We start from the raw sequence: 53,416 nt of genomic DNA on the forward strand, positions 1-53,416 counted from the left end.
ACGACCTGGTCGCCAACCTCCTCGAGGCCTACCGGCAGTCCATCGCCGCCCTCGACTGGATGACCGACGAGACCAAGCAGCGGGCCTTCGACAAGCTGGCCACCTTCCGCCCCAAGATCGGCTACCCCGACCGCTTCCGCGACTACTCCGCGCTCCAGGTCTCGGCCGACGACCTGCTGGGCAACGTCGCGGCGGTCGCGGAGTTCGAGACCGACCGCGAGCTGGGCAAGCTCGGCGGGCCGGTCGACCGCGACGAGTGGTTCATGCTCCCGCAGACGGTCAACGCCTACTACAACCCCGGCACCAACGAGATCTGCTTCCCCGCCGGCATCCTGCAGAAGCCGTTCTTCGACCCCGACGCCGACCCGGCCGAGAACTACGGCGGCATCGGCGCGGTCATCGGTCACGAGATCGGCCACGGCTTCGACGACCAGGGCGCCCAGTACGACGGCGAGGGCAACCTCAACGACTGGTGGACGGCCGCCGACAAGGCCGCCTTCGAGGTGAAGTCCAAGGCGCTGATCACCCAGTACGACGCCTTCGAGCCCCGGGCGCTCCCCGGCGAGAAGGTCAACGGCGCGCTCACCGTGGGCGAGAACATCGGCGACCTCGGCGGCCTCACCATCGGCCACAAGGCCTACATGATCGCGACGCAGGGAGCGGCCACGCCCGAGGAGCGCCGCACGCTCTTCCTCAACTGGGCCTACTGCTGGCGCACCAAGCGGCGCAAGGAGCAGGAGCAGCAGTACCTCACCGTCGACCCGCACTCGCCGCCGGAGTTCCGCGCCAACATCGTGCGCAACCTCGACGAGTTCCACGAGGTCTTCGGCACCGCCCCGGGCGACGGCCTCTGGCTCGAGCCGCAGGACCGCATCCGGATCTGGTGATCCCGGGCGGGCTCACCCCACCCGGGCGCAGACCAGGTCCAGGTTGAGCACGTCCGGGGTCTCGGGGTCGGAGTTGTAGCCGTAGGCCCAGGCCTGCCTGCCGTCCCGCCCGATCTCCTCCTGGGTGCCGTCGAGGATCCCGTCGAAGTAGCTGGCCGCACCCAGGATCCGCTTCCCCTCCGGGCACTCGGCGCTCACCTCCCCGCCGCTCGCGGGGCCGACCGTGCCGGTGAAGGTGACCACCTCGTAGCCGGTGACGCCGGGTGCCCCCGCCGGCCCCGCAGGCCCGGCGGGCCCGGCCGGACCGGTGCGGCCCCGCAGGGCGGCCGCGCTGCGCCGGTGGAGGTCCTTGGTGGTCAGCGAACCGTCCCTGACGTCCTTGGTGGTGACGGTGCCGTCCTTGATGTGCTGGCCGGTGACGACCAACGCGGCGCTGGCCCCGGTGGTGGCGGAGAGCGCGAGCAGGGCGCCGGCGACGGCGATGGTGGGCAGGCTGCGGCGCAGCGTGGGCAGGGCGGTCATGGTGGTGGCTTCCTGGGAGGGCGGGTCGTGGCCCCTTGTCTACTCCGCCGACGCCCCGCGTGTGGCCTTTTCGGCCGGTCATCGGGTGGTGCTCCTGGAGAAGGGGGCACGGCAGGACGACGCCGACCCTGCCGATGACCGGGACACCCCCCGGCCCTGGCGCTGGGTGCGCGACGAGGTGCGGGTTCGCCCGGAACGGGGGTCCTGGGGAGCCACGTGTCGGCGACGGTTGCTAGACAGGGGGCATGACCCCCACCGGAAGCCCCGCGGGCAGCTCGACCGGCAGCCCAGCCGGCAGCCTCACCGACCCGTCCGTGTCCGACGAGGCGCGCCGCGGCGTCCGGGCGGAGGCCGAGCGTCACCTGCGTGCCCTGGTCGGCAGCGACGACGCCGTGCTCCGCGAGGACCAGTGGTCCGCGATCGAGGCGCTGGCCGTCGACCGCCGCCGGGCGCTGGTGGTCCAGCGCACCGGATGGGGCAAGTCGGCGGTCTACTTCGTCGCCACCCTGCTGCTGCGGGCCCAGGGCGCGGGGCCGACGGTGATCGTCTCCCCGCTGCTGGCCCTGATGCGCAACCAGATCGCCGCCGCCGAGCGGGCCGGCATCCGGGCGGTCACCCTCAACTCCACCAACATCGAGCAGTGGCAGCCGATCCACGACGCGATCCACGCCGGCGAGGTCGACGTCCTGCTGGTGAGCCCGGAGCGCCTGAACAACCCCGGCTTCCGCGACGAGGTGCTGCCCCGGCTGGCCGCCTCCGCGGGCCTGCTGGTGATCGACGAGGCCCACTGCATCTCCGACTGGGGCCACGACTTCCGGCCCGACTACCGCCGCATCCGCACCCTCCTCGGCGACCTGCCCACCGGGATCCCGGTGCTGGCCACCACCGCCACCGCCAACGCCCGGGTGACCGCCGACGTGGCCGAGCAGCTCGGCTCCGACGTCCTGGTGCTCCGCGGCTCGCTCGACCGCGAGTCGCTGCGGTTGGGCGTGGTCCGACTCAAGACCGCCGAGCAGCGGCTCGCCTGGCTCGCCGACCACCTGGCCGAGCAGCCGGGCTCCGGCATCGTCTACTGCCTCACCGTGGCCGCCACCCAGGAGATCGCCGACTACCTGCGCTCCCGCGGCCTCCAGGTCGCGGCGTACTCCGGCCAGACCGAGGCGAGCGAGCGCCAGGCGCTCGAGCAGGACCTGGTCGAGGGCCGGGTCAAGGCCCTGGTCGCCACCAGCGCCCTGGGGATGGGCTTCGACGCCCGGCTCGGCTTCGTGGTCAACATGGGGGCGCCGGCCTCCCCGGTGGCCTACTACCAGCAGGTCGGCCGCGCCGGCCGCGGCACCGACGAGGCGACAGTGGTGCTGCTCCCCGCCACCGAGGACCGCGACATCTGGGCCTACTTCGCCTCGCTGTCCTTCCCGCGGGAGGAGCTGGTGCGCCAGACCCTGGAGGTGCTCGGCGGTGCCGACCGGCCGCTGAGCACCGCCGCGCTGGAGACCTACGTCGACCTGAGCCGCTCCCGGCTCGAGCAGATGCTCAAGGTGCTCGACGTGGACGGCGCGGTCCGCCGGGTCCAGGGCGGGTGGACCGCCACCGGCCAGCCGTGGAGCTACGACGCCGAGCGCTACGCCCGGGTGGCCGCGGCCCGGGAGCGCGAGCAGCAGGCGATGCTCGACTACATCACCACCGACAGGTGCCGGATGTGGTTCCTGCGCGACCAGCTCGACGACCCCGACGTGAGCGAGCGGTGCGGGCGCTGCGACAACTGCGGCGGGCTCCGGCTCTCGACGTCGGTCTCCGAGCAGTCGGTCGAGGCCGCGCACGAGCGACTGGCCCGGCCCGGCGTGGTGATCGAGCCCCGCAAGATGTGGCCCAGCGGCCTGGCCAACCTCGGGATCGAGCTCAAGGGCAAGATCGCCGACGGCGCCGCCGACGGCCGGGCGGTCAACCGGCTCACCGACCTCGGCTACGGCTCTCAGCTGCGCGACCTCTTCCGCACCGGCCCCGAGGGCGAGGCGCTCGACGGTCCCGTGCCCGTGCCGCTGGTCCGGGCCGTGGTCGAGGTGCTCAACGACTGGCGACCCCGGGTCGAGGCCATCGTCTTCGTCGAGTCCGCCCGCCGCCCGACGCTGACCCGGGACCTCGCCGAAGGGCTCTCGCGCTACCTCAAGGTGCCCGTCGTCGGAGCCTGGGCGATCGTCGACCCCGAGGTGCCGGCCGGCAAGGGCGCGGCCAACTCCGCCCAGCGGGTCGCCGCGGTCGGCCGCCGCTCCGCGCTGCGGGCCGACGTCCCGGCGGGGCCGGTGCTGCTGGTCGACGACCTGGTGGTCACCGGCTGGACCCTCACCCTCGCCGCCCGGGCGATCAGGGCGGCCGGCGCCACCGAGGTGCTGCCGCTCACCCTGGCGGTCAACGGCTGAGCCGGCCCCGGCCGCCCCCGCCGTCGCCCGCGGGTGTGGGTGAACGGGCTCCGCGGACGCTCGCCCGCCCGGGGTCAGTGACCCATCATCGCGGTGGGGTCGACCGGCTCCTCGGGGGGCTTGCGGGGCAGGAAGAACGCCGGGATGAGCACGCAGCCGACCAGGATGGTGCCGACCACGAAGACGGTGGCGAACGCGTCGGCCAGCTCCGGCAGGGCGACCGGCGCCAGCGCCTCCAGCTTGGCCTTGAGCTCGGCGGCCTCGGCGCCGCCGACCTGCGAGAGCATCCCCTTCAGGCCCAGGTAGTTGCCGGCGGAGTCGGAGGCCTTGATCTGGTTGGTGAGGATCACCGAGAAGAGCGCCGTGCCCATCGAGGCGGCGACCTGCTGGGTGATGTTCATCAGCGTGGAGCCGCGGGCGATGTTGTGGTCGGTCAGCGTCTGCAGCGCCGAGCCCATGATCGGCATCATGGTCGCGCCCATGCCGAGGCCCATGACGAAGAGCGAGCTCAGGATGAAGGTGTAGGAGGTGTCGGCCTCGAGCTGGGTGAACATCGCCATGCCGAGTGTGACCAGCGAGATGCCGACGAGCACCACCTTGCCGGGGCCCTTCTTGTCGGCCAGGAACCCGGCGATCGGCATGGTGACCATGGCGCCGATCCCCTGCGGGGCCAGCAGCAGCCCGGCCCCGAGGGCGTCCTCGCCGCGGACCTGCTGGAAGTAGAGCGGGAAGAGCAGCGAGGCGCCGAAGAAGGCGATGGCGAAGAAGGCCATCGCGATCACCGCGACGGTCATCTTCATGTTGGAGAAGAGACGCAGCTCGACCAGCGGGTGCTCGTTGCGGCGGTTGAGCGCCCACGGGACGAAGGCGGCGACCAGCAGCAGGCCGAGCGTCGCGGTGACGCCGACCTCGGCGTGGAAGAAGGTGCCGTGCTCGGGGATCGAGGAGACGCCGTAGAGGAAGAGTGCCAGGCCGGGGGAGAGCAGCAGCATGCCGATCCAGTCGAAGGTCTCCGACGGCTCGACGTGGTCCTTGGGCAGCACGATGACGGCGTAGACGAGGGCCAGGCCGCCGATCGGCAGGTTGATCAGGAAGATCCAGTGCCACGAGGCCGCCTCGATGAGCCAGCCGCCCACGATCGGGCCGAAGATCGGGCCCAGCAGCATCGGGATCCCCAGCACGGCCATCACCCGGCCGACCCGGTGCGGGCCGGCGGCGCGGGTCAGGATCGTCATGCCGAGCGGCATCAGCATGCCGCCGCCGAGACCCTGCAGGACCCGGAAGATCACCAGGGTCTGCAGGCTGTCGGCCACCGCGCAGAGCACCGAGCCGGCGGTGAAGAGGCCGACCGCCAGCAGGTAGAGCCGCTTGGTGCCGAACCGGTCGGCCGCCCACCCGGTCAGCGGGATCACCGAGGCCAGCGCCAGCGTGTAGCCGGTCATCGTCCAGGCGACCTCTGCGGAGGTCGCCTCGAACTCGTTCTGGAAGGTCTCCAGCGCCACCGACACGACGGTGATGTCCAGGATCGACATGATGGCGCCGAGCACCACCACGCCGGCGACGAGGAGGACGTTCTTGTCGAGCCGGTCGTCGGCGGACGGCTGGTCCGGGGTCGTTGCTTCGGTCTGGGTGCTCACCGGGGAAGGCTAGTGCTTGCCCCGGTCAACGATCACCTGCTTAAGAAGTGTGCTGCGTCACCCCGCCAGCAGACCCTCCACGGCCGCCACCAGGGCCGGGTCGTCGGGCTCGGTGGTGGGCCCGAACCGGGCCACGGGCCGGCCGTCGGCGGCGACCAGGAACTTCTCGAAGTTCCACTGCACGTCGCCGGTGTGACCCTTGTCGTCGGCGAGCTCGACCAGCGGCTCCAGCACCGGGTGGCGGCCCTCGCCGTTGACCTCGATCTTCTCGGCCATCGGGAAGGTGACGCCGTAGGTGGCGGAGCAGAACTCCGCGATCTCCTCCGCCGTCCCCGGCTCCTGGCCCATGAACTGGTTGCAGGGCAGGCCGACGACGGTGAAGCCGCGGTCCGCGTACTGCTCGTGGAGCGCCTCGAGCTTGGCGTACTGCGGGGTGAGCCCGCACTTGCTGGCCACGTTGACCAGCAGGGCCGGGCGGCCCCCGGTCAGGTCGCGCAGGGAGCCGGGCGTGCCGTCGAGACGGGCGAGTGGGGCGTCCAGGATGCTCATCCCAGGCACACTAGCCGCAGGCCGGTGGGAGGTGGGGGCTAGCGTCGTGGGGTGAGCTTCGTCCCCATCACCGGCCCCGCGACCTTCCGTGCCGGGAGGCCGCCGCGCCGGTCGACCATCGAGTTCACGGGTGGCCGCTCGGTCTCGATGCCGATCTCCGCGGCCATGCCGGTGCTGGCCCGAGCCCAGCGGGAGCTCGGCGCCACCGAGGGCCGCCCCGTCCACCCGAGCGTCGCCCTGCTCGCCGGCGCGGCCCACCTGGGGCTGCGCCTGGTCGCCGAGGGCCGTTTCGAGCCGCACCCCAGCCAGCCGTGGTGGCAGGTCGCCCCGCTCGACAGCGCCACCGAGGACAGGATCACCCAGCTCGCCCGCTCCCGTGCCTACGGCGACCTCGACGCGGCCGCCGCGGAGGGCATCGTCCGTGCCGTCCTGGAGGCGGTGGTCGACGCGATGCCGCGACGCACCCCCACCCGCCCGACTGCGGTGCCGAGCTATCCCAGCCGCCTCCAGGAGCGCCTGGCCCGGTTGAAGGAGGAGGAGGCCCAGGCCGACGAGCGGCCCCAGCTGGTGCGCCTCTCGCTGCGCGTCGAGGCGGCCGAGGAGGAGCTCTACGCCGGTGAGCTGCGGCTCGTGCCCCAGGTGCACGCCGAGGGCGGGGTCCACCTCGTGGCCGACGCCGCCGAGCTGTGGCTGGAGTCGGGCCCGGAGGCCAGCCACGGCTTCGGGGACCGCGCGCGCGTGCACGCCGGGCTGGCGCTGCGGCAGGCGGCCGACGCGTGGCCGGTGCTGGAGCGGCTGCTCGACGTCCGGGTCCCCGACCGGATCACCCTCGCCGCGGACGAGGTCGTCGACCTGCTCTCCGGGGGCCTGGGGGCGCTCCAGGCGATCGGCGTCGAGGTGCACTGGCCCCGCGAGCTGGGCCGCGAGCTGACCTCACGGGCGGTGCTCGAGCAGACCTCGCCGCGCCTGTCGCCCGACGAGCCGCTGCAGAGCTCCACCCTGGGGGCCGAGGCGCTGTTCGCCTTCAAGTGGCAGGTCTCGCTGCACGGCGACCCGCTCACCGAGGAGGAGATGTCGCTGCTGGCCGAGTCGGCGGCCTCGGTGGTGCGGCTGCGCGACAGCTGGGTCGTCGTCGACCCCGCGACCGCCGACCGTGCGCGCAAGCGGCTGATCCGGACGGTCAAGCCCGCCGCCGCCCTCGCCGCGGCGCTGACCGGGGTGACCCAGGTGGAGGCCGGCCCCGAGGGTGGCTCCCCGGACGTCGAGGTGGTGGTGGGCGCCTCGCTGCTCAAGGTCCGCGAGCGGCTGCGCACCGCGGCCACCCGCGAGCCCGTCCCGGTGCCGGCCTCGCTGAAGGCGACGCTGCGCGACTACCAGCGCCACGGCCTCACCTGGCTGGCCGAGCTCACCTCGCTCGGCCTGGGGGCCTGCCTGGCCGACGACATGGGGCTGGGCAAGACCGTGACCCTGATCGCGCTCCACCTCCACCGCGCCGAGACCGGTCAGGCCGCGGTGGGCGCCTCGGGCACTGGTGGCACCGTCGGCGGACCGACGCTGGTGGTCTGCCCCGCCTCGCTGCTGGGCAACTGGGAGGCCGAGGTGCAGCGCTTCGCGCCCGGCGTCCCGGTCCGTCGGTTCCACGGTGGGGCCAGGTCGCTCGAAGGGCTCGAGGGCGGCTTCGTGCTCACCACCTACGGCACGATGCGCAACGACGCGGCGGTGCTGGCCGGGGTCGACTGGGACCTCGTCGTCGCCGACGAGGCGCAGCACGTCAAGAACGCCCGGTCGGGCACCGCGAAGGCGCTGCGCACCATCGACAGCCGGGCCCGGGTCGCCCTGACCGGCACCCCGGTGGAGAACAACCTGACCGAGCTGTGGGCGATCCTCGACTGGGCGATCCCCGGGCTGCTGGGCAGCCGGCTGGCCTTCCGCCGCACCTGGGCCTCCCCGATCGAGGCCGGGGTGGACCCGGCGCTCACCGCCCGCTTCGCCGACCTGGTCGCGCCGTTCCTGCTGCGCCGCCGCAAGTCCGACCCGGGGATCGCCCCCGAGCTGCCGCCCAAGACCGAGACCGACCACCTGCTGGGGCTGACCCGCGAGCAGGCCGTCCTCTACGAGGCGTTCGTCCGCGACCGGATGGAGCGCATCGAGCGCGCCGACGCCGAGGCGCGCCGCGGCCTGGTGCTGGCGATGCTCACCGGCCTCAAGCAGATCTGCAACCACCCGGCCCACTTCCTCAAGCAGCCCGCGACCAACCTGGCCGGTCGCTCGGAGAAGGTCGACCTGCTCGACGAGCTGATCGGCACGGTGCTGGCCGAGGACGGCGCGGTGCTGGTCTTCACCCAGTTCGTGGCGATGGCCCGGCTGCTCGAGCAGCACCTGGCGCGCTCCGGCATCCCGCACCAGTTCCTGCACGGCGGCACCCCGGTGGCCGAGCGCGAGGCGATGGTGCGGCGCTTCCAGGCCGGCCCCGAGGACCCTGGCCACGTGCCGGTCTTCCTGCTCTCCCTCAAGGCCGGCGGCACCGGGCTCAACCTGACCCGCGCCGACCACGTCGTCCACTTCGACCGGTGGTGGAACCCGGCGGTGGAGGACCAGGCCACCGACCGGGCGCACCGGATCGGGCAGACCCGCCCCGTCCAGGTGCACCGGATGATCACCCAGGGCACCGTCGAGGAGCGCGTCGCGGAGCTGCTCGCCCGCAAGCGCGGGGTCGCCGACGCCGTGCTGGCCCGCGGGGAGACGGCGCTCTCCGAGCTGGGCGACGAGGAGCTGCGCGACCTGGTGGCCCTCAGGTGAGCCGGCGATGACGGCGTCCGCCCCACCGGTCACCTTCCCCCGGCTGGCGCCGCGGCGCGGCCGGGCGACCACCACCTGGTGGGGCAAGGCCTGGGCGCGGAGCCTGGAGGAGGCGGCGTACGGCGAGCAGGACCTCACCCGTGGCCGCCGCCTGGCGCGCGAGGGCGCGGTGGGTGCCATCTCGGTGAGTGTCGGCGGCTACCTCGCGGCGGTCGCCGAGCGGGACGACGCGTGGACGGTCAGCGGCACCGTGGAGACCCTGGACGAGGCGAGCCGGCTGCTCTTCGCCGAGGTGGCCGCCGCCAGCACGGGACGGATCCCGGCGCTGCTCTCCGGGGACCTCCCGCTGGACATGGTGGAGGACTGCGAGGAGGTGGGCGTCGAGCTGGTCCCGTACGCCGGCGACCTGGCCTGGACCTGCAGCTGCGACCACTGGGTCGACCCGTGCCGGCACGCGGTCGCCGTCGCGGCCCAGGTCGGCTGGCTGGTCGAGGCCGACCCGCTGGTGCTGCTGCACCTGCGCGGGGTGCCGCGCGAGGAGCTGCTGGCCCAGGTGCACGCGATGACCGTGCGGTCTCCGGGGCGCGGCGCCCCGGCCGGTGAGTGGCCGGACGAGGACGGCGAGAGCGACGGGCCGCTGGAGAGCGACCTGGAGACCGGGACCGACGCGGCCCTGCGCGCCCGGGTCGCGCTGGGCGAGTGGGACCCCACCTCCGAGTGAGGACGTGTCCCACCGACGCCCGCCGCGCCGGGGTGAACCGGCGCTAACCTGTGCCGATGACCCGTCGCGAGCAGATCCTGGAGACCGCCGCCGGGCTCTTCGCGGCCCGCGGCTTCCACGGGGTCTCGGTGGCCGAGCTGGGCGCCGCCTGCGGGATCAGCGGGCCGGCGCTCTACAAGCACTTCCCGTCCAAGGACGCGATGCTCGCCGAGATGCTGGTGCGGATCAGCGAGGAGCTCCTCGCGGTGGGCCGCGAGCGGGTCGAGTCGGCCGAGGGGCCGGCGGCCGCCGTGGCCGCCCTGGTCGAGTGGCACACCGACTTCGCGCTGCGCCACCAGGCGCTGATCGTGGTGCAGGACCGCGACTGGGAGTCGCTGCCCCCGCAGGCCCGCGAGCAGGTCCGCGGGCTGCAGCGCGCCTACGTCGACCTGTGGGCCGAGCAGCTGCGGCACCACCACCGCGACCTCGGCGCCGACCGGGCGCGCGCGATGGCGCACGCGGCGTTCGGCCTGCTCAACTCCACCCCGCACAGCCGGCTGCTGCCGGACGAGGAGATGCGCGACCTGCTGGTCACGATGGCCCACGGTGCCCTGGGCGTGCCGACGGCCTCGCGCCCCGCGGCCGGCGGATGAGGGACGCCTACAATGCCAGCCGTGCCTTCACCCTCCCAGCCGGACACCGCCGCGACCGCGCCCGTCGAGCTCAGCATCGTGATGCCGTGCCTCAACGAGGCGGAGACCCTGGAGACCTGCATCCGGCAGGCGCGGGCGTTCCTCGACGACCACGGCGTGGTCGGTGAGGTGCTGATCGCCGACAACGGCAGCACCGACGGCTCCCAGCAGATCGCTCTGGAGAACGGCGCGCGGGTCGTCGAGATCCCGGAGAAGGGGTACGGCGCCGCCCTCATCGGCGGCATCACCGCCGCCCGGGGCCGCTTCGTCGCGATGGGCGACGCCGACGACTCCTACGACTTCGGGACGCTGATGCCGTTCCTGGAGCGGCTCCGCGCCGGTGACGACCTGGTGATGGGGAACCGCTTCCTCGGCGGGATCGCCGAGGGCGCGATGCCGCCGCTCCACCGCTACCTGGGCAACCCGGTGCTGACCTTCGTGGGCCGGCTCTTCTTCCGGACCCCCTCGCGGGACTTCCACTGCGGTCTCCGCGCCTTCAACCGGGCCTCGATCCTGGCGCTCGACCTGCGCACCACGGGGATGGAGTTCGCCTCCGAGATGGTGGTCAAGGCGAGCCTGGCCGACCTGAAGGTCAGCGAGGCGCCCACCACGCTGCGCCCCGACGGCCGCAGCCGTCCGCCCCACCTGCGCAGCTGGCGTGACGGGTGGCGGCACCTGCGCTTCCTGCTCCTCTACAGCCCGCGCTGGCTCTTCTTCTACCCCGGCATGGCGCTGGCGCTGCTCGGCCTGCTGACCACCGGTGTGCTCCTCGCCGGCAGCGTCCGGATCGGCGGGGTCGGGCTCGACGTCGGCACGCTGCTCTTCGGGATGGGAGCCGCGATCGTCGGCTACCAGGGGGTGATCTTCTCGGTGCTCTCCCGGGTGTACGCGGCCGCGGAGGGGCTGCTGCCCCCGGGCAGCCGGCGGTTCCGGGCCTTCGAGCAGCGGCTCAACTTCGAGACCGGCATCATCGTCGGCCTGGCCTTCTTCGTCGCCGGCGTCGCGATGACCCTGGTCGCCGTCCTCAACTGGGGCGACGCGGGCTTCGGCCGGCTGGACACCTCCACCTCGGTGCGCCTCAGCGTGCCCGCGGTGCTCGGGCTCGTGCTGGGCGCGCAGACGATGATGGCGGGGCTCTTCATCTCGCTGCTGCGGATCCGCATCTCGCGCCCCAGCCCGACCGGCCCCCACCCGACCGACCCCGTCCCCGTCGTCGCCGGCCCCACCACCGGCACAGCGACCGGCCCCACGACCGGCTCCACCACCGGCACAGCGACCGGCGCAGCGCCCGGGTCAGCGACAAGCGCAGCGCCCGGGTCAGCGACGACCGCGTAGGTCCGCGAGCAGCATCGAGGCCTTCTCCCGGCCGGCCGTCAGCCGGCCGCGGAGCACGTCGGCCAACGCCTGCAGCGCCAGGTGCGCCCGGGTGACCGGCCGGCGGCGGGCGGCACGCTCCGAGCGGCGCCAGCCCCGCCGGCCCGCGGCGTCGGCCATCTCCTGGAGGAACCCCAGCTCCTCGGCGAACCTCGAGGCGTCGGCGGTCAGCAGGGAGGTCTGGCTGCCCCCGTGCCGGCGGTACTCCAGCAGCGGGGTGCGGATGCTGTGCAGGGCGTGGCCCTCGAGCAGCTGGCGGCAGGTGAGCTCCCAGTCGGGCACGAACCGCCACCGGGTGGTGAACGGCGCCTCCCCGAGCAGGGAGCGGCGCAGGCACATCGTCGGGCAGACGATGTAGTTGCCCCGCAGCAGGCCGGCCAGGCCGGCGTCGCCACGCACGTCGTGGTCGCCGCCGCGGCCGCGCAGCACGGTCTTGGCGACGTCGGCGGGGGTGCTGGTCGGGCTGCCGTCCGCGCCGATGACGGCGGCGTCGGTGAAGACCACCGAGACGTCGTCGGCGACCCGGGCGGTCGCGGCCAGCACCCGCTCGGCGTACTCCGGCAGCAGGCGGTCGTCGCCGTGCAGCAGGGTGACCCACGGGGCGCGGGCCAGCCGGACGCACTCGTTCCAGTTGCCGGCGAGCCCGAGGTTCTCCTCGTTGACCACGTAGCGGATCCGCGGGTCGGCGTACTCGGCCACCAGGTCGGCGGCGGGCTCGGGGCCACGGTCGTCGACGACGAGCAGCTCCCAGTCGTCGCGGGTCTGGGCCAGCACCGACTCGATCGCCTCGCGCAGGTAGTCCCGGCCGGCGTAGTAGGGGATCGCGAAGCTGAGGGGTGGGACCGGCATGGGCGCACCCTATCGAGCGTCGCTAGGCTCCCTCCCATGCGAACCAGGCGCGGCACGGCACTCGCATGTCTGCTCACCCTGGTGGCGAGCCTGGTGCTGGCCACGGTCACCGCGCTCTCCTTCGAGCGGGTCTCCCCCTACGACGAGCAGGCGCACTTCGACTACAGCGCCCGGATCGCCCGCTCGGGCGACCTGCCCAGGGTGGGCGACCTCTACGGCCGCGAGACGGTGCGCGAGATGTCGTGCCGCGGGCTCTACCTGCCCGAGACCGAGCTCGACCCGATCTGCCCCGAGCTGCGCGACGTCCGGGAGATCGCGCCGGCCGGCGTCTCCTACGTGCTCAGCTACTCCCCGCTCTTCTACGCCGGCCTGGCGGGCAGCGCCCTGGTCCTCGAGGCGCTCTCCCCGCTCTCCCTCTTCGAGTCGGCCAGGCTCAGCATCGCCCTCCTCTTCGCCCTGGGCGCGGCGCTGACCACGCTGGCGCTGCGGCGTCTCGGCGCGCCCGGACCTCTCTCGGTGGCGCTGCCGGTGCTGCTGGTCAGCGTGCCGGCGGTGCTCTGGCAGGGCGCGACGGTCACCCCCGACGGGGCGGCGCTCCTGGCGGGCGCGGCCGGGCTGCTGCTGGTCACCGTGCGGCACCCGTGGGTCGCCGGCTCGTGGGGGCGGCGGATGGCGTGGGCGTTCGGCCTCGCGCTGGTCATCGCCCAGGTCAAGCTCAGCTACGTCCCGATCGCCTGCTACGTGCTGCTGCTGGCGGCTCTGTGGCCCGGCGTGGGCCGCCCCTGGACTCCCCGCGAGCTGGACCGCGGCCTGCTGCTGCGTCGTACGGCGCTGCTGGCCGGCGCCGCGGCCCTCCTCGCGGTGGCCACCCTGGGGATCACCGAGTGGCGGTCGGCGAGCCTGCCCGCCGGTGCCTCCCCCGACGGGGGGATGGGCGAGTCGCTGGCCTCGCAGAGCGACCTGTGGGGCGAGATCCTGGGCGCCGCCCAGGCGCTGATGGCCCCCCTGACCTTCTTCTCCTTCAACTCCTCGCCCTTCCTGGGCGCCCTCGCCTCCGGGCTGCAGATCTTCTTCCTGGGTGGCGCCGCGCTGGTCGCCTTCTCCTCGCGCTGGCCGCTGACCTCGCCGGTGCGGGTGCTCGCGCTCACCGGACTCGGCGCCTGGCTGCTCACCGTGGTGCTGCTGCCGACCGCCTTCTTCATCGTCCACGGCGCCACCGGCACCCAGCCGCGCTACGGGCTGCCGCTGATGGTGCTGCTGCTGGCCCCGCTCGCCCTGGCGCTGGGCCGCGGCCGCGCGATGCAGTGGTCGCTCGCCGCCCTGGCGGCGGTCGCCTGGTCGGTCAGCCTCGCCCAGTCGCTCGCGCTATGAGCCGCCTTCCGGAGCGCTTCGCGGCCTGAGCACCTAGTCTGTGTCCGCTGTCGCCCCGAACGAGGAGTCTTCCGTTGTCCGTCCTGCGTCTCGCCCTGGTGGGCTCCGGCTCGATGGGCCTGAACCACGCCCGCACCATCGCGGCCGGCCCCGACACCGAGCTGGCTGTCGTCGTCGACCCGCTGGAGGAGAACGGCCGCAAGGTGGCCGACGCCTACGGTGCCCGCTGGGCACGCGACCTCGACGGCCTCGGCGACGTCGACGCGGCCGTGATCGCGGCTCCCACCGAGCAGCACCACACGCTGGCCCTGCAGATCATCGGGGCCGGGCTGCCGCTGCTGGTGGAGAAGCCGGTCTGCCCCTCGCTGGCGCAGACCATGGAGGTGGTGGCCGCCTCCGAGCGCGCCGGCACCCCCCTGATGTGCGGCCTGCTGGAGCGCTTCAACCCCGCCGTCGTGGTGGCGATGAAGATGATGGAGGCGCCGCTCTACGTCCGCGCCGAGCGGCACTCGCCGTACGTGCCGCGGATCGCCACCGGCGTCGCCTGGGACCTGCTGGTCCACGACGTCGACCTGGTGGTCCGCGCCTTCGGCGGTGACCGCCCGGGCCGCGCCGACGTGCAGGTCGGCCACTTCCACCCCGACTCGGTCGAGGGTGCCGAGGACATCGTGGAGGCCACCCTGCGCTTCGAGGACGGCGGCATCGCGTCGGTCTCGGCCAGCCGGCTGGGGCAGCGCAAGGTGCGCCAGCTGGTGGTCCAGGAGATCGACCGGATGATCGAGGTCGACCTGCTGCGCCGCGGTGTCACCGCCTACCGCCACTCCTCGATCGCCGGCGACCCGGGGCGCGACGGCTTCCGCCAGATGACCGAGATCGAGGTGCCGGAGGTGATCGGCGCGGAGCCGCTGGCCAGCCAGCTGGCCCACTTCGTCACCCTGGTCCGCGGCGAGGGCGACGTCGACGCCGAGCGCGACTCGATCCTCCCCGCCCACCACGTGGTCGACCAGGTCCTGGCCGGACGTGCCTGAGCCCTCGCGGGCCGCCGGCACCCGCGTGGCCCAGCGCTCGGCGCGGCCCCGGGCCCGGGACCTGCTGACCCACCGGCGCGCCGGCGACGTGCTCACCGCCCTGGTGCTGCTGCTGGCGGTGGTGGCGCTCTCCACCATCGCGCTCCAGGGCCGGCCGATGTCGCACGTCGACGAGGTCACCCACTTCGACAACGTGCTCCAGATGGACGCCGGGACCTACCCGCACCGCGGGTCGATCTACACCGACGCCATCGTCGAGGAGTGGTCGTGCGGGGTGGGCCACGACACCGGCCCGCTGGCCTACGAGTGCGGCAACCCGCAGCTGAGCCCCCTCTACCTGCCGATGACGCAGTTCACCACCGGCTACATCCACTACCCGACCTACTTCGCGACGGTGCTCGGCGGCGCCCGCGCGGTGCAGGCGGCCGTCGACGTGGACCTGATCGACGCGGTGCGGCTCAGCTCCACCCTGGTGCTGATCGCCGGGATGGTCGCCTGCTGGCTGCTGGCCCGCTCGGTGGGGATGAGCGGCGCCCGCCGGGTCGCCCTCACCTTCGCCCCGGTGGCGGCGCCGGGGATCCTCTACTACGGGCCGATGGTCAACCCGGGGTCGGCGGCCACGCTCTGCGGGGCGCTGGTGGCGATGGGCGCGATGGCCTGGATGCGCTCGCCGAAGTGGTTCTGGGGCTACCTGGCGGCGGCGGCGCTGGCCTCCTGGGTGGCGGCCACCTCCTCGCTCACCGTCGCGGTGGTGATGGTGGCCACCGGCCTGGTGTGGCTGGCCGCCCGTGCGGGTGTCGAGGCCGTGGCCGGGTGGCGGGTCACCTGGTGGCACCTGGGGCTGCAGGCGCTGGTCTTCCTCGGCCCGGTCGTCGTGTGGGACATGGTGATCGAGGCCCGCGCCACCGAGCCCAACTCGGTGGTCTACTCCGCGGTGCCCGACGGCAGCCTGCGCACCCTGCTGGCCGGCGCGGTCACCGAGGTCTCGTCGTTGCACACCCCGTGGAACGACGTCAACGCGTTCCCGGTGCTCGACGGTGACCTGTGGACGACGGTGCTCCGCGGCTTCGGCTACGGGTTCCCGTACCTGATCTCGGTCGTGGTCTTCGGCGTCCTGGCTCTGGCCGTGCTCGGCGAGCTCCGCCGCCGGGGCGGCGTCCCCGAGGGCCCTGACGGTCCCGGCGGCACAACCGGCGCCGGCGGCATCGGTGCGCAGGGCGCGGTCGCGGCGGACGGCCCGCGGGCGGGTCGGCTGAGCCGCCGGGTGGCGGCGCACTGGCCGGCCTGGCTGCGCGAGGACAGGCTGCTGGTCGCGTCGCTGTTGTTCGTGCTCTTCGCGTTCCCGCCGTTCCTGCGGGCGAGCAACACCGTCAACTTCGGCTTCGACTTCCCGATCGTGCCGCGCTACATGATCTCGCTGGCGCCGCTCGCGGTGCTGCTCGCCCTGCGGTCCGTCCGCGGCCGGGGGGTGCCGAGGCTGCTGGCGCTGCTCTCGGTGGTCACCGTGGTGGGGGTCTGCGTCACTGCCTGGTGACGAAGCGGGGGCCGCCGTCGGCCTCGGGCTCGTCGAGGTCGACGTGGCCGATGACCCGGGCCGGCACCCCGGCCACGATGGTCCGCGGCGCCACGTCGCTGGTCACCACGGCGCCCGCGGCGACCACCGCCTCGTCACCGATGGTGACGCCCATGTTGACGATGGCCCCGGCGCCGAGGAAGACCCGGTCGCCGATGGTCACCGGCGCGTGGTCCACCCGGTCGTAGCTCCGGCCGCTGACGCAGCGCCGGGCCGAGGAGTGGGTGTAGATCTGCACGCCCGAGGAGACGTCGCAGCCTCGGCCGATCCGCAGACCGCCGGAGCCGTCGATCACGGTGAAGGCACCGATCCAGGTGCCCTCGCCGACGACCGGGTCGCCGACCACCCACGCGTGCTCGTTCCACGGGTTCGGGGGCAGCGACGCCGGTCGCGGCGCGGTCATGACCCTCAGCCGCCCGCGCGGATGAGGTCGATCATGCCCTGGCGGACCTCGATGGTCGGCTCGAAGCCGAGCACCTCCTTGGCCCGGGTGATGTCGGCCGCGCGCCGCGAGGCGATGACGTCGCGCTCGTTGAAGATGGGCTTCACGTCGGCGTCGACCGCCTCGATGAGGATGTCGGCGAGCTCGGCGATCGAGGTGTCGATCCCGGTGCCGATGTTGACCGGCACGTTGTCCTGCTCGCAGTCCAGGGCGAGCACCACAGAACGGGCGATGTCGTGGACGTGGATGAAGTCCATCGACTGCTCGCCCTTGCCGTCGATCACCGGGGGCTCCCCGTTGCGGATCCGGTTGACGAAGTGGTTGATCACCGAGGTGTAGTAGGCGGTCGTCTTCTGGCCGGGGCCGTAGACGTTGAAGAACCGCAGCCCGATCCAGGAGAGACCGGCCCGGCGCTGGTAGAAGCCGAGGAGGTCCTCGCCGGCGCGCTTGGAGATGCAGTACGGCGTCTGCGGCGAGAGCCGGTCGTCCTCGTGCATGGGCAGCCGCTCGGGGTCGCCGTAGACCGAGGCCGACGAGCAGTAGACCAGTCGCTCCACACCGTGGTCCGCGGCGGCCGCGAAGACGTTGTGGTTGCCGATCATGTTGATGTCCATCGACTCGTACGGGTCGGACTGGCTCTTGTTGATCGACACCGCGGCGGCGTGGATGACCTTGGAGCAGCCCTTCATCGCCTGGTGGACGGCGCCGCCGTAGCGGACGTCCTGGTCGATCAGCTCGACGTCGTCGCCGAGGGCGGCCACGGCCTCGCGGTCGCCCCGGAACATGTTGTCGAAGATCCGGACCTTGTAGTCCTTCTCCAGCAGCATCGGGACCACGTGCAGGCCGATGAAGCCGGCACCACCGGTGAAGAAGACGGTCTCTTTGGACATCGGGCGGGGGTTTCCTTTCAAGGTGGGTCAGCGACGCACGGCGGCCGAGGAGACGACCTCGCGCAGCGTCTCGGCGACGTAGGAGACGTCGTCGGGCTCCAGGTTGGCATGCATGGGGATGGCCAGGTGGCGGGCGAACAGGTCCGCGGAGACCGGGCACTCCTGGGCGAGGCCGTAGACCGGCTGCAGGTGGGAGGCGTAGGTGCCGAAGTTGCAGCCCACCCCGCGCTCGCGCAGGGCCAGGGCGACGGCGCCGCGGTCGAGCTCGGGGGAGATCGCCACCACGTAGGACTGCCAGGCATGGGTGCGGCCCTCGGCCACCACCGGCAGCTCGAGCTGCTCGAGGTCGCCGAGCTGCTCGGCGTACCCGTCGGCGGCGCGGCCGCGGGCGGCGAGCAGGTCGGGCAGGCGGGTGAGCTGGACGCGCATGATCGCCGCGGCCACGTCGGAGAGCCGGTAGTTGTAGCCGGCCACGTCGAAGCTGGGCACCGGCAGGGTGGCCGCCCCCTCGCGGGTGATCGCCGGGGCGATGCCGTAGGTGTGCAGCTTGCGGGCGGTGCTCATCCGGTCGGCGTCGTCGCCGACCAGCGCGCCGCCCTCGCCGGCGGTGATCCCCTTGCGCCCGTGGAAGCTGAACGCCGCCAGGTCGGCCAGGCTGCCGGCCGGACGGCCGCGGTAGGTGGCGCCCGCGGCGCAGGCGGCGTCCTCCATCAGCCACAGGCCGTGCCTGTCCGCGACGGCCCTCAGCTCGTCGTAGTCGGCCGGCTGGCCGAACGGGTCGACCGCCAGGATGCCGACGGTGCGCTCGGTCACCAGGGAGGCGACGCTCGCCGGGTCGGCCGACCAGATGTCGGGGCGGACGTCGGCGAAGACGGGGGTGGCACCGGTCCAGGCGACCGCGTGCCCGGTGGCCGGGAAGGTGTAGTCGCCGACGATCACCTCGTCGCCGGGCCCCGCCCCGAGCACCTGGAGGCCGAGGTGGAGGGCCGAGCCGCAGTTGGAGGTGGCCAGCGCGTGGGCGGTGCCGACGGTCCGGGCCAGCTCGGACTCCAGGGCCAGGCACGACGGGCCGGCGCCGGAGAGCCAGCCGGACTCGAAGACCTCGGCGACCGCGGCGAGCTCCGGCTCGCCGACGGTGGGTTCTCCCAGGGCGACGGAGCGGGTCATGCGGTGGTGCCTTCCGCGTCGGGGACGGCCACGGGGGACCCCGCGGGGACTCCCGCCAGGTCGGCCAGGGTCTCCAGGTGCTGGTCGAGCACCCGGTCCAGGGTGAAGTGCCGGTCGAAGACGGCGCGTCCTCGGGCGCCCACCAGGTGGGCGGCCTCGGGGTCGTCGAGCACCCGCAGCAGCCGCTCGGCCAGGCCGGGCACGTCGCCGCGCGGGCACAGGTGCAGGTCACGGCCGTCGACCAGGTCGACGCCCGGGAAGTTGTCCTCCCGGCCCCATCCGACCACCGGGACGCCGGCAGCCATCGCCTCCAGGGTCGCGGTGCCCAGCCCGTCCCCCTGCTCGTGGGCCTCCACGTCGGCGGCGGCCAGCAGGTGGGGGATGGTCGGCTTGGGCATCGCGCCGACGCTGCGCACCGCGTGGCTGATCCCGAGCTCCTCGGCGCGCTGGGCGAAGAGGTCGTAGTAGACGCGGCCGACCACGGCCAGGACGGCGTCGGGGTGCCGCTCCAGCACGGCCGGCATGGCCTCCACCAGGCCGACCCGGTCGCGCAGCGGGATGACGTGGCCCACCGAGAGGATCAGCGGGACGTCGTCGGCGACCCCGAGCAGCTCGCGGCCCTCGGCGCGGGAGCCGCCGCGCACCCAGTCGGCGTTCACGCCGACGGGGATCGGCACCAGGTCGCTGAAGCCGCGCGGGTAGCGCTCGTGGACGTAGTCGTCCATGTGCCGGTCCATGATCACGATCCGCGGCCGGTAACGGCGCAGCCGTGGGTTGACCAGGGCCGCGTCCAGGCCGCGGAACGCGTGCCGGTAGTGCGCCGAGGGGTTCTCCAGCCGGGTGTGGATGCTCAGCAGCGTCGGGATCCCGCGGCGGCGGGCGTAGGCACCGGTGGCCCAGGTCAGGTCCATCATCTGGCCGTGCTGGTGGATGACGTCCGGGGCGAAGTCGTCGAGCAGGCTGGCCAGCCGGCGGCGCAGCGAGGGCCGGGTGGCGAAGGAGAGGTCGAAGCTGACCGCGAGCTTGGTCTCGGGCAGCATCACCGCCGGCAGCCGGACGATGCGCAGCCCGTCGCGCTCCTCGGTGGCCGGGGCGTCCCCGTAGGCCGCGGTGACCACCAGCACGTCGTGCCCGCGCGCCGCGTAGCCCTGCGCCAGGGCGTCGGAGAGGTGGGAGCTGCCCCCGACCCGCGGCGGGAAGAAGTTGTTGACGACGACGATGCGCACTGCTGCGGTCTCCTCAGGCCCCGGCCCGGACGACCGCGTTCATGCCGGTGACGACGCGCTCCAGGTCGGACTCGGTCAGCGACGGGTGGACCGGCAGGCTGATCACCTCGGTGGCGGCGAGCTCGGTCTCGGGCAGCTCCACGCCGCCGGCGAGCTCGGCCAGCGAGTCGAGGCGGTGGTTGGGGATCGGGTAGTAGACCCCCGAGCCGACCTGGTGCTCCTCGCGCAGCGCGGCGACCATCCGGTCGCGCTCCGCACCGCCGCCCGGGACCCGCACGGTGTACTGGTGGTAGACGTGGGTGGCGTTCTCGTGCACGCCGGGCACCCGCACCCCCTCGAGGTGCGCGTCGAGGTACGCCGCGTTGCTGCGGCGCTGCTCGGTCCACCCCTCGACCTTGGTCAGCTGCACCCGGCCGATCGCGGCGTGGATGTCGGTCATCCGCGCGTTGAAGCCGACGACCTCGTTGGCGTACTGCCGCTCCATCCCCTGGTTGCGCAGCAGGCGGAGCCGGCGGGCGATCTCGTCGGTGGCGACCGAGACCATGCCGCCCTCCCCGGAGGTCATGTTCTTGGTCGGGTAGAGGCTGAACATGGCGAAGTCGCCGAAGGTGCCGACCGGCGCCCCGCGCCAGGTGGCGCCGTGGGCCTGCGCGGCGTCCTCGAAGACCCGGATCCCGGTCTCGGCGGCGAGGTCGGCGAAGGCGTCCATGTCGGCCGGGTGCCCGTAGAGGTGGACCGGCATGACGCCCTTGGTGCGCTCGGTGATCGCGGCCTTGACGCTCTGCGGGTCGAGGCAGAAGGTCGCCGGGTCGATGTCGGCGAAGACGGGGGTGGCCCCGGTCAGCGCCACCGCGTTGCCGGTGGCGGCGAAGGTGAAGGAGGGCACGATCACCTCGTCGCCCGGGCCGACCCCGGCAGCGAGCAGGCCGAGGTGGAGGCCCGAGGTGCCGGAGCTGACGGCGACGCAGGTGCGGCCGGCGGTGAGCCGCTCGGCGAACTCGGTCTCGAAGGCCGCGACCTCGGGGCCCTGGGCGACCATGCCGGAGCGCATCACGCGGTCGACCGCGGCGCGCTCCTCGTCACCGATGATCGGCTTGGCGGCTGGGATGAAGGACGTCGTCATGGTTCTTTCCAGGCTCTTGAACGGGTCGGGGCACCCTATCGCTCTCCGCGCCCGATCCCTCCTTCCAGGAGGCGAAGGCGAAGGCGAGCCAGGCCAGGGCGAGGGCGAGGAAGAGACCCCCGCTGAGCAGCTCGGCGGGCACCGGGGGCGCCCACCGGTCCTGCTCCGGCGCCGCCCCGGAGATACCGGCGATGTTGCGGCGCAGCTGGGTCTGCATCGCCACCAGGTGCACCCAGAGCAGCAGCAGGAGGGCGACGGGCAGGACCCGGGAGTAGCGGGAGGCGAGCGGGGCGAGGCGCGGCTCGGCGAGCCGGTCGGAGGCCAGCATCAGCGTCATGATCGGGATCATCACGGTCAGCGGGAGGGTGTAGCGGCCCTGCCAGACGCCGCCGTTGGTGTTCCACTGGGCCGCCTGCAGCACCACGGGCACCAGGTAGGCGGCGACCAGCAGCCACGCGGTGACCAGGCTCTCCCGGCCCCGCAGGAAGATCCAGGCGACGGCGACCACGAAGACGACCGTGAAGGAGTAGTAGTAGTACTGGGCGGGGGCGAGCGTGGTGTCGAGCCATCCGAAGTTGCCGACGCTGGAGGTCACGCTGCCCCACTCGTCGATGAACGACTTGCTGGCCCAGAAGGCCTCCATCAGGCTCAGGTCGTGCTTGGGCTCGGCCTGGTAGTCGGTGAGCCCGGCGGTGTAGGTCCACACCAGGTTGAAGACCGCACCGGCGAAGGGGAGCGCCGCCCAGGCGATGCCGCGCCGGGTCAGCACCCGGCGCCACACCCGGCGGTCGGCGAGCAGGACGAAGGCGACGACCCAGACCAGGACCCAGACCGGGGCCAGCAGCCGGATGGTCACCATCACCGCGGCCGCGATCATCATCCGGCGGTACATCACCCGGCCGAGCCAGGTCTCCGGCTCTCGGAGGAAGACCACCGAGCAGGCGGCCAGCGCCATCGCCGCGGTGATCTCGAGCGAGTTGGGGTTGACCGCACCGCCGAGATACATCGTCATCGGCGGCAGGGCCACCACGATCCCCGCGACCGCGGTCATCGGCCGGGCGCGGGTGGTGGCCGCGCTGAAGGCCCAGGCGACGAAGAGGGCGGCGAGCGCGGCGGCCGCCGTCCGCATGGCGAAGATCGCGGTGGCGCCGTCGGTGAAGTGGGAGGGCCACCCGGTCGCCAGGTAGTAGGTGGGGAAGTTGCGCCCCGCCGGGTTGATGAAGTCGACCAGCTCCGACTCCTTCGTGACCGGCTTGAGGCAGGAGGCGGGATTCTCCGGCTTGTGCCGCAGGCAGTCGATGGAGTCGGCCGTCTCGACCAGCCCCTTGGGCGCCGGGGTGACCGCGTTGGAGGTGACCCCGGCGTTGAGGACGTCGGTCTGCTCGGGGAGCAGGTTGCCGTGCGCGACGTGCCAGGCCATCAGGTCGTGGGCCGGCGCGTCGGGGGAGCTGAAGACCGGGGTAGCCAGCGACCAGGCCATGAAGCAGCCGAAGACCCACACCCAGGCGACCAGCGTGCGGGTCAGCAGCGAGCGGCGGGTCGGGGCCTCGGGGCGCTCACCCAGGTCGGTACGTCGCCACGGGGCGGTCGGGAACGGCATGCGCCGGAGGATATCGGCCCGCTCTCGACCCTCAGGACGCCGCGCGGCGGGCCAGCCACTCGGCGAGCGCCGGGCGCAGCCCGTCGGGCACGGCGTCGAGGGCGCTGCCGCCGCGCAGCACGGTCTCCTCCAGCGCCGCGAGCGCGTCGACGGCGTCCTCGCCCACGCCCAGGCGCGCCAGCCGGTGGGTGTTGAGGCGGGTGGGGCGCGCCGGGACTCCCAGGCTCACGGCGTACGGCGGGAGGTCGTGCCGCACCGCCGACTGCATGCCGACCATGGCGCCGGCACCGATCCAGGCGCGCTGGTGCACCACCGTGCCCATCCCCAGGTTGGCCCCCTCGCCGACGCTCACGTGGCCGGCCAGCACCACGCCGTGGGCCATGGTGACCCCGTCGGCGACGGTGCAGTCGTGGCTGACGTGGGCCTTGCCCATCAGGAAGCAGTCGTCGCCGAGCCGCGTCTCGTGCGCCCACCCCTGGGTGAGGGAGGTGAACTCCTTGAAGACGTTGCGGGAGCCGATCACCACGCCGCTGTCGCGGCTCGTCTCCTCCCAGCTCGCGTCGAGGTGGTGGCCGCGGACGTCGGCGGCGGCGCCGATCGAGACGTGCGCGGAGACGAAGTTGTCGTCGCCCAGGGTGACCGGGCCCTGGAGCACGGCGTAGGGCCCCACGACGTTGCCCCGGCCCAGCCGCACCTCGGGACCGAGGACGGCGGTGGGGTGGATCCGGTTGTGCTCGTGGGCGGGCGTCGTCATGGGGGCACAGCCTGCCACGCCCCGCCCGGCGGCGTCCCCGGTGGCGTGCCGCCCGCGGCCAGCCGGACCCGTTCCCTCGACGCTGAGGTTAATGACCGTTAACCTAAGGGGCATGAGCCTGCACGACCTCACCGCCGAGCTGCGCGAGCGCCTCGCCCTGGTCCGACAGGGCGGCGCGGAGAGCGCCCGCCGCAAGCACACCGAGCGGGGCAAGCTGCTGGTCCGAGACCGGGTCGACCGGCTGCTCGACCCCGGCAGCCCCTTCCTCGAGCTCGCGCCGCTGGCCGCCTGGGGGATGTACGGCCGTGACGCCGACGACCTCAACGCCGTGCCGTCGGCCAGCCTGGTCGCCGGCATCGGCCGGGTCCACGGCCGCGAGGTGATGGTGGTGGCCAACGACGCGACGGTGAAGGGCGGCACCTACTACCCGATCACGGTGAAGAAGCACCTGCGCGCGCAGACGGTCGCCGCGGAGAACAACCTGCCGTGCGTCTACCTGGTCGACTCCGGCGGCGCCTTCCTGCCGATGCAGGACGAGGTCTTCCCCGACCGGGAGCACTTCGGCCGGATCTTCTTCAACCAGGCCAACCTGTCTGCGCGCGGCATCCCGCAGATCGCCAGCGTGATGGGGTCCTGCACCGCCGGCGGCGCCTACGTGCCGGCGATGAGCGACGAGACGGTGATCGTCCGCGACCAGGGCACGATCTTCCTCGGTGGCCCGCCGCTGGTGAAGGCCGCGACCGGCGAGGTGGTCACCGCCGAGGATCTCGGTGGCGGCGACGTGCACGCCCGCACCTCCGGGGTGGTCGACCACCTCGCCGACGACGACGCGCACGCGCTGGCCATCGTCCGGTCCATCGTCGACACCCTGCCTGCCACCGTCGGGTACGGCGCCGCGGCCGGGGCGCCCGGCCGCCCGGCGTACGACCTGCGGACCCCCGAGGAGCCGGTGGAGGACCCGGCCACCCTGGCCGACGTGGTGCCCGCCGACACCCGCACGCCGTACGACGTCCGCGAGGTGGTCCGCCGGATCGTCGACGGCAGCCGCTTCCACGAGTTCAAGCGGCTCTACGGCGAGACGCTGGTGACCGGGTTCGCGCACATCCACGGCCACCCGGTCGGGATCGTGGCCAACAACGGCATCCTGTTCAGCGAGTCCGCGCTCAAGGGCGCCCACTTCATCGAGCTGTGCAACCAGCGCGGCATCCCGCTGGTCTTCCTGCAGAACATCACCGGCTTCATGGTCGGCCGCGAGTACGAGAACCGCGGCATCGCCCGCGACGGCGCCAAGCTGGTCACCGCGGTCGCCACCTCGGTGGTGCCGAAGTTCACCGTGGTGATCGGCGGCTCCTTCGGCGCCGGCAACTACGGCATGTGCGGACGGGCCTACGACCCGCGCTTCCTGTGGATGTGGCCCAACGCCCGGATCTCGGTGATGGGCGGCGAGCAGGCGGCCTCGGTGCTCTCCACGGTCAAGCGCGACGGCATCGAGGCGCGCGGCGGCGAGTGGTCGGCCGAGGAGGAGGAGTCCTTCAAGGCGCCGATCCGCGACCAGTACGAGACCCAGGGCTCGCCCTACTACTCCACCGCCCGGCTGTGGGACGACGGGATCATCGACCCCGCCGACACCCGCCGGGTCCTCGGCATGGGCCTCGCGGTCGCCGCGAACGCCCCGACCCCGGCGCCCTCCTACGGCGTCTTCAGGATGTGAGCACGATGACCCAGCCTCCGACGGACCCCCGGCGCCTCAGCGCCGACGGGCCGATCCGCACGTTGCTGGTCGCCAACCGCGGTGAGATCGCGCTCCGGGTGATGCGCACCTGCGCCCGCCTCGGCATCCGCACCGTCGCCCTGCACACCGAGACCGACCGCCACGCCCCGCACGTGCGCGCCGCCGACGACTCGGTCCACGTCGACAGCTACCTCGACATCGACGCGGTGGTCGAGGCCGCCCTGCGGTCGGAGGCCGACGCGGTGCATCCCGGGTACGGCTTCCTCAGCGAGCGCGCCGCCTTCGCCCGCGCGCTCGAGGCCGCCGGCGTCACGCTGGTCGGCCCCACCGCCGAGGTGATGGACCTGATGGGCCGCAAGGACCGGGCCCGCGAGGTCGCGCTCGCCGCCGGCGTCCCCGTGGTGCCCTCCTACGGCCTCGACGACGACCCGGCGACGTTCGCCTGGCCGGTCCTGGTCAAGGCCGCCGCCGGCGGCGGCGGCAAGGGGATGCGGGTGGTCCGCGACGAGGCCGACTACGACGCGGGCGTGGCCGCCGCGCGGCGGGAGGCCGGCAGCGCCTTCGGCGACGACACCCTGCTGGTCGAGAGGTACGTCGAGTCCGGCCGGCACATCGAGGTCCAGGTGATGGCCGACGCCCACGGCCACGTCGTCCACCTCTTCGAGCGCGACTGCTCCACCCAGCGCCGTCACCAGAAGGTGCTGGAGGAGGCGCCGGCGCCCACGATCACCCCCGAGCAGCGCGCCGAGATCACGGCGTCCGCCGTGGCCCTGGCCCGGCAGGTCGGCTACCGCGGCGCCGGGACGGTGGAGTTCCTGCTCGACGACGCCACCGGAGAGTTCTACTTCCTGGAGATGAACACCCGCCTCCAGGTCGAGCACCCGGTCACCGAGGCGGTGGTCTCGACCGGCTCGGCTGCAGAGGGACCCCTCGACCTGGTCGAGCACCAGATCCGCGTGGCCGCCGGCGAGCCGCTGGCGCTCCGTCAGGAGGAGCTGCACCTCGCCGGCCACGCCATCGAGGCGCGGGTCTACGCCGAGGACTCCTTCGGCGGCTTCCTGCCGCAGGCCGGCACCGCCTCGCTGGTGCGCTGGCCCGACGGTCCCGGCGTCCGGGTCGACCACGCCCTGGAGAGCGGGCAGGTGGTCAGCACCTCCTACGACCCGATGCTGGGCAAGGTGGTCGTGCACGGGCCGGACCGCGAGTCCGCCCGCCTCGGCCTGGTCGCCGCCCTGGACCGCACCGCGATCCTCGGTCTGACCACCAACACCGGCTTCCTCCGGGCGCTGGTCGCCTCCGAGGAGTTCCGCGACACCGACATCGACACCGCCTGGCTCGACCGGGTCACCCTCGCCGCGCCCGACGCGGAGGTGCCGCTGGCGATCGCCGCCTGGACCGAGGCCGCGCTGCTCGACGTCCGGGTCACCGGCGGGCCCGCCGGAGACCCCTTCGCCGCCGACGGCTGGCGGCTGGCCGGCGACGCCGCCCCGGTGCTGGTCGAGCTGGAGCACGACGGCGAGGTGCGGACCCTCGCCGTCGACCGGCGCCGCGGCGTGGTCCACGAGGGCGGCGACGAGGGGCGCCTGTACGCCGTCGAGGAGCTCGAGGTGGCCCGCCACGTCGTGGTGCTGCGGGTCGACGGCCGCCGCCACCGCGCGGTCGTCCACGTGGCGCCGCACGCGGTGGAGGTGGTCCACCGGGGCCACCGCCACCTCTTCGCCCGGCCCGACGTCTTCGGCGCCCACGCCGCCGTCGTCGGCGACGGCGTCCTCACCGCGCCGATGCCCGGCACGGTGCTGGAGGTGACGGTCGCCGAAGGCGAGAGGGTCGCCGAGGGCCAGGTGCTGGGCATGATGGAGGCCATGAAGATGGAGCTCTCCCTCAAGGCGCCCTTCGCCGGCGTGGTCACCGCGGTCTCCGCCGTCGCCGGCGCCCAGGTGGCGATGGGTGCCCCGCTCTTCGTCGTCGAGGAGGTCGCCCCGTGAGCGACCCCGCCACCCCCGCTGCCGCCGCTGCCGCCGCTGCTGCCGCGGGACGTCATCGCGAGGGGTCGTCGGAGCGACCGCTGCCGATGACGTTCGGCGCCGAGGGGCTGCCGGCGCAGGTGACGGTCTACGAGGTCGGCGCCCGCGACGGCCTGCAGAACGAGCAGACCGTGGTGCCGGTCGAGGTCAAGGCCGAGATGGTCACCCGGCTCCACGAGGCCGGACTGCCGATCCTCGAGGCGACGAGCTTCGTCCACCCGAAGTGGGTGCCGCAGCTCGCCGACGCCGCCGAGCTGATGGGCCTGCTGGTCGACCGGCTCGGCGACGCTGCCCGCCGGATGCCCGTCCTGGTGCCCAACGAGCGCGGCCTGGACCGCGCGCTCGAGCTCGGTCTCGAGCACGTCGCCGTCTTCGGCTCGGCGACCGAGACCTTCGCCCGCAAGAACCTCAACCGCAGCTACGACGAGCAGTTCGCGATGTTCGAGCCGACCGTACGGCGTGCCCGGGACGCCGGCCTGGAGGTGCGCGGCTACCTCTCGATGTGCTTCGGCGACCCGTGGGAGGGGGCGGTGCCGCCGGCGCAGGTCGTGCGCGCCGGCGTCCGCCTGCTGGAGCTGGGTGCCGGCCAGCTGAGCCTGGGCGACACCATCGGGGTCGCCACCGCGGGCCACGTCAAGGCCCTGGTCGCCGCCTTCGCCGAGGCCGGGGTCGGCGTCGACCGGCTGGCGATGCACTTCCACGACACCTACGGCCAGGCGCTGGCCAACACCCACGCCGCCCTGCAGGCGGGGATCACCACGTTCGACGCCAGTGCCGGCGGCCTCGGCGGCTGCCCCTACGCCAAGTCCGCGACCGGCAACCTCGCCACCGAGGACCTGCTCTGGATGCTGCGGGGCCTGGGCATCGAGACCGGGGTCGACCTCGACGCGGTGGTGGCGACCAGCGCGTGGATGGCCGACCGGCTCGGCCGGCCCAGCCCTTCGGCGGTGGTGCGCGCACTCGCCGGAACCGGTGGGCTGGCAGAATCCGAGGCATGAGCAACCCGGTCGTCTACCTGCACATCGGTGCCCCGAAGACCGGGACCACCTACCTGCAGGACCGGCTGACCCGCAACGCCGCCGAGCTGGCGCGTCACGGGGTCACCATCCCCACCAAGAACCGCTTCATCCCCGCCGACCTGTTCCAGTTCCGGGCGGCACTGGACCTGCTCGACCAGGACTGGGGTGGCCGCCCCGGCCACATGGACGGCCACTGGGACGCCCTGGTCGCCAAGACGCGCCGGGCCAGCGGGACGGTGATCGTCAGCCACGAGATCCTGGCGGCGGCCAAGCCCGACAAGATCGCCAAGGCGATGAACGACCTCGCCGGCCTCGAGGTGCACGTGGTCTACTCCGCCCGCGACCTCGGCCGCCAGCTGCCGGCCGCCTGGCAGGAGACCATCAAGCAGGGCCGCCGGTGGACCTACCGCAGGTTCCTGGCCAAGATGGAGCGCGGCGAGACCTGGTTCGGCAAGGCCTTCGACCTGCCCACCGTGCTCTCGCGGTGGGGCGCCAAGCTACCCCCCGAGCGGGTCCACCTGGTCACCGTCCCGCACGGGCGCGCCGGCGACGTGCTCTGGGAGCGGTTCTCCGCCGCCTTCGGCATCGACCCCGCCTGGGCGCCCCTGGACAGCGAGCGCTCCAACCGGTCGCTGGGGATCGCCGAGGTGCAGCTGCTGCGCAAGCTCAACCGGCGCCTCGGCCTCGACCTGCGCACCGAGCCGACGTACGACGTGCTGGTGCGGCAGATGCTCGCCCAGGGCGAGCTGGCCAACCGCGAGTCCCAGCCGGTGACCCTGCCGCCGGACCGCTACGACTGGGCCGACCAGCAGGCCACCGCCTGGATCGACTGGATCGCCTCCTCGGGCATCGACGTGGTCGGCGACGTGGAGGACCTGCGGCCCCGCCGACCCGACCCCGAGACCCGCTGGGTCAACCCCGACAAGGTCCGGGCCCGGCCCCAGCTGGCCGCTGCCATGGACGCGCTGACCGCCATGACCCACGAGGCGGCGGCCCGCGCCGACGGCCAGGGCGTCACGGGCCTGATCCGCACCCGGACCCAGCAGCTCCTCGGCAAGTGACGCCGTCCGTGTCTGGCGACAGCGGCCGGGACCGCGCCTGGGGATGGGTGCGGCACCTGCTCGACGGCGGCACCACCGAGTGGTCCCAGTGGCACACCGCGGCCGAGCCCGCCGGCCGGGTGGTGCCGGGGGCCCAGCAGCTGGAGCTGCTGCGCCGGCTCAACGCGACCGGCCGCGAGGTGCCGCCCGAGCTGGCCCGCCGGGTGCTGGAGGCCAGCGCCCCCGGCCGGGGGCGGCCCGACCTGGAGCTGGAGGGCGCGGGGCAGGACTCCCGCTTCGGTGCCCGCCCGGTGGACCCCAGCCGGCTGCCGGAGGAGGAGCTGCTCCGGGTCGCCACCTACCTGCTCACCCAGGACCTCGTCGAACTCGGCCCGGTGGCGCGGCGCGCCGACGCGCTGCCCCGCCCGTGGCGCCGCCGCTACCGCCTGGTCGGCGACCCGCTGCTGGCCGACCCGGTCCGGCGTGACCTGGTGGCCCGCGGCCGCCCCCCGCGCCCGGGCGGCGAGATCGTGGTGCTCGGCGCCGACCTGGACCGGATGCTGGCCGACGCCTGGACCGCCAACTGCTTCGACCACGGCGTCGGCAGTTGGCCCTCCTGGCTGGAGACCTGGCACCAGCGCAACGAGGTGCCGCCGCGGGTCGACCTGCCCAGGGTGGTGCGCACCTGGGAGCAGCGCCGCGGCCGCGAGCACGTGCACGTGCTGCTCGAGGGCACCCCGCAGTGGGCCGGGCTGCCCCGCCTGGTCGGTGTACGCCGTCTGCCCGTGCCGCCGCGGCCGGGCGAGGAGGCCGCCGAGCTGGCCCGGCGGGTGGCCGCGGTGCTGGGGCTGATGGTCACCGGCCCGCGCCGGACCCTGCTGCTGCGCGAGGGGCTGCTGCCCCGGCTGCCGGCCGACGTCTTCGTGCCCCTGGGTGCGCTGGGTGCGCGGGGTGACGGGCGAGGCGCAGGCGGGGCCACCGGCGGGCAGGGCGGCGCCGTGCTGCCCGAGGTGACCGACGAGCACCGCGACTGGGTGGAGCGGCGGGCCGGGCGGATGAGCCGCCGGCTCGGCCGCGCTGGCTACCCTGTCGACCTGGTGCCCGCCGCCGGGGTCGACGCGCCGCGGCGGGACTCCGCGCCGGGCGGCGGACCCGACGGCGTACTCTCCCTGGCGGTGCGGATGCTCCTGGGTGGCTGGAAGGAAGCGGTGTGACAGGCGTGGCGGGAGCCGAGACGGGCGCGGGCGCACCGGCGCGCCGGCGGGTGCTGGTCCACGTCGGCACGCCCAAGACCGGCACCTCGCACCTCCAGGACGTGCTGTTCCGCAACGCCGAGGTGCTGCGCGAGCACGGCATCTCCTACCCCGCCGAGCGGTTCGACGCCCACTTCCTCGCCGCCCTCGACCTGATGAAGCTCACCTGGGGTGGGCTGGAGCTCGAGGCCGTCGGTGCCTGGGACCGGCTCGCCGAGCAGGTGCGGGCGTGGCCCGGCACCTCGATCGTCAGCCACGAGATCCTGGCCACCGCCTCCCGGATGCAGGTCGACCGGGCGCTCACCTCGCTGGCCGGCGAGGACGGCGCCGACGCCGAGGTCCACCTGATCCTCTCGGTGCGCGACCTGGTGCGGCAGATCCCGGCGGAGTGGCAGGAGAACGTCAAGCACCGCAGCACGATCAGCTATGCGAAGTTCCTCCAGCAGATCGCCGACCCCGACCGCGACAGCCGGATCGGCTCCTGGTTCTGGGGCGTGCAGGAGCTGCCCGACATCATCAACCGGTGGGGGTCGACCATCCCGCCGGAGCGCATCCACCTGGTCACCGTCCCGGCGCCGGGTGCCCCGCGCGACGAGCTGTGGCAGCGGTTCAGCACCGCCTTCGGCCTCGACGGGATCGACCTCGACCTGACCCCCCAGCGGGCCAACCCGTCGCTGGGGGTCGCCGAGACGGCCCTGCTGCGGCGGATCAACCGGCAGGTGGTCAAGACCGTCGACCCGGCCGACTACCGCCCGCTGGTCCGCGAGCTCCTCGCCCACCAGACGCTCTCGCGCCGCGAGGGGTCGCCCCGGCTGGCGCTCCCGCCCGACCTGCACGCCTGGGCGCGCGGGCTCTCGACCACCTGGGTGGAGGAGATCGAACGGCGCGGCTACGACGTGGTGGGGGACCTCAAGGACCTGCTGGGCGCCGCGGAGCCGGGCCCGTGGGCCGACCCCGACGAGCCCGAGGAGGCGGCCGTCTCACGGGCCGCGGTCGACGCGATCTCGGCCCTGCTGGTCGAGGGCGCCCGGCTCCGGCACGTGGAGGCCGACCTGGCCCACCAGCTCCACGAGACCCGGGCCGCGCTGGAGCGCTCCTACCTGCGGCCCACCTACCGGCTGCGCGAGCGACTGGTCCGGCTGATGGAGGAGAGCCGGCTGGGGCGCGGGGCGCTGATGGTCTACCGACGGGCCCGGGGCAGGAGCTCCCTGCCGGCGTAGCGGCCGGCCTGCCAGGTGGAGTAGCCGTCGGCGCCGGCCCCGACCACGCCGCCGAGCACCGGGATCCGCCGGCCGGCCACGGTCGCGAGCCGCTTGCCCGCGACCTTGGCGATCAGCACGTTGGCCACCTCGGCGGCGATGAGGCCGGCCAGCGCCGCCTCCACGGCCGGCGCCGTGGCCAGCGCCATCGGGGTGCCGGGGATCTTCTTCCGCTTGACCAGGTCGTCGACGACTTCCTCGGTGAGCAGGATGGCGAGCACCGCGTTGCGGACCCGGGGGTCGTCGAGGTCGTGGCCGCGCAGGTGGGCGATGCCCGCGATCATCCGGCACTGGATCAGCGCCAGGCCGGCGATGTTGGCCGGCAGGGCGACCGCGAGGGTGACCAGGCCGCCGAGGTTGGTGCCGAAGCCCTGGGCGCCGGCCAGCCGGACGTGGTTCTCGATCACCTCGTGGATCGCGCGGTCGACGTCGCCGCGCTGCTCGGCCAGCTGCTTGTCGGCCGCCTTGGCCGCCGGCGGGAGGGGCCCGACGCCGTCCACCGCCCGCCGGAACGCCTCCAGCACTGCCCGGCTGGTGTAGCCGGGTGCGAGGTTGCCCACCTTGGGGGCGAGCCGTTTGCCGATCGAGCCTGGGATCCCCATGGCGCCCAGCCTAGGCCGGGGCGCGCAACCACGGGCGAAAGGTTAGGTTGTCAGGGTGCCTGTGGAGCCGCCGCCCTCACCCTGGGCCTTCGAGATGCTGGGTGCGCCGGGCCGGATGGATCCCGAGGAGGATCTGGTCGCGATCGGCGCCGACCTGGCTCCCGGCACGCTGCTGGCCGCCTACCGGCACGGGCTCTTCCCGATGCCGTCGGGCAGCCCGGGCGACCCGCCGTACTGGTTCTGCCCGGTGCGCCGCGGCGTGCTGCCGCTGGACGGCCTGCGGGTCTCCCGGTCGATGCGCCGCTCCGCACGCGAGTTCGAGATCCGGGTCGACTCCGCCTTCGACGACGTGGTGGCGGCGTGCGGCGACCCCGCCCGCCGTGACGGCTGGATCGACGTCGACATCCGCCGCGCCTACGGCGACCTGCACCGCCTCGGCTGGGCGCACTCGGTGGAGGCCTGGCGGGACGGCCGCCTGGTGGGAGGGTTGTACGGCGTGGCGATCGGCGGGCTCTTCGCCGGCGAGTCGATGTTCCACCGGGCCACCGACGCCTCCAAGGTCGCGCTCATGGCCCTGGTCGACATGCTGCGCGACGAGCACGCCGACCGGCGCCTGCTCGACGTGCAGTGGAGCACCGACCACCTGGCCTCGTTGGGAGTGGTCGAGCTCGACCGGCGCGCCTACGCCACCCGGCTCCGGGTCGCGCTGGAGGCGCCCCTGCCCGCGCCGTTCACCCGCTGAGGCGGCGGACGGCCGGAATGAGGCGCATCTCACATGAGACCCAACGGTGCGCTCATTGGTGTCCATGCGGCACTCTGTGCTCATGAAGTCCGCACGCCTCGCCTGGGTCCTGCTCCTGGTCGGGCTCGCGGCGCTCGGGTGCGGGGGCGAGGAGCCGGAGCCGGAGGCCAGCACCGAGCAGCGCTACTGCAGCGCCTACCGGGACTTCTTCAACGAGCGCGCCGAGCAGGACCTCGGGACCTCCGACTCCGAGGTGGTGGCCACCTTGAAGAAGTGGGGCCGCCAGATGGCCGAGATCGGGCCCCCGGAGGGCATGTCGGAGGAGGGCCGCGCCGGCCACCGGACCTGGAGCGAGCTGATCGCCCAGGTCGACGACGACGCCGACCAGGAGGACGTGGTCGCGCTGGAGTCGGAGCTGACCGAGAAGCAGCTGGGGGAGGTCGAGGAGTTCTTCGCCTACAACGACTCGACCTGTCTGGGCAGCCGCCGTACGGGAGTGCCGCAGGAGTCGCCGACCGACTGACCCCGGCGTCGCGTCACTTCAGCAGCCGGCTCATCCGCCGGTCGGCCAGCGGCTTGCCCCCGGTCTGGCAGGTGGGGCAGTACTGGAGGCTGGAGTCGGCGAAGCTGACTTCGCGGACCGTGTCGCCGCAGACCGGGCAGGTCTGGCCGGTGCGGCCGTGCACCGCCAGGTGCGACTTCTTCTCACCCTTCAGCTCGCTGGCCGCCAGCCCGCTGCTGCGCTCGACGGCGTCGCCGAGGGTGACCTTGATGGCGTCGTGGAGCACCGCCAGCTCGTCGTCGTCGAGGCTGTTGGCCGGCTTGAAGGGCGACATCCGCGCGGCGTGCAGGATCTCGTCGGAGTAGGCGTTGCCGATGCCGGCGATGGTGCCCTGGTGGCGCAAGACCCCCTTGAGCTGGGACCGTCCCGCGGCCTGGAGGATCTCGTGGAGCGCCTGCGGGGTGAACTCCTCGACGAGGGGGTCCGGGCCCAGCCTGGCGATGCCCTCGACCTCGGCGGGGTCGCGCACGACGTAGGCGGCGAGGCTCTTCTTGGTGCCGGCCTCGGTGACGTCGAGCCCGTTGGTGTGGCCGGCGTCGTCCTCGTCGAGCACGATCCGCATGGCCAGGGGGTTCTTGGAGCTGGGCTTGGCGGGCAGCGCCGGCACCTGCTCGCGCCAGCGGATCCACCCGGCCCGGGCCAGGTGGATGATCAGGTGGATCCCGCCGGCCTCGATGTCGAGGAACTTGCCGTGCCGACCCACCCGGTCGACCAGCGTGCCGTGCAGCGCGGTCAGGGGCGGGTCGAAGGTCTTGAGCGCGTTGAACGCCGCCAGGTCGATCCGGGTGATCGGCCGGTCGCGGAGTCTCCGGTCGAGGTCGTGGGCGAGGGCCTCGACCTCGGGCAGCTCGGGCATGCCCCCGAGCCTAGACCCCGGGCGCCCCCGCGGCACCGGCCCGACGTCTCCTCCCACCCCGGGCTCCGCGCCCCGTCTGCCGTTCGCTTGCCCAATCTAGGCGTCCGGCTAGAGAGCCGGATACCGTGCCATCGTGGACCCCATCAGGAACCCGTACGCCCCCGGCGCGGGACAGCGCCCGCCCGAGCTCGCCGGTCGCGACGAGCAGCTCCGCGCCTTCGACGTGGTCCTGGAGCGGATCGCGGCCGGGCGGCCCGAGCGCTCCCTGGTGCTCACCGGCCTGCGCGGGGTCGGCAAGACCGTCCTGCTCAACGCGCTGCGCTCGGCGGCGGTCCGCAAGCGGTGGGGGACCGGGAAGCTCGAGGCCAGGCCCGACCAGGGGCTGCGGCGCCCCCTGTCCAGCGCGCTGCACCAGGCGGTCCGCGAGCTGGGCCACCCGCGGGCCGAGGACGCCGACCACGTGCTCGGGGTGATCCGCGCCTTCGCCCAGCGCGACGCCGGGGTCGGCGCCAAGCTGAAGGACCAGTGGAACCCCGGCATCGACGCCCCCGTGGTGCGCGGCCGCGCCGACTCCGGTGACATCGAGATCGACCTGGTCGAGCTCTTCACCGACGTCGGGGGGCTGGCCGCCGACGTCGGCAAGGGCGTGGCGATCTTCATCGACGAGATGCAGGACCTCGGCCCCGACGACGTCTCGGCCCTCTGCGCCGCCTGCCACGAGATGAGCCAGAGCGGGCTCCCGATGATCGTGGTCGGCGCCGGGCTGCCGCACCTGCCGGCGGTGCTCTCGGCGAGCAAGTCCTACTCCGAGCGCCTCTTCCGCTACCAGCGCATCGACCGCCTCTCCCGGGAGGCCGCCGACCGGGCGCTGGCCACCCCGGCCGAGGAGGAGGACGCCTGCTTCACCGAGGACGCGCTGGCCTCCATGTATGCCGCCACCGGCGGCTACCCCTACTTCATCCAGGCCTACGGCAAGGCGGTCTGGGACCTCGCCCCGCGCTCGCCGATCACCGGCGACGACGTGGCGGTGGCCTCGCCGGAGGCGGAGGCGGAGCTCGCGGTCGGCTTCTTCGGCTCCCGCTACGAGCGGGCGACCCCGGGCGAGCGGGAGTACCTGCGGGCCATGGCGGACGCCGCCGTGGCCATCGCGGAGGCGGGCGAGGAGGAGCTCGACGACATCGCCTCGGTGCCCACCGCCGAGGTCGCGGCCATGCTGGACAAGAAGCCGCAGTCGCTCTCCCCGGCGCGTGACGCGCTGCTGAAGAAGGGGCTGATCTACTCCGGCGAGCGGGGCCGGATCGCCTTCACCGTCCCGCACTTCGGCAGGTACCTGCGCGAGCGCGGCTGAGTCGCCGGGGCGCTGGGAGGCGGAGGTGACCTGGCTCATGCGGTAGGTAAAGTCCTGCGCATTCGCCCGGTGGCTGCGGGTCCCCGCACCTAGCCTGTCGCCCATGGTGAATGGCAACCTGGCCGACCGCGTGGCCGCGGGCCCCTACTGGGGGCTCGTGCGACCCGTGATGCTGCCCGTCGAGCAGCCGGTCCACCTGGCGCACCTGCGGTGCGTCCAGGGCGCCCAGGACTACTCGGGCACCCTGTTCGTCACCAGCCACCAGATCATCTGGCGCACCATCGACCCGCGGATGCCCGAGGGCTCCGCCTTCGAGATCCGCTTCCCGGAGCTGATGGACGTCGAGCGCCCCTCACGGGTGGCGATGTTCCACGCCTTCCGCCTGGTCACCGAGGAGAACGGGCGTCCGGTCGACGTCTACTTCTTCCCCCAGCACAAGACCGAGGTCGACCGCATCCTGTGCGACCGGATGTACGACGCCGTGCGCAGCAGCTGGCAGCAGCACCTCGACCTGCGGGACTCCGCCGCCACCGCCTGACCACTGCCTGACCACCGCCAAACCACCGCCAAACCACCGCCTGACGGCACCGAACGGCGCCCGCAGCCTCTCAGCCGTCGAGCGTGCCCCGCGCGAGGCTCTCCCCGGAGTGGGTCGGGTCCCCGTCGCCGGGCTCGTAGGAGATGTCGACGATCCGGTAGCCCTCGTCGAGCAGCTCCTCGGGGAACTCGAAGTCGCCGGCCTCCCCGTCGTTGAGCAGGCCGAGCGAGATCATCCGGGTGCCGTCGACGTTGATCAGCCACACCTCGCGGATGCCCTCGGGTCCGTCTAGCTCCTGGGCCTGGACCTGGAGCACCACCCGGTCGTCGTCCTCGCGCCGGACCTGGGCGCGGCCCCGGTCCTGAGCGGCGGCGTCGAGCGAGGCCAGCTTGGCGGTGCTCACCACGGTGGGCTCGGGGGACGCCTCGGGGGCCTCGTCGCCGTCGCCGGCGAGCAGCATCCCGCCGCCGAGCCCGACGAGGAGCGTCACCGCGGCGGCGGCCCCCGCCATCCACGTCGGGACGCCGCGGCGCCGCGCGGCGAGGTCGGAGACCGTCGCCCCGTCACCGGCCCGGTCACCGGCCCCGCCGGCCATCGGGACGGGGGCCGGGACGGGGGCCGGGACGGGAGCGGCAGGACCGGTCGACCGGGTCCCGGGGGAGGGGCTGGGAGCCGAGGCGCCGGCGGTCGCGGGCTGCTCCTGCTCGATTCCTGCGATCTCCGCGGAGATGGCCGCCCAGACCGAGGGCGGGGGCGTCACCAGCACCTCGTCGCCGGCAGCCGAGGCCACCGCGAGGATCTCGCGGAGCGCCTCGACCTCGGCGCCGCAGTCGGCGCAGGCCTCGGCATGGGCGCGGGCCCGGTTCAACGTGTCGTGATCGGGCCCGTCGTGACCCGCCTCGTGGTCTCCGGGCTCGTGACCCGTCTCGTCGAGGGCGAGGGCGGCGAGGAGCTGGTCGTCGACGTGCGCGTCCCGGTCGTCATGCGGTTGCACGGTTCACCTCCTCCAAGGTCTTGCGGAGCTGGGCAAGTCCCCGCCTGACGTGGCTCTTCACGGTGCCGAGCGGCAGCCCCAGGCGGGCGGCGACCTGCTCGTGGGTGAGGTCCTCGTGGAAGGCCAGTCGCAGGATGGTGCCGCGGGGGTCACCGAGGCTCTCAAGATGTTGGGCGACGACCAAACGGTCGACTAGACCGGCCTCGTGGTCGGTGCCGGTGCCGGCGGCCCCGGTGAGCTGGGCCTGCTCCCCGGTGGCCTGGGCCGCCGCGGCGGAGACCCGGTGGGCGTCGCGGGCCCGCTCGGCCCGGCGGTCCGCGATGCGGTGCCGGGTGATCCCGATCAGCCAGGCCGGCAGCGCGTGCTCCGTGGGGACCAGGGTGTGCCGGCTGCGCCATGCGGAGACGAAGACCTGCTGGGTGACGTCCTCGGCCTCGTGGTGGTTGCCCAGCGCCCGCAGGGCCACCGTGTGGACGAGCGAGGACCACCGGCGGTAGGCCTCCGCCAGCATCTCGCCGTCGCCGGCGCCGAGGCCCACGGCGACCTCGCCGGCCGTCGGCTCGGGCCCGGCGGGCCCGACGGTCATCGTCACGGCGCTCACGCTACCCCGAGCACGGTGGGTCCGGGGGATCACCCACCGTGCCCGGGAGCGTGGAGAGGTCGCCCGCACGGTGTCTCCGGGAGCCCTCAGGCGCGTGTCACAGGTCGATCGGGCGGAGCACCCGGTCGATGCCGTGCGCCACCTGCTTGTTGCCCTTGTTGAGGTCGAGCGCCTTGAGCACGACGCGGGGGTCCTTGTCGTTGCGGTCGCGGTCGACGAGCGTGATCACGGTGCGCTTGCCCTTCTTGGCGATCTTGACCTTGACCTTGCCGCCCTGGGCGGTGGTCAGCTTGGCCTTGTTGGACTTCAGCACCTTGTTGCTGGTCAGGGTGGCGCCCGGGACCACGTGGTAGAGCAGCACGGTCTCGATGGTGTCGACCCCGGCGGCCTCCACGAGGGTGTTGAAGATCTCCTCCTCGCTCTGGATGGTCTTGCCGGTGAGGTCCTGGGCGAACAGGCGGAAGGCCTGGTCGGTCGGCGCGAAGGCCGTCAGGCGGGTCGAGCCGTCGGCGAGCAGGGCCACCGGGGAGTCGGGCTTCGCGCCGACCACGGCCAGCGCGGCCTCGGTGACGATGTCGAAGTCGGACTTGTTGTCGTCGAACCTGTTGCCGTCCGAGGTCAGGGCCGAGACGAGGGACTTCTCCTTGGGGGCCTTCGCAGCCTCGGCGGGCATGGCGGCGCCGAAGACGGTCGCGGCGGTGGCGAGTGCGGCCAGAGATCCGGTGAGTCGCTTCATCAAACTGTTCCTCTCAACGCGTGGGCGTCTCGGTCGACGCCCTGGTGCCCTCTTCTCCGGAGAAGTGCCGTCGCCGGATGCACCTGGACGCAGGTTTTTCCGCCGGGTCCGCGATGTTGCAGACTGCCCCCTATGAGACCGCAGGTGGTCGCCCATCGGGGGGCCAGCCACGAGAAGGCCGAGCACACCCTGGCGGCCTACGTCGCCGCCCTGGACGCCGGGGCGGAGGCGCTGGAGTGCGACGTCCGACTGACCTCCGACGGCCACCTGGTCTGCGTGCACGACCGCACGCTGAGGCGTACCGCCTCGAGCCCGGGCCTGGTCTCCACGATGAGCCTGGCCGAGCTCGACGAGCTCGACTTCGCCAGCTGGAAGAACCCGTGGGCCGAGCTGGACGACGAGGGCCCGGAGCTCGACGACTCCTACCGCAAGGTGCTCACGCTGCGCCGCCTGCTGGAGATGGTCCGGGACTACGAGCGCCCCGTGCAGGTGGCCATCGAGACCAAGCACCCGGTCCGGTACGGCGGGCTGGTGGAGCGCCGCCTGGTCGAGACGCTCTCCGACTTCGGCTGGTCCGGCGCCGGCTCCCCGGCCCGGGTGATGAGCTTCTCGTGGGCGGCCCTGCAGCGGGTGGAGCGGCAGGCCCCCGAGCTGGAGCTGGTGATGCTGATCGAGAAGGCCCACCACTGGCCGATGCTGCGCCGGGTGATCGGGCCGCACTGGAAGGTGGGTCCCGGCATCGATGAGCTGCGCGAGCACCCGGGGCTGGCCCGGCGCCTGGTGAACAGCCACCGGGACATCCATGTCTGGACGGTCAACAACCAGGCCGACCTCGAGCTCTGCCTCGACCTGGGGGTCCGCGCGGTCATCAGTGACCGACCGGCCTACATGCTGGAGCTGCTGGACGGCGGGTAGGTTCTCGCGCATGGCCAAGAAGTCGCGCACCAAGTCACGAGACGCCCAGGCACCCGGCGACGGCGGGTCCGCCGCCGGGACCGAAGGGGCCGTCGGCCCCCGCCAGCCCTGTCCCTGCGGGTCGGGCAAGCGCTACAAGGCGTGCCACGGCGCGGCCGGCGGGGCGAGCGCCCCCTTCGTCGCCCGTCCCTTCGAGGGTCTGGCCGGCGAGTGCGACATCATCGCGCTGCGCGAGCTGGTGCCCGCCGCGACCGCGCCGCTGCGGCTGCGCGACGGGGTCGCCCCCGAGGGGTGGACCGGCTCGGTGCGGCTGTGCTCGCTGCTGCCGATGGCCTCCCCCGCGATGGTGCGCGACTCCGGCGACGTGTGGCTCGGCCTCCAGGTCCAGCACCAGTTCGGCGACCCCTCGCGCGACCTGGCGGCGGTGCTGGAGCAGGCGCTCGCGCGGGCGGCAGCCGGCGAGAGCGGCGTGGTCGGGCTGACCACCGACCCCGGCAGCGGCCCCCGGTTGCAGGACCTCGTCGTCGACGAGCCGCTGGAGATCACCGTGCACGACGGCTTCGGCTACTGGATCGACGACGTGCCCGAGCGCGACGCCGAGATGGAGGCGGCCCTGGAGCAGGCCAACGGCTCGGCGAACCCCACGGTGCGGCTGCGCAGCGTCGAGGCGGCGTACTGGACGAACGTGGGCCCCAAGGAGCACCTGCGCTGGGTGATGCCGCACGACGAGGACGCGCTGCTCACCGCCCTGGCCCGGCTGCACGCGGCCGGTGAGGACTCGGTCGCCGAGGGCTCCCGCCTGGTCGGGATGTTCCGCGCCCACGGTCTGCTGGCCCCGGTGTGGGACCTGCCGGTCGGCACCGGCGCGGAGGTCCTGGAGGAGCCGGCGGCGCGCTTCGCGGCCGCCCTCGAGGCGGCGCTGGCCGACGGGAGCGAGCTCAGCACCGAGCAGCGCTCCGCCCGGGCCGGCCTGGCCAACCGCCAGGTGACGATCCGCTGACGGTCGCCACCCCGGGACGGTAAGTGAGACATCGCTCTCATCTAGCGGGATTCACCGGCTCAGGGGTTTGAGATCCGGGGCGGAGTGGCGTACGTTGTGACAGCCCGGTCGTTGTTGTATCCCCCGTCAACAGCGGCCGGGTACCTTCATTTTCCCGGCGCCCGTCATCGCGGCCAGGCCCCGGCGGTGCCAGAGCCACCCGGCCAGCACCAGCAGCACTCCGGAGGCCAGGAACCCCAGGTCCCAGGAGAGCGGGGCGCCGAGGTCGTCCCGGACGTGGTGGACACCCAGCAGCTGATGGTTGACCAGGCCCTCGACCAGGTTGAAGATCCCCCAGCCGGCCACCACCAGGCCCAGCTGGAAGCCCCAGCTCGGCGCCATCCGGCCCTGCCGCCAGGTGGCGATCATCGCGAGGATCCCGCCGGCCACCAGGAACCAGGTCGCGAGGTGGAAGAAGCCGTCGGCGAGGGTGTTGACCTCGAGCCCGGCGACGGTGTCGACCGGCTCCACGTCGCTGACCATGTGGTGCCACTGGAGGATCTGGTGGAGCACGATCCCGTCGACGAAGCCGCCCAGGCCGAGACCGAGCATCAGGCCGGGGCCCCGCGAGGGAGGCTCCGCGGCCGGTCCGCGGGCGGGCTGGCCGGTGGTGCCGGCGGCTGCGGTGTGGTCCATGCCGTCCTGGTACCCGCCGGGCCCGGACCCCACCCGTGCGGCACGCTGTCCCCATGACCGTCGCGCGCTCCGTCCTGCTCTTCGTCGTCGCCGCGCTCTTCGAGATCGGCGGGGCCTGGCTGGTGTGGCAGGGGATCCGGGAGCACCGCGGCTGGCTGTGGGCGGGGGCCGGGGTGATCGCGCTGGGGCTCTACGGCTTCGTCGCGACCCTCCAGCCCGATGCCGGCTTCGGCCGGATCCTGGCGGCCTACGGCGGCGTCTTCGTGGCCGGCTCCCTGGCCTGGGGGATGGTGGTCGACGGCTTCCGCCCCGACCGGTTCGACCTCGTCGGGGCCGCGCTCTGCCTGGTCGGGGTCGCGGTCATCATGTACGCCCCCCGGGCGGGCTGAGGGGGCTACGCTCGAGGAGTGCCTGGAGACGGCCTGCTCAGGTTGGTGTGGCTGGGCCACTCGACCGTGGTGATCGACCTGGCCGGCAGCCGACTGCTGACCGACCCGCTGCTGCGAGCCCACAACAACCTGCTGCGCCGCCGGCCGCCGGCGCCGCGGGCCGAGCAGTGGGCCGGCACCGACGCCGTCCTCCTCTCCCACCTGCACCTCGACCACGCCGAGCTCCCGTCGCTGCGGCTGGTGCCCGGGGTGCCGGTGGTCACCGGCCCGGCCAACGCCCGCTGGGCGACCCGCCAGGGCCTGCGGGGGGTGTGTCCCGAGGAGTGGCTCGACGTCGGCGAGGTGCAGGTGCGGCTGGTGCGCGCGGTGCACCACGACCGGCCCCTGCCGCACCGGCCCCGCGACGCGCACGGTCACCTGCTCCGCTCGCGCGGCACCACGGTGTGGTTCGCCGGCGACACCGAGCTCTACCGGGAGATGGTGGACCTGCCCGGGCTCGCCGGGACGGACCGGCTGGACGTGGCGATCGTGCCGATCGGCGGGTGGGGCCCGCGCCTCTCCGGCGGCCACCTGGGTCCGGTGCAGGCCGCGGAGGCCTGCGCGAGGACGGGGGCGCGGTACGCCCTGCCGGTCCACTGGGGCACCCTGCACCCGCCGATGATGCGGGCGGCGGGCGGCTGGTTCGAGCGGCCGCTGGACGCCTTCGTCTCAGCGGTCGCCGACGGGGCTCCGGGGTGCGAGGTGGTGCAGGTCGCCCCCGGCGAGCCCTGGACCCTCGACGTCGGCCAGGACGGGTGACTCCCGGCGCTGGCCGCTGAGGCGCAGGAACCCCAGCAGCACCTGGTGCAGCTGGTCGGCGCCCTCCACCCGCTGCGGCACCGCGTCGGCCAGGTCGCCGGGCACCAGCAGGACCGCGCTCTCCTGCCACCCGCCGAGGCCGCCGTGTGCCCCGACGAGCTCCTCGAAGGCGGCGATGTCGAGGGTGTGCGGATCGATCGAGCTGTTGACGTAGAGGTCCGGTGCCTCGGGGCGCAGCACGGCGCGGGCCAGCAGCCGGTGGGCCGGCTCGCCGAAGTGGCGCAGCGGGTCCTTCCCGGTGACGTGGCCGGTCGCGAGCTGGCACCGGCCGTCGGGCCCCTGGGCCCACGGCGCCCCCTCCTCGTCGAGGCCAGCGACGAACCCCACCCCCGGGTGCTGTGCGAGCCCGGACAGCAGCCGCGGCCACCGCTGGTCCAGCTCGTCGAGGCTGAGGCGGGTCGGGCCCGGCACGTAGAGCAGGCCCAGGTTGCCCGAGGCGAGCACCACGACCTCGTCGGCGGCCGGGGCGTGCCGCCCACCGTGGGTGAGCCCGGGGCTCGCGCCGTTCTCCCGGTCGACCTCCCGGTCGACCCGGCGCTGGGCCGGCCGGGCGACCCGGCCGGCCAGGCCCTCGCTGCCCAGGTCCTGGACCAGGGCGTGGGCCCGGCCCCATCCCTCGTCCGCGGCCACGGGATGACGGACCTCGACCGCCATCAGCTCCGAGCAGACCGCCGCGAGGTCCCGGCCGTAGCGGTCGGCGAAGGGCTGGCCCTGCGACTGGCCGTGGTCGGAGACGACCACGAGCCGGTAGCGGCGCGGCGCCCGGGCCGCGAGCCGCTCGAGCTGGGCCAGCACCCGGTCGAGCCCCTCGAGCGAGGCGATCGACTCGTGCCGGAGGATCCCCGCGTGGTGGGCGATCTCGTCGTAGTCCACGTAGTCGACGTAGACCACCTTGCGGCCGGCCAGCATCTCCTCGGCGACCAGCGCGGTGTTGAGGTCGCGCTGGAGGGCGTTGGTCAGGGCGCGGAGCATCGCGAAGGTCCACGTCCGTGGGATCCGCGGCTCCAGCCCCTGGCGCACCTGGACCCGCGCCTGCCACCGCTCCTTGACCACCTCGCCCACCGTGCGGGTCAGGCTGCGGGCGAAGCCGGTGGGGGTGAGCATGAACCAGGCGACGGCCCGCTTGGTCTGGAGCGAGCCGGGGTCGGCGTCGACGCGGCTCATCGTGAGCAGCGCGCGGGCAGCGTCGCCGGAGAAGAGGTTGGAGATCGAGGTGCCGTCCTCGCAGAGCAGGCCGCGGCCGTCGCTGACCCGCTCCTCGATGATCCGGGCGTCCGCCGGGTGGTTGGCGACCAGCACCCGGCCCAGCTCCCGGTCGTACCACCGGAAGCCGGGGATGCCGGCCACGGTGCCGTGCAGGATGCCCTGCTGGCTGGCCGGGGTGGTGCAGGGCAGCTGCGGCGTCCACTCCAGGAGGCGGTGGCTGCCCGAGGTGATCCACCGGCGGATCGTCGGCACCCCGCCGGCCTGCACCGCCCAGCGCAGCACCGGGAAGGGCACGCCGTCGAGCTGGACGACCACCACCCCGTCGACCTCGGGGTCGGGCGGCGCCACCGGGCGGCTTCGCCGGGCCAGCGCGGTGGTGAACGACGCGTCGGTGCCCGCGGAGGCGACGTAGGCCGCCAGCGTGCCGGCCATCGCGCACAGCCAGCTCACCGCGAAGGCGATCGCCCAGGTGGAGGTGATCCCGGGCACCGCGATCATCGCGACGTGCATCACCACCCCCTGGACGACGAAGGCGAGCGGCAGCACCGTGAGCCAGGCGATCCGCACGCTCATCTCCACCAGCACGGGGCGCACCAGGAGGCCGACCACCCCGCTGACCGCCGCGACCGCCGCGAGACGCCAGAGGGAGGAGGCGGAGAGGCCGGGCAGCAGCCGGGTCGAGAGCCACAGGACCGCGGTCGAGACCGCCCAGGTCGACACCAGCCGCCACACGTCGGAGCCGGTGAGCCGCCACTGGTGCCGGGCCGGGCGCGCCGTGGCGGGTTCGTCGCTCGACATCGGCGCCTCCAGCCCTTGGCGGTTCGCCAATCGGACCGTTCCATCCCTACCCCACCGGGTCGCAGAGCGGAAGGGGCCTCGGGCCGGCGTCAGCCGGGCGGGAGCGGCGCCCGGGAGATCGGGCAGCTCATGCACCGCGGGCCGCCCCGGCCCGAGCCGAGCTCGGAGCCGGCGATCCGGACCACCTCGATGCCGGCCGCCTCGAGCCGGTCGTTGGTCTCGTCGTTGCGCTCGTAGGCCACCGCCACCCGGGGCGCCAGGGCCAGGGTGTTGTTGCCGTCGTCCCACTGCTCGCGCTCGGCGGTGACCGGGTCGAGCCCGGTGTCGATCTGGTGCAGGGTGTCGATCTGCATGGCCTTGGCCGCCGCGACCAGGAAGGGCTCCGCGGGTGCGACCACGAGGTCGCCGGTGCCGTCGCCGCCGGCGTCGTCCTGGGTGACGGCGTGGGCGCGCAACGAGTCGGCGACGTTGGGGTACATCACGATCTTGTCGACGTCGACCATGGTGCAGACCGTGTCCAGGTGCATGGTCGCCCGCTCCTGGGTGATCGGCACGGCCAGCACCGTGTGGGCCAGGCCGTGGGCGAAGAGGTGCCGGGCGAAGCGCTCCACGCCGGCCGCCGTCGTCCGCTCGCCCACGCCGACCGCGACCACGCCCGGTGACATCAGCAGCACGTCGCCGCCCTCGACGTACTCGTGCTGCCAGCCGTGGATCGTGCCGGTGCCGACGAACCGCGGGTGGAGGGTGTAGATCAGCTCGGTCAGCTGGGCCTCGCGCCGCCGGGCGGGCATCGCCAGCGAGGTGATCGCCGCCCGGTCGCGGATCCAGACCGAGGAGTCGCGCGTGAAGAGCAGGTTGGGCAGCGGGTCGATGAGGAAGTCGTCGCTGGCCATCAGCGAGGTGACGAGGCCGAAGCCGCCGCGGACCTCGTCGTTGCGGACGCCGGCGGTGAGGAAGAGGGCGAGCTCGTCGGGAGTGTGGTCGTGGAGCGCGGTGCGCAGGTAGGTCGCCATGGTGTCGCCGAGGTGCAGGGTGTTGGTGACGCCCTCGATCGCCCGCTCGCGGGCTTCGGCGCCGGCCAGGGTCTCGGTCAGCAGGTCGGTCAGGTAGAGCACCTCGACGCCGCGGTCGCGCAGGATGGCGGCGAAGGCGTCGTGCTCCTCCTGCGCGCGGCTGACCCAGGGGATGCCGTCGAAGAGCAGCTTGTCGTTGTTGCGGGGCGTCAGCCGCTTGAGCTCGGGCCCGGGACGGTGGAGCATCACCGTCTGCAGCGTGCCGACCTCGCTGTCGGCGCCATGTGGCAGTCGGGCGGGCTGAGCGCTGGCTGGATCCGTCGCGACCATGCCCGGCACTCTAGTGGCGGGCGCCACGCCCGGCGGCGGGGCGAGCGGCAGCTCCGGCATCCGGGGGAGCAGGAGTCGTCGGCGGGCGTCGACCAGCCACGGCGGCGGGTCCTCGAGCTGGTCGGCCGCCTCGCCGAGGAGCCCGCGGCCTCAGCCCGCCAGCAGCTCGTAGGCCGAGAGCGCCGCGAGCAGCAGGCAGACGCTGGCGCCCGCGTAGTGCAGGACCGAGAGACTCACCTTCGCCAGCAGCACCCGGCCCACGATGACGGCGAGGCCGGAGACCGTCAACAGGGCGCCCCAGGCGCCGAGGAAGACCGAGACCGGGTCGTCGTACTTGGCGACCAGCGACAGGGTGAGCAGCTGGGAGAGGTCGCCCCACTCGGCGGCGAAGAGCACCAGGAACGAGGTCAGCACGACCTTGAACCCGCGCACCTCCCCGCGGGCGGCGGCCTTCTCGGAGAACTCCTGCTCGGTCTCGGACTCGCCCTCGGCCTGGTCGTGGCTGCGGGCCTCCCGGAAGAGCAGCACCGCGCCGACCAGGAAGAGCACCATCGCGGCGGCCCGCACCACCTCGGTGGGCAGGAACGCCGCCGCCTTGCCGAGGGCGACCGCGATCCCGGTCTGCACCGCGAAGGCGAGCCCGACGCCGATCCAGACCAGCAGCGGCCGGAACCGGGTGCTGAGCACCAGGGTGGCGATGAAGGTCTTGTCCGGCAGCTCGACCAGGAAGAGGGCGCCGAAGGTGAGCGCGACGACCGCGAGGTCCACGTGGCCTACTCCTTGAGGAAAGCCCGGCTCGCGGCCGCGGCGTCCGCCAGCACCTCGCTGACCGGGCGGCCGAGGGCACTGGCGGCCCGGACGACGTCGTCGAACTCGGGCTGTGCGTTGACGAGGTCCCCGTGGTGCCGGGCGAGCTTGACCGCGATGGTCTGCCCGTCGACCTCGACGTCCACCATCTCACGCTCCAGCGCGTGCTTCCCGAGCGGGATCTCGCGGACGCCGATGGTGCTGGTGTGCCGGAAGACCGCCGCGCGGACCTCCTCGGCCCGCTCGGCGGCGACCAGGACGGAGAGGGTGTGCGCCGGCCGGCCCTTCTTCATCAGGATCGGCGTGAGCCAGGCGTCGCTCGCGCCGGCGGCCAGCAGCGCGGCGATCACCTGGGGCCACAGGCGCGGGTCGAGGTCGTCGATGTTGGACTCGATGAGCAGCGGGCGCGGGTCCGGGACGCTGCTCACCCGGACCTCGTGGGGCCCGGGGGCGGTCGGGTGCCCGACGAGCAGCCGCAGCACGTTGGCGTGACCCGCGGGGTCGCGGCCGCCGGCGCCGACGCCGATCCTCTCGGTGACCATCGCCGGCTGCGCGCCCCACCCGGTGGCCAGGGTGGTGAGCAGCGCCGCGCCGGTGGGGGTGCAGAGCTCGGTCTCCGGGGCGCCGTCGGGTCCGGCGTACGACGGGACGCCGCGCAACAGCTCGGCGACCGCGGGCGGGGGCACCGGCAGCACCCCGTGCGCGCCGCGGACGGTGCCGGAGCCGACCGCGACGGCGCTGACCACCACCTCGGTGACGTCGACCCGGTCGCGGAGCCAGACGAAGCCGGCGCTGACCCCGACCACGTCGGCGATCGCGTCGAGGGCGCCGACCTCGTGGAAGGCGATCTCGGCCGGGTCGACGCCGTGCACGGCTGCCTCGGCGGCCGCGAGCCGCTCGAAGACCCGGAGCGCCAGCTCGCGGACCGGCTCGGCCAGGGCGGCGTCTCCCAGGAGCTCCTGGATGTCGCGCCAGCTGCGGTGCTGCTGGGAGTCGGCGACCTCCACGTGGCAGCGGGTGGCGGTGAAGCCGCCGCGGTTCACCCGCTCGGCACGCAGGGTGACCGGCTCGGGCGAGACGGCGGAGACCGCGGACTGCAGCTCCTCCAGCGGGACGCCGGCCGCGAGCAGGGCGCCGAGCAGCATGTCGCCGCTGGCGCCGGAGAGGGAGGCGTCGATCCACACGGTCCCGCTCACGGGCGCTCCTCCGGCTGGGCGGCCGACTGGCGGGCGATGCGGGCGGCCGCGACCCCGGCGCCGTACCCGTTGTCGATGTTGACCACGGTGACTCCGGGTGCGCAGGAGCTGAGCATCCCCAGCAGCGCTGCCACCCCGCCCAGCGAGGCGCCGTACCCGACGCTGGTGGGCACCGCGATCAGCGGGACGCCGACCAGGCCGCCGACGACCGAGGGCAGCGCGCCCTCCATCCCGGCGACGACGACGAGGCAGTCGGCGGCCTCGAGCCGGTCGCGGACGGCGAGCAGCCGGTGCAGCCCGGCGACCCCGACGTCGGTGATCCGCTCGACGCCGGCCCCGTGGACCCGCACCGTCACCTCGACCTCGGTGGCGACGGGGGCGTCGGAGGTGCCGGCGGCGACCACGACGACGCGCCCGCGGGGCGTGGGCAGCGGCCCGAGGACGGCGGTGCGCGCCACGGCGTCCACGTCGGCCCCGACCGCGGCGCAGGCGGTGAGCGACTCCTCGGAGAGGCGGGTCGCCAGCACCGCCCGGTCGGGGTGGGCGGCGTGCAGGGTGGTGAGGATGTCGGCGACCTCGGCGGCGGTCTTGCCGGCGCCGTAGACCACCTCGGGGTCGCCGGTGCGCCGCCGCCGGTCCAGGTCGACGCGAGCGAAGCCGAGGTCGGCGGTGGTCCCGTGCTGCTCGTCGCTCCCGTCCGTCACGCCCTGCAACCTACTCTGGTGCCACGCACGCGCCCACGCGCTGTGCTCCGACACCGTGACCCGGGAGATCCTCATGGCCTTCGCTGACGACATGAAGAAGAAGATCGACGAGCTCGAGGTGGAGCGCCGCCTGAAGAAGCTCGCCGACGAGGCCGACAAGACGGTCAACGAGACGGTCGAGAAGGCCGGTGGCCTGGCCCACGAGCGCCGCGACGAGGTCGAGGGCTGGATCGGCAAGGCCACCGAGCGGGTCAACACGAAGACCAAGGGCCAGTACGCCGACAAGGTCGAGAAGGTCCGCACCGGTCTCCTCAGCGGCCTCGACAAGCTGGCCGCCAAGCGGCGGATGGACCCGGTCGCGGAGATCGACGGCCCGTCGAGCCCGTCGAGCCCGTCGAGCCCGTCCACCGGGGGGCCCGCGACGGGCCCGACGCCGTCCGACGGCGCTCCCGGGACCGGCCCCGAGGCAGGCTCCGAGCGCCCGACGGACCCGCCGCTCTCCTAGGCGGCTCGCGGGGGAGACGGACCGGCCGGGGGGCGGTGGGCTCGTGAGGCACGTACGCCGCGAGGTGATGCTGCTGCGCGCGCTCGGGCTGCTGCTGACCGGGCGCCGGGACGTGGCCCCGGGCGAGGAGCCCATCGCCTACTCCGGGCCGCTGGTCGCGATGCTCACCGTGCTGACCGTGGTCGACGGGATCGTCGCGGTGCTGTTGCACGCCCTGCTCCCGGAGTCGGTGAAGGCGCTCGCCCTGGTGCTCGGAGTGGTCGGCGTGGTCTGGCTGGCCGGGTTCGTCGCCTCGCTGGTCTGCTACCCGCATGTGGTCTCAGCCGAGCGTCTGCGGTTGCGCTTCAGCGTCTTCCACGACGTGTCGCTCCCGCTGGCCGCGGTGCGAGCGGTGAGCACCACCCACCGCCAGCCGCGGACCCAGCGGTCGGCCGAGCAGTTCGACGACGAGCTGGAGATGGTGGTCGCCGGTCAGGCGGGCGTGGTCGTCGAGCTGGACCCGGCGATTGGCCCGGCGCCGGGCCCTCTGACTCGGGTGACCTTCCACGCCGACGATCCGCGCCGGGCGGTGGCGCTGGTGCGCGAGCGCGCCGGCGTGTGAGGCCATCCCGGTCTGAGACCTCAGCGGGCGGCGACCACGGCCTCGCCGCCGGGCCAGGTCGCGACGAGCTGCTCCTGGTTTGGCAGCGCCTCACCCAGCACCCGCGCGAGCCGCAGCCGGGCCGGTGCCTCGGCGGCGTCCGCGGCGCCGACCCGGCGCCGCACCCGGACGACGGGCTCCCGCCGATCGACCACCACGCCGTCCTCGTGGACCTCCAGGACCGCCTGCTCCTGCTCACCGGCCAGGGCGCGCTCGAAGCAGGCGCGCCCGACGGGGTCCGCGTCGCCCGGGTAGACCCAGCGCGCTCCGAGGACGGAGTGGTCCATGGTTGCGACCGGCTCGACGTCGTCGAGGGGTGAGCTGCGGTAGGTCAGCGGCACGTGGAGGACGACGTCGCCGCGGCTGACGAGGAGCGCCTCGACGCCCACCTCGCCGTCAGGGTCGTCGAAGCGGTAGCCGCCGATGACCTCGACCTCCCCGGCGCCACCCCAGGGCTGCCGGTCGAGCCACGCTTCGACGAGCTCGGCCTTCGTGGGCGTCAGGGTCGCGCGGTGGAGGATCGCCATGCGGTCAGCCTAGGACCGGGCGCGGCCCGGGGGTCACCACGGAGAGGGCTTGTAGTCCTTCACGAAGCAGCCGTAGAGGTCCTCGCCCTGCTCGCCGAGCACGATCGGGTCGTAGACCCGGGCCGCACCGTCGACCAGGTCGAGCGGCGCGTGCCACCCCTCGGCCGCGATCCGCAGCTTCTCCTGGTGGGGCCGCTCGTCGGTGATCCAGCCGGTGTCGACGGCGGTCATCAGGATCTTGTCGGTCTCGAACATCTCGCCCGCGCTGGTGCGGGTCATCATGTTGAGCGCCGCCTTGGCCATGTTGGTGTGCGGGTGGCCCGGCCCCTTGTAGCGGCGGGAGAACTGGCCCTCCATCGCCGAGACGTTGACGACGTAGGCCCGGCGCGCGCCCGCCTGCACGGCTCGCCGCATCGCGGGGCGGAGCCGGGAGACCAGCAGGAACGGTGCGATCGAGTTGCACAGCTGCACCTCGAGGAGCTCCAGCGGGTCGACCTCGTCGACGTGCTGGGTCCAGGAGTTGGTGCTCTGGGTGTCGGGCAGCAGACCGCCGGCGTCGACGGCCGAGCCGTCCAGGTGGGCGGCGAGCGAGGCGTTGCCGGCCTTGAGGGCCAGGGCGGTGATCGAGGCGGCGGTGTGGGCGGCCTCGGCGAGCTCGGTCGGCTCCCCCTCGTGGTGGGCGACCGCGGTGGTGGTCAGGGCGCCGGCGATGGCGGCCGGGTGAGCCTCGGAGATCCCGTCGAAGGTGACCATCTCGGGCAGCTCCCGGTCGCCGGGGAGGGGAGCGTCCTCCATCTCGACCAGGCGCGAGTAGGCGCCCGGCGTGCGGCGCACCGTCTGGCAGGCGTTGTTGATCAGGATGTCCAGCGGGCCGGCGGCGGCGACGTCGTCGGCGAGGCTGATCACCTGGGCGGGGTCGCGCAGGTCGATCCCGACGACCTTGAGCCGGTGCAGCCAGTCGCCCGAGTCCTCCATGGCGGAGAAGCGGCGGACCGCGTCCTTGGGGAACCGGGTGGTGATGGTGGTGTGCGCCCCGTCGCGCAGCAGCCGCAGCGCGATGTACATGCCGATCTTGGCGCGGCCGCCGGTGAGCAGGGCGCGCTTGCCGGTGAGGTCGGTGCGCTGGTCGCGCTTGGCGTGCGACATGGCGGCGCAGCGGGGGCAGAGCCAGTGGTAGAAGGCGTCGACGAGGGTGAAGTCCTCCTTGCAGATGTAGCAGCCCCGCGGGGTGAGCAGCTCGCCCGCGAAGGCGCCCGGCGCGTGGGAGACCAGCGGGATCCCCGCGGTCTCGTCGTCGATCCGCATCGGCGAGCCGGTGGCGGTCTGCTCGATGATCGCCCGGTCGTGCGCCGCCTCGGCCTCGCGCTTGCGGGTACGCCGCTCCTTCTTCAGAGCCTTGTACATGTGCGAGGCCGCCCGCTTGACCTGGATCAGGTCGGGGTGGTCGTCGGGGAGCTCGTGGAGCCGTTCGAGGACGCGGATCGTGGTCGCGAGGTCGTCGGGATCGAGGCCGGGCTGGTGCAACACGCAGGGATCCTACGGCGGACCGTGGCCGGGACCCGCTTCCGAGCCGCTTCCGGGCCGGTGGCCGGAGCATGGCCGGAGCGTGGGCAGTGGCCAGGGTCACGAGGAGTCGCTAGCCTCGCGCCCAGCATCGCGTGCGGGTGGCGGACAGCGTCACGCATGGAGGTGCCGAACCGGGAAGGTGACGTCGATGACGCTCCGTTCCTCGTTCCTCACCCGTGGGTGAGGACGTACACAGGCTGATCGCCTGGCACCACGAGATGAAGGCCGTGCACGCACGGCTGCGCGACGCGCTGGAGATCGTCCAGGAGTCGTTGCGCGAGGGCCGGGCGATCCCGCTGGTCGAGCGGGAGCTGCTGCTCCACTGCCACGGGTTCTGCGTGGCCCTGGACGGCCACCACCGCGGGGAGGACGACGCGCTGTTCCCTCGGCTGGCCGAGCTGCGGCCGGAGCTGGCCTCGGTGCTGGGCTACCTGCGGCAGGACCACTCCATGATCGCGAACCTGATCGCGGCGCTGCGCGGCGCGATCGAGCGGGAAGACCCGCCGGCGAAGCTCCAACGGCACCTCGACGGGATCGCCGCGATCATGGAGTCGCACTTCCGCTACGAGGAGCGCGAGCTGCTCGGCGTGCTGCGGGAGGTGGAGCTGGAGATCTCCCCGGAGGCAGCCTTCGGTCCGCTGTGAAGCACCCGGCCGTGACCCAACCGCTGGGGCCCGCCCGCTGGGACCCGCCGCTGGGACCCGCCGCGGGGACCCGCCCCGGCGCCTCGCTCCAACCGCCGCCGGTGGAATCGGTAGTCCCCACAAGGGTGTCGTCTGAGGTCCCAGCCCGGGTCGTGGGCTTTGCGGTGGTGGTGGCCGCAGAGGGGGAGCCCGTTGTCGAGATCGGTATGCCCGTGGTTGCCCCAGGCGAGTTGGTGGTGGTGGATCTCGCACCAGGCGAAGGGGCGTTCACAGCCGCCGACGGCGCAGCTGTCGTAGACCAGGGAGAGGGCGCGGCGTTGGGTGAGGGTGTGGAGTCGGGTCAGTCGGCCGAGGTCGAGGGGTTCGGAGCGGCTGCCGAGGACGGCGGGGACCAGCCCGGCCTCGCAGGCGAGGCGGCGGGCCTCGCCGGCGGTGATGGTGGTGCCGGTGTCGAGCTTGGCGGCGCCGATCCCGGTGAGGAGGGCGTCGAGGTCGAGGGTGACCAGGACGGTGGTCTGGGAGGTGGCCAGTCCGGTGGTGGGGAGGTGCTCGATGAGCTCGCACAGGGCCTGGCCCTGGGTGACCAGGTAGGACTGCGACGACGGGGCGGACTCGTCGATCACGCTCTGACGGGTCCCGTCGGCGGCGTGCTTGGCGGCGAGTCGGCGGGGGGAGGTGAGGTGGCCCAGGACGGTGTCGAGGAGGTGGCCGTGGAGCTCGGGGATGCGGAACTTCCCGCT

General features: G+C 73.7%; 51 protein-coding genes (1 of these 51 only partly in view). 26 read left to right on the forward strand and 25 right to left on the reverse strand.

Translation table 11 applies throughout. From position 1 onward, the window contains the following. Positions 1-887 carry the end of a M13 family metallopeptidase gene (locus tag AC4BG9_RS15725; protein WP_490572055.1) on the forward strand. Its footprint begins 1,069 nt before the window's first position, so the window shows 887 of its 1,956 coding nt (coding positions 1,070-1,956); the start codon falls outside the window, past its left edge; it ends in the stop codon at positions 885-887. 12 nt (positions 888-899) lie between these two features. On the opposite strand, the gene AC4BG9_RS15730 is transcribed toward AC4BG9_RS15725, so the two are convergent. Next, a complete protein-coding gene (locus tag AC4BG9_RS15730) occupies positions 900-1,409 on the reverse strand; it encodes a hypothetical protein (RefSeq protein WP_490572056.1) in 510 nt (169 codons plus the stop codon). A 245-nt stretch (positions 1,410-1,654) separates the two neighbouring features. Here AC4BG9_RS15730 and AC4BG9_RS15735 point away from each other — a divergent pair, with 245 nt between their 5' ends. Further along, positions 1,655-3,823, forward strand: a complete 2,169-nt coding sequence (locus tag AC4BG9_RS15735; RefSeq protein WP_490572057.1) for a RecQ family ATP-dependent DNA helicase — start codon at positions 1,655-1,657, stop codon at positions 3,821-3,823. A gap of 74 nt (positions 3,824-3,897) precedes the next feature. On the opposite strand, the gene AC4BG9_RS15740 is transcribed toward AC4BG9_RS15735, so the two are convergent. Both AC4BG9_RS15740 and AC4BG9_RS15745 read right to left on the reverse strand, forming a co-directional pair. Continuing rightward, a complete protein-coding gene (locus AC4BG9_RS15740; protein ID WP_490572058.1) occupies positions 3,898-5,460 on the reverse strand; it encodes a DHA2 family efflux MFS transporter permease subunit in 1,563 nt (520 codons plus the stop codon). A 57-nt stretch (positions 5,461-5,517) separates the two neighbouring features. Next, the gene (locus AC4BG9_RS15745) at positions 5,518-6,009 is read right to left on the reverse strand and encodes a glutathione peroxidase (protein WP_490572059.1); all 492 of its coding nucleotides are present in this window, start codon (positions 6,007-6,009) and stop codon (positions 5,518-5,520) included. 51 nt (positions 6,010-6,060) lie between these two features. Here AC4BG9_RS15745 and AC4BG9_RS15750 point away from each other — a divergent pair, with 51 nt between their 5' ends. The 4 genes from AC4BG9_RS15750 to AC4BG9_RS15765 are packed head-to-tail and all read left to right on the forward strand — an operon-like array spanning position 6,061 to position 11,535. Next, positions 6,061-8,808, forward strand: a complete 2,748-nt coding sequence (locus AC4BG9_RS15750; protein WP_490572060.1) for a DEAD/DEAH box helicase — start codon at positions 6,061-6,063, stop codon at positions 8,806-8,808. A 7-nt stretch (positions 8,809-8,815) separates the two neighbouring features. Next, positions 8,816-9,529 (forward strand): SWIM zinc finger family protein, encoded by a 714-nt coding sequence (locus tag AC4BG9_RS15755; RefSeq protein WP_490572061.1) that lies wholly within the window; start codon positions 8,816-8,818, stop codon positions 9,527-9,529. A 56-nt stretch (positions 9,530-9,585) separates the two neighbouring features. Then, entirely contained in the window at positions 9,586-10,161 is a 576-nt protein-coding gene (locus AC4BG9_RS15760) for an SACE_7040 family transcriptional regulator (RefSeq protein WP_490572062.1), read from the forward strand. Between the two features lie 21 nt (positions 10,162-10,182). Then, positions 10,183-11,535, forward strand: a complete 1,353-nt coding sequence (locus AC4BG9_RS15765; RefSeq protein ID WP_490572063.1) for a glycosyltransferase family 2 protein — start codon at positions 10,183-10,185, stop codon at positions 11,533-11,535. Here AC4BG9_RS15765 and AC4BG9_RS15770 read toward each other — a convergent pair. Further along, entirely contained in the window at positions 11,518-12,423 is a 906-nt protein-coding gene (locus AC4BG9_RS15770; protein ID WP_490572064.1) for a glycosyltransferase family 2 protein, read from the reverse strand. The two genes, AC4BG9_RS15765 and AC4BG9_RS15770, sit on opposite strands and share 18 nt — an antisense overlap. A gap of 36 nt (positions 12,424-12,459) precedes the next feature. Between AC4BG9_RS15770 and AC4BG9_RS15775 the strand changes: the two genes are divergently transcribed. The 3 genes from AC4BG9_RS15775 to AC4BG9_RS15785 all read left to right on the forward strand — a co-directional run bounded on the left by AC4BG9_RS15775 (position 12,460) and on the right by AC4BG9_RS15785 (position 16,356). Further along, positions 12,460-13,794 carry a hypothetical protein gene (locus AC4BG9_RS15775; RefSeq protein ID WP_490572065.1) on the forward strand — a complete coding sequence of 445 codons (1,335 nt, stop codon included), beginning with the start codon at positions 12,460-12,462 and terminating at the stop codon, positions 13,792-13,794. A 74-nt stretch (positions 13,795-13,868) separates the two neighbouring features. Continuing rightward, complete coding sequence (locus tag AC4BG9_RS15780) at positions 13,869-14,822, forward strand: Gfo/Idh/MocA family protein (RefSeq protein ID WP_490572066.1); 954 nt, start codon at positions 13,869-13,871, stop codon at positions 14,820-14,822. After that, positions 14,815-16,356, forward strand: coding sequence for a hypothetical protein (locus AC4BG9_RS15785; RefSeq protein WP_490572067.1), 1,542 nt, complete (start codon positions 14,815-14,817; stop codon positions 16,354-16,356). Before AC4BG9_RS15780 ends, AC4BG9_RS15785 begins: the two co-directional genes overlap by 8 nt. Here AC4BG9_RS15785 and AC4BG9_RS15790 read toward each other — a convergent pair. The 7 genes from AC4BG9_RS15790 to AC4BG9_RS15820 are packed head-to-tail and all read right to left on the reverse strand — an operon-like array spanning position 16,343 to position 23,597. After that, the gene (locus AC4BG9_RS15790) at positions 16,343-16,798 is read right to left on the reverse strand and encodes an acyltransferase (RefSeq protein ID WP_490572068.1); all 456 of its coding nucleotides are present in this window, start codon (positions 16,796-16,798) and stop codon (positions 16,343-16,345) included. The genes AC4BG9_RS15785 and AC4BG9_RS15790 overlap by 14 nt on opposite strands. A 5-nt stretch (positions 16,799-16,803) precedes the next feature. Continuing rightward, positions 16,804-17,727 (reverse strand): NAD-dependent epimerase/dehydratase family protein, encoded by a 924-nt coding sequence (locus AC4BG9_RS15795; protein ID WP_490572069.1) that lies wholly within the window; start codon positions 17,725-17,727, stop codon positions 16,804-16,806. A gap of 27 nt (positions 17,728-17,754) precedes the next feature. Then, positions 17,755-18,894 carry a DegT/DnrJ/EryC1/StrS family aminotransferase gene (locus AC4BG9_RS15800; protein WP_490572070.1) on the reverse strand — a complete coding sequence of 380 codons (1,140 nt, stop codon included), beginning with the start codon at positions 18,892-18,894 and terminating at the stop codon, positions 17,755-17,757. Next, positions 18,891-20,120, reverse strand: coding sequence for a glycosyltransferase family 4 protein (locus AC4BG9_RS15805; RefSeq protein ID WP_490572071.1), 1,230 nt, complete (start codon positions 20,118-20,120; stop codon positions 18,891-18,893). Before AC4BG9_RS15805 ends, AC4BG9_RS15800 begins: the two co-directional genes overlap by 4 nt. Before the next feature lie 13 nt (positions 20,121-20,133). Then, a complete protein-coding gene (locus AC4BG9_RS15810; RefSeq protein ID WP_490572072.1) occupies positions 20,134-21,243 on the reverse strand; it encodes a DegT/DnrJ/EryC1/StrS family aminotransferase in 1,110 nt (369 codons plus the stop codon). Further along, positions 21,200-22,843: a DUF2142 domain-containing protein gene (locus tag AC4BG9_RS15815; RefSeq protein ID WP_490572073.1), complete on the reverse strand. Its 1,644-nt coding sequence runs from the start codon at positions 22,841-22,843 to the stop codon at positions 21,200-21,202. Before AC4BG9_RS15815 ends, AC4BG9_RS15810 begins: the two co-directional genes overlap by 44 nt. A gap of 31 nt (positions 22,844-22,874) precedes the next feature. Next, the gene (locus AC4BG9_RS15820; protein ID WP_490572074.1) at positions 22,875-23,597 is read right to left on the reverse strand and encodes an LbetaH domain-containing protein; all 723 of its coding nucleotides are present in this window, start codon (positions 23,595-23,597) and stop codon (positions 22,875-22,877) included. A 112-nt stretch (positions 23,598-23,709) separates the two neighbouring features. Here AC4BG9_RS15820 and AC4BG9_RS15825 point away from each other — a divergent pair, with 112 nt between their 5' ends. From AC4BG9_RS15825 to AC4BG9_RS15850, 6 genes are read left to right on the forward strand one after another with little or no spacing between them, the layout of a single operon-like run. Then, positions 23,710-25,308 carry a carboxyl transferase domain-containing protein gene (locus tag AC4BG9_RS15825; RefSeq protein WP_490572075.1) on the forward strand — a complete coding sequence of 533 codons (1,599 nt, stop codon included), beginning with the start codon at positions 23,710-23,712 and terminating at the stop codon, positions 25,306-25,308. Positions 25,309-25,313: 5 nt separating this feature from the next. Next, entirely contained in the window at positions 25,314-27,314 is a 2,001-nt protein-coding gene (locus AC4BG9_RS15830) for an acetyl/propionyl/methylcrotonyl-CoA carboxylase subunit alpha (protein WP_490572076.1), read from the forward strand. After that, positions 27,311-28,351 (forward strand): hydroxymethylglutaryl-CoA lyase, encoded by a 1,041-nt coding sequence (locus AC4BG9_RS15835; RefSeq protein WP_490572077.1) that lies wholly within the window; start codon positions 27,311-27,313, stop codon positions 28,349-28,351. The genes AC4BG9_RS15830 and AC4BG9_RS15835 overlap by 4 nt, the downstream gene beginning before the upstream one ends. Then, positions 28,348-29,433: a hypothetical protein gene (locus AC4BG9_RS15840; protein ID WP_490572078.1), complete on the forward strand. Its 1,086-nt coding sequence runs from the start codon at positions 28,348-28,350 to the stop codon at positions 29,431-29,433. Before AC4BG9_RS15835 ends, AC4BG9_RS15840 begins: the two co-directional genes overlap by 4 nt. 8 nt (positions 29,434-29,441) lie before the next feature. Next, the gene (locus tag AC4BG9_RS15845) at positions 29,442-30,626 is read left to right on the forward strand and encodes a hypothetical protein (RefSeq protein ID WP_490572079.1); all 1,185 of its coding nucleotides are present in this window, start codon (positions 29,442-29,444) and stop codon (positions 30,624-30,626) included. Beyond that, the gene (locus tag AC4BG9_RS15850) at positions 30,623-31,885 is read left to right on the forward strand and encodes a hypothetical protein (RefSeq protein WP_490572080.1); all 1,263 of its coding nucleotides are present in this window, start codon (positions 30,623-30,625) and stop codon (positions 31,883-31,885) included. Before AC4BG9_RS15845 ends, AC4BG9_RS15850 begins: the two co-directional genes overlap by 4 nt. Here AC4BG9_RS15850 and AC4BG9_RS15855 read toward each other — a convergent pair. Beyond that, complete coding sequence (locus AC4BG9_RS15855; protein WP_490572081.1) at positions 31,846-32,526, reverse strand: EcsC family protein; 681 nt, start codon at positions 32,524-32,526, stop codon at positions 31,846-31,848. The genes AC4BG9_RS15850 and AC4BG9_RS15855 overlap by 40 nt on opposite strands. Before the next feature lie 55 nt (positions 32,527-32,581). On the opposite strand from AC4BG9_RS15855, the gene aat reads away from it, so the two are divergent. Together aat and AC4BG9_RS15865 are read left to right on the forward strand one after the other, a co-directional pair. Continuing rightward, positions 32,582-33,268, forward strand: a complete 687-nt coding sequence (aat, locus tag AC4BG9_RS15860) for a leucyl/phenylalanyl-tRNA--protein transferase (RefSeq protein WP_490572082.1) — start codon at positions 32,582-32,584, stop codon at positions 33,266-33,268. Between the two features lie 82 nt (positions 33,269-33,350). After that, positions 33,351-33,791 carry a hypothetical protein gene (locus AC4BG9_RS15865; protein ID WP_490572083.1) on the forward strand — a complete coding sequence of 147 codons (441 nt, stop codon included), beginning with the start codon at positions 33,351-33,353 and terminating at the stop codon, positions 33,789-33,791. A 13-nt stretch (positions 33,792-33,804) separates the two neighbouring features. Here AC4BG9_RS15865 and AC4BG9_RS15870 read toward each other — a convergent pair whose 3' ends face one another. After that, positions 33,805-34,686, reverse strand: coding sequence for an Fpg/Nei family DNA glycosylase (locus tag AC4BG9_RS15870; protein WP_490572084.1), 882 nt, complete (start codon positions 34,684-34,686; stop codon positions 33,805-33,807). 133 nt (positions 34,687-34,819) lie between these two features. Here AC4BG9_RS15870 and AC4BG9_RS15875 point away from each other — a divergent pair, with 133 nt between their 5' ends. Both AC4BG9_RS15875 and AC4BG9_RS15880 read left to right on the forward strand, forming a co-directional pair. After that, positions 34,820-36,034: an ATP-binding protein gene (locus AC4BG9_RS15875; RefSeq protein ID WP_490572085.1), complete on the forward strand. Its 1,215-nt coding sequence runs from the start codon at positions 34,820-34,822 to the stop codon at positions 36,032-36,034. Between the two features lie 103 nt (positions 36,035-36,137). Then, entirely contained in the window at positions 36,138-36,572 is a 435-nt protein-coding gene (locus tag AC4BG9_RS15880; protein ID WP_490572086.1) for a hypothetical protein, read from the forward strand. 70 nt (positions 36,573-36,642) lie between these two features. Here the strand turns inward: AC4BG9_RS15880 and AC4BG9_RS15885 are convergent, their stop codons facing one another. The 3 genes from AC4BG9_RS15885 to AC4BG9_RS15895 form a co-directional block, all read right to left on the reverse strand. Then, on the reverse strand, positions 36,643-37,566 hold the full coding sequence (locus AC4BG9_RS15885) for an anti-sigma factor (protein WP_490572087.1): 924 nt from the start codon (positions 37,564-37,566) through the stop codon (positions 36,643-36,645). Further along, positions 37,553-38,152 (reverse strand): RNA polymerase sigma factor, encoded by a 600-nt coding sequence (locus AC4BG9_RS15890; protein ID WP_490572109.1) that lies wholly within the window; start codon positions 38,150-38,152, stop codon positions 37,553-37,555. The genes AC4BG9_RS15885 and AC4BG9_RS15890 overlap by 14 nt, the downstream gene beginning before the upstream one ends. Before the next feature lie 112 nt (positions 38,153-38,264). Beyond that, positions 38,265-38,903, reverse strand: coding sequence for a fasciclin domain-containing protein (locus AC4BG9_RS15895; protein ID WP_490572088.1), 639 nt, complete (start codon positions 38,901-38,903; stop codon positions 38,265-38,267). A 132-nt stretch (positions 38,904-39,035) separates the two neighbouring features. Between AC4BG9_RS15895 and AC4BG9_RS15900 the strand changes: the two genes are divergently transcribed. Then, positions 39,036-39,818 carry a glycerophosphodiester phosphodiesterase gene (locus tag AC4BG9_RS15900; RefSeq protein WP_490572089.1) on the forward strand — a complete coding sequence of 261 codons (783 nt, stop codon included), beginning with the start codon at positions 39,036-39,038 and terminating at the stop codon, positions 39,816-39,818. A 10-nt stretch (positions 39,819-39,828) separates the two neighbouring features. Next, complete coding sequence (locus AC4BG9_RS15905; RefSeq protein WP_490572090.1) at positions 39,829-40,818, forward strand: DUF5926 family protein; 990 nt, start codon at positions 39,829-39,831, stop codon at positions 40,816-40,818. Positions 40,819-40,944: 126 nt separating this feature from the next. On the opposite strand, the gene AC4BG9_RS15910 is transcribed toward AC4BG9_RS15905, so the two are convergent. Continuing rightward, complete coding sequence (locus AC4BG9_RS15910; RefSeq protein WP_490572091.1) at positions 40,945-41,493, reverse strand: DUF2243 domain-containing protein; 549 nt, start codon at positions 41,491-41,493, stop codon at positions 40,945-40,947. Between the two features lie 53 nt (positions 41,494-41,546). Here AC4BG9_RS15910 and AC4BG9_RS15915 point away from each other — a divergent pair, with 53 nt between their 5' ends. Together AC4BG9_RS15915 and AC4BG9_RS15920 are read left to right on the forward strand one after the other, a co-directional pair. After that, positions 41,547-41,882: a YnfA family protein gene (locus AC4BG9_RS15915; protein ID WP_490572092.1), complete on the forward strand. Its 336-nt coding sequence runs from the start codon at positions 41,547-41,549 to the stop codon at positions 41,880-41,882. 18 nt (positions 41,883-41,900) lie between these two features. Then, on the forward strand, positions 41,901-42,680 hold the full coding sequence (locus AC4BG9_RS15920; RefSeq protein ID WP_490572093.1) for an MBL fold metallo-hydrolase: 780 nt from the start codon (positions 41,901-41,903) through the stop codon (positions 42,678-42,680). Here AC4BG9_RS15920 and AC4BG9_RS15925 read toward each other — a convergent pair. From AC4BG9_RS15925 to larB, 5 genes are all read right to left on the reverse strand, one after another. Next, positions 42,591-44,744, reverse strand: a complete 2,154-nt coding sequence (locus AC4BG9_RS15925) for a phage holin family protein (protein WP_490572094.1) — start codon at positions 44,742-44,744, stop codon at positions 42,591-42,593. The genes AC4BG9_RS15920 and AC4BG9_RS15925 overlap by 90 nt on opposite strands. An 89-nt stretch (positions 44,745-44,833) precedes the next feature. Beyond that, the gene (locus AC4BG9_RS15930; protein ID WP_490572095.1) at positions 44,834-46,087 is read right to left on the reverse strand and encodes an arginine deiminase; all 1,254 of its coding nucleotides are present in this window, start codon (positions 46,085-46,087) and stop codon (positions 44,834-44,836) included. Positions 46,088-46,237: 150 nt separating this feature from the next. After that, complete coding sequence (locus tag AC4BG9_RS15935; RefSeq protein WP_490572096.1) at positions 46,238-46,855, reverse strand: TMEM165/GDT1 family protein; 618 nt, start codon at positions 46,853-46,855, stop codon at positions 46,238-46,240. Positions 46,856-46,860: 5 nt separating this feature from the next. Continuing rightward, on the reverse strand, positions 46,861-48,090 hold the full coding sequence (gene larC, locus AC4BG9_RS15940) for a nickel pincer cofactor biosynthesis protein LarC (RefSeq protein ID WP_490572097.1): 1,230 nt from the start codon (positions 48,088-48,090) through the stop codon (positions 46,861-46,863). Continuing rightward, a complete protein-coding gene (gene larB, locus AC4BG9_RS15945; protein ID WP_490572098.1) occupies positions 48,087-48,794 on the reverse strand; it encodes a nickel pincer cofactor biosynthesis protein LarB in 708 nt (235 codons plus the stop codon). The genes larC and larB overlap by 4 nt, the downstream gene beginning before the upstream one ends. Positions 48,795-48,867: 73 nt before the next feature. On the opposite strand from larB, the gene AC4BG9_RS15950 reads away from it, so the two are divergent. Together AC4BG9_RS15950 and AC4BG9_RS15955 are read left to right on the forward strand one after the other, a co-directional pair. Then, positions 48,868-49,299, forward strand: coding sequence for an antitoxin (locus AC4BG9_RS15950; RefSeq protein WP_490572099.1), 432 nt, complete (start codon positions 48,868-48,870; stop codon positions 49,297-49,299). A 43-nt stretch (positions 49,300-49,342) separates the two neighbouring features. Next, positions 49,343-49,900, forward strand: a complete 558-nt coding sequence (locus AC4BG9_RS15955; protein ID WP_490572100.1) for a hypothetical protein — start codon at positions 49,343-49,345, stop codon at positions 49,898-49,900. A gap of 20 nt (positions 49,901-49,920) precedes the next feature. On the opposite strand, the gene AC4BG9_RS15960 is transcribed toward AC4BG9_RS15955, so the two are convergent. Together AC4BG9_RS15960 and AC4BG9_RS15965 are read right to left on the reverse strand one after the other, a co-directional pair. Then, positions 49,921-50,466, reverse strand: a complete 546-nt coding sequence (locus tag AC4BG9_RS15960; RefSeq protein WP_490572101.1) for a maltokinase N-terminal cap-like domain-containing protein — start codon at positions 50,464-50,466, stop codon at positions 49,921-49,923. Between the two features lie 33 nt (positions 50,467-50,499). After that, positions 50,500-51,993: an SDR family NAD(P)-dependent oxidoreductase gene (locus AC4BG9_RS15965; protein ID WP_490572102.1), complete on the reverse strand. Its 1,494-nt coding sequence runs from the start codon at positions 51,991-51,993 to the stop codon at positions 50,500-50,502. A 215-nt stretch (positions 51,994-52,208) separates the two neighbouring features. Between AC4BG9_RS15965 and AC4BG9_RS15970 the strand changes: the two genes are divergently transcribed. Next, positions 52,209-52,676, forward strand: a complete 468-nt coding sequence (locus tag AC4BG9_RS15970; RefSeq protein WP_490572103.1) for a hemerythrin domain-containing protein — start codon at positions 52,209-52,211, stop codon at positions 52,674-52,676. Here the strand turns inward: AC4BG9_RS15970 and AC4BG9_RS15975 are convergent. Next, positions 52,595-53,416 (reverse strand): HNH endonuclease signature motif containing protein (locus AC4BG9_RS15975; RefSeq protein ID WP_490572104.1); only part of this gene is annotated, 822 nt, incomplete at its 5' end. The two genes, AC4BG9_RS15970 and AC4BG9_RS15975, sit on opposite strands and share 82 nt — an antisense overlap.

This window comes from Nocardioides sp. Z40_12 (assembly GCF_058215795.1).

Coding starts and splice junctions, on each gene's coding strand:
- AC4BG9_RS15840 (WP_490572078.1), top strand. CDS start 28,348: ATGAGCAACCCGGTCGTCTACCTGCACATCGGTGCCCCGAAGACCGGG.
- AC4BG9_RS15775 (WP_490572065.1), top strand. CDS start 12,460: ATGCGAACCAGGCGCGGCACGGCACTCGCATGTCTGCTCACCCTGGTG.
- AC4BG9_RS15745 (WP_490572059.1), bottom strand. CDS start 6,009: ATGAGCATCCTGGACGCCCCACTCGCCCGTCTCGACGGCACGCCCGGC.
- AC4BG9_RS15770 (WP_490572064.1), bottom strand. CDS start 12,423: ATGCCGGTCCCACCCCTCAGCTTCGCGATCCCCTACTACGCCGGCCGG.
- AC4BG9_RS15880 (WP_490572086.1), top strand. CDS start 36,138: ATGGTGAATGGCAACCTGGCCGACCGCGTGGCCGCGGGCCCCTACTGG.
- AC4BG9_RS15895 (WP_490572088.1), bottom strand. CDS start 38,903: ATGAAGCGACTCACCGGATCTCTGGCCGCACTCGCCACCGCCGCGACC.
- AC4BG9_RS15915 (WP_490572092.1), top strand. CDS start 41,547: ATGACCGTCGCGCGCTCCGTCCTGCTCTTCGTCGTCGCCGCGCTCTTC.
- AC4BG9_RS15755 (WP_490572061.1), top strand. CDS start 8,816: ATGACGGCGTCCGCCCCACCGGTCACCTTCCCCCGGCTGGCGCCGCGG.
- AC4BG9_RS15760 (WP_490572062.1), top strand. CDS start 9,586: ATGACCCGTCGCGAGCAGATCCTGGAGACCGCCGCCGGGCTCTTCGCG.
- AC4BG9_RS15890 (WP_490572109.1), bottom strand. CDS start 38,152: ATGACCGTCGGGCCCGCCGGGCCCGAGCCGACGGCCGGCGAGGTCGCC.
- AC4BG9_RS15825 (WP_490572075.1), top strand. CDS start 23,710: ATGAGCCTGCACGACCTCACCGCCGAGCTGCGCGAGCGCCTCGCCCTG.
- AC4BG9_RS15900 (WP_490572089.1), top strand. CDS start 39,036: ATGAGACCGCAGGTGGTCGCCCATCGGGGGGCCAGCCACGAGAAGGCC.
- AC4BG9_RS15795 (WP_490572069.1), bottom strand. CDS start 17,727: ATGTCCAAAGAGACCGTCTTCTTCACCGGTGGTGCCGGCTTCATCGGC.
- AC4BG9_RS15730 (WP_490572056.1), bottom strand. CDS start 1,409: ATGACCGCCCTGCCCACGCTGCGCCGCAGCCTGCCCACCATCGCCGTC.
- AC4BG9_RS15810 (WP_490572072.1), bottom strand. CDS start 21,243: ATGACGACGTCCTTCATCCCAGCCGCCAAGCCGATCATCGGTGACGAG.
- AC4BG9_RS15865 (WP_490572083.1), top strand. CDS start 33,351: ATGAAGTCCGCACGCCTCGCCTGGGTCCTGCTCCTGGTCGGGCTCGCG.
- AC4BG9_RS15790 (WP_490572068.1), bottom strand. CDS start 16,798: ATGACCGCGCCGCGACCGGCGTCGCTGCCCCCGAACCCGTGGAACGAG.
- AC4BG9_RS15905 (WP_490572090.1), top strand. CDS start 39,829: ATGGCCAAGAAGTCGCGCACCAAGTCACGAGACGCCCAGGCACCCGGC.
- AC4BG9_RS15855 (WP_490572081.1), bottom strand. CDS start 32,526: ATGGGGATCCCAGGCTCGATCGGCAAACGGCTCGCCCCCAAGGTGGGC.
- AC4BG9_RS15925 (WP_490572094.1), bottom strand. CDS start 44,744: ATGTCGAGCGACGAACCCGCCACGGCGCGCCCGGCCCGGCACCAGTGG.
- AC4BG9_RS15950 (WP_490572099.1), top strand. CDS start 48,868: ATGGCCTTCGCTGACGACATGAAGAAGAAGATCGACGAGCTCGAGGTG.
- AC4BG9_RS15910 (WP_490572091.1), bottom strand. CDS start 41,493: ATGGACCACACCGCAGCCGCCGGCACCACCGGCCAGCCCGCCCGCGGA.
- AC4BG9_RS15735 (WP_490572057.1), top strand. CDS start 1,655: ATGACCCCCACCGGAAGCCCCGCGGGCAGCTCGACCGGCAGCCCAGCC.
- AC4BG9_RS15930 (WP_490572095.1), bottom strand. CDS start 46,087: ATGGTCGCGACGGATCCAGCCAGCGCTCAGCCCGCCCGACTGCCACAT.
- AC4BG9_RS15820 (WP_490572074.1), bottom strand. CDS start 23,597: ATGACGACGCCCGCCCACGAGCACAACCGGATCCACCCCACCGCCGTC.
- AC4BG9_RS15800 (WP_490572070.1), bottom strand. CDS start 18,894: ATGACCCGCTCCGTCGCCCTGGGAGAACCCACCGTCGGCGAGCCGGAG.
- AC4BG9_RS15870 (WP_490572084.1), bottom strand. CDS start 34,686: ATGCCCGAGCTGCCCGAGGTCGAGGCCCTCGCCCACGACCTCGACCGG.
- AC4BG9_RS15815 (WP_490572073.1), bottom strand. CDS start 22,843: ATGCCGTTCCCGACCGCCCCGTGGCGACGTACCGACCTGGGTGAGCGC.
- AC4BG9_RS15830 (WP_490572076.1), top strand. CDS start 25,314: ATGACCCAGCCTCCGACGGACCCCCGGCGCCTCAGCGCCGACGGGCCG.
- AC4BG9_RS15960 (WP_490572101.1), bottom strand. CDS start 50,466: ATGGCGATCCTCCACCGCGCGACCCTGACGCCCACGAAGGCCGAGCTC.